At 72.9% G+C, this 57,671-nt stretch carries 44 protein-coding genes (2 of these 44 only partly in view); 19 read left to right on the forward strand and 25 right to left on the reverse strand.

The genetic code is table 11. From position 1 onward, the window contains the following. Both pheT and pheS read right to left on the reverse strand, forming a co-directional pair. On the reverse strand, positions 1–1,748 hold the 5' portion of the coding sequence (gene pheT / locus WMF28_RS16780; protein ID WP_437603250.1) for a phenylalanine--tRNA ligase subunit beta. It extends 709 nt beyond the left edge of the window; the window shows 1,748 of its 2,457 coding nt (coding positions 1–1,748); its start codon is at positions 1,746–1,748; the stop codon falls past the left edge of the window. Between the two features lie 33 nt (positions 1,749–1,781). Continuing rightward, positions 1,782–2,831 carry a phenylalanine--tRNA ligase subunit alpha gene (gene pheS, locus WMF28_RS16785; protein WP_437603251.1) on the reverse strand — a complete coding sequence of 350 codons (1,050 nt, stop codon included), beginning with the start codon at positions 2,829–2,831 and terminating at the stop codon, positions 1,782–1,784. A gap of 622 nt (positions 2,832–3,453) precedes the next feature. Here pheS and WMF28_RS16790 point away from each other — a divergent pair. The 3 genes from WMF28_RS16790 to WMF28_RS16800 all read left to right on the forward strand — a co-directional run bounded on the left by WMF28_RS16790 (position 3,454) and on the right by WMF28_RS16800 (position 7,379). Continuing rightward, positions 3,454–4,623, forward strand: coding sequence for a vWA domain-containing protein (locus WMF28_RS16790; protein WP_437603252.1), 1,170 nt, complete (start codon positions 3,454–3,456; stop codon positions 4,621–4,623). Positions 4,624–4,849: 226 nt separating this feature from the next. Then, positions 4,850–6,538, forward strand: a complete 1,689-nt coding sequence (locus WMF28_RS16795; protein ID WP_437603253.1) for a serine/threonine-protein kinase — start codon at positions 4,850–4,852, stop codon at positions 6,536–6,538. A gap of 28 nt (positions 6,539–6,566) precedes the next feature. Continuing rightward, positions 6,567–7,379 (forward strand): hypothetical protein, encoded by an 813-nt coding sequence (locus WMF28_RS16800; RefSeq protein ID WP_437603254.1) that lies wholly within the window; start codon positions 6,567–6,569, stop codon positions 7,377–7,379. 303 nt (positions 7,380–7,682) lie between these two features. Here WMF28_RS16800 and WMF28_RS16805 read toward each other — a convergent pair whose 3' ends face one another. Further along, a complete protein-coding gene (locus WMF28_RS16805) occupies positions 7,683–9,008 on the reverse strand; it encodes a sigma 54-interacting transcriptional regulator (RefSeq protein WP_437603255.1) in 1,326 nt (441 codons plus the stop codon). Positions 9,009–9,116: 108 nt separating this feature from the next. Between WMF28_RS16805 and WMF28_RS16810 the strand changes: the two genes are divergently transcribed. Both WMF28_RS16810 and WMF28_RS16815 read left to right on the forward strand, forming a co-directional pair. Further along, positions 9,117–10,106 (forward strand): diguanylate cyclase, encoded by a 990-nt coding sequence (locus WMF28_RS16810; RefSeq protein WP_437603256.1) that lies wholly within the window; start codon positions 9,117–9,119, stop codon positions 10,104–10,106. A 41-nt stretch (positions 10,107–10,147) separates the two neighbouring features. Beyond that, a complete protein-coding gene (locus WMF28_RS16815; protein WP_437604268.1) occupies positions 10,148–10,777 on the forward strand; it encodes an HD domain-containing protein in 630 nt (209 codons plus the stop codon). Between the two features lie 22 nt (positions 10,778–10,799). Here the strand turns inward: WMF28_RS16815 and WMF28_RS16820 are convergent, their stop codons facing one another. Beyond that, positions 10,800–11,828 (reverse strand): pectate lyase, encoded by a 1,029-nt coding sequence (locus tag WMF28_RS16820; RefSeq protein WP_437603257.1) that lies wholly within the window; start codon positions 11,826–11,828, stop codon positions 10,800–10,802. 610 nt (positions 11,829–12,438) lie between these two features. On the opposite strand from WMF28_RS16820, the gene WMF28_RS16825 reads away from it, so the two are divergent. Further along, a complete protein-coding gene (locus WMF28_RS16825; protein ID WP_437603258.1) occupies positions 12,439–16,734 on the forward strand; it encodes a DNA topoisomerase 3 in 4,296 nt (1,431 codons plus the stop codon). Between the two features lie 18 nt (positions 16,735–16,752). Here the strand turns inward: WMF28_RS16825 and WMF28_RS16830 are convergent, their stop codons facing one another. The 3 genes from WMF28_RS16830 to WMF28_RS16840 form a co-directional block, all read right to left on the reverse strand. After that, positions 16,753–16,881, reverse strand: a complete 129-nt coding sequence (locus tag WMF28_RS16830) for a hypothetical protein (RefSeq protein ID WP_044965146.1) — start codon at positions 16,879–16,881, stop codon at positions 16,753–16,755. A 214-nt stretch (positions 16,882–17,095) separates the two neighbouring features. After that, positions 17,096–18,772 carry an SBBP repeat-containing protein gene (locus tag WMF28_RS16835; protein WP_437603259.1) on the reverse strand — a complete coding sequence of 559 codons (1,677 nt, stop codon included), beginning with the start codon at positions 18,770–18,772 and terminating at the stop codon, positions 17,096–17,098. An 84-nt stretch (positions 18,773–18,856) separates the two neighbouring features. After that, positions 18,857–19,675: an SDR family NAD(P)-dependent oxidoreductase gene (locus tag WMF28_RS16840; RefSeq protein ID WP_437603260.1), complete on the reverse strand. Its 819-nt coding sequence runs from the start codon at positions 19,673–19,675 to the stop codon at positions 18,857–18,859. Positions 19,676–20,077: 402 nt separating this feature from the next. On the opposite strand from WMF28_RS16840, the gene traA reads away from it, so the two are divergent. Continuing rightward, on the forward strand, positions 20,078–22,156 hold the full coding sequence (gene traA / locus WMF28_RS16845) for an outer membrane exchange protein TraA family protein (RefSeq protein WP_437603261.1): 2,079 nt from the start codon (positions 20,078–20,080) through the stop codon (positions 22,154–22,156). Further along, on the forward strand, positions 22,153–24,063 hold the full coding sequence (locus WMF28_RS16850; protein WP_437603262.1) for an OmpA family protein: 1,911 nt from the start codon (positions 22,153–22,155) through the stop codon (positions 24,061–24,063). Before traA ends, WMF28_RS16850 begins: the two co-directional genes overlap by 4 nt. 401 nt (positions 24,064–24,464) lie before the next feature. On the opposite strand, the gene WMF28_RS16855 is transcribed toward WMF28_RS16850, so the two are convergent. Beyond that, entirely contained in the window at positions 24,465–25,097 is a 633-nt protein-coding gene (locus WMF28_RS16855) for a hypothetical protein (RefSeq protein ID WP_437603263.1), read from the reverse strand. A 179-nt stretch (positions 25,098–25,276) separates the two neighbouring features. Between WMF28_RS16855 and WMF28_RS16860 the strand changes: the two genes are divergently transcribed. After that, complete coding sequence (locus WMF28_RS16860; protein ID WP_437603264.1) at positions 25,277–25,789, forward strand: peptidylprolyl isomerase; 513 nt, start codon at positions 25,277–25,279, stop codon at positions 25,787–25,789. A 227-nt stretch (positions 25,790–26,016) separates the two neighbouring features. Further along, on the forward strand, positions 26,017–26,508 hold the full coding sequence (locus WMF28_RS16865) for a hypothetical protein (RefSeq protein WP_437603265.1): 492 nt from the start codon (positions 26,017–26,019) through the stop codon (positions 26,506–26,508). A gap of 42 nt (positions 26,509–26,550) precedes the next feature. On the opposite strand, the gene WMF28_RS16870 is transcribed toward WMF28_RS16865, so the two are convergent. Beyond that, the gene (locus tag WMF28_RS16870) at positions 26,551–28,350 is read right to left on the reverse strand and encodes an ATP-binding protein (RefSeq protein WP_437603266.1); all 1,800 of its coding nucleotides are present in this window, start codon (positions 28,348–28,350) and stop codon (positions 26,551–26,553) included. Between the two features lie 131 nt (positions 28,351–28,481). On the opposite strand from WMF28_RS16870, the gene WMF28_RS16875 reads away from it, so the two are divergent. Together WMF28_RS16875 and WMF28_RS16880 are read left to right on the forward strand one after the other, a co-directional pair. After that, on the forward strand, positions 28,482–29,099 hold the full coding sequence (locus WMF28_RS16875) for a DUF47 domain-containing protein (RefSeq protein ID WP_437603267.1): 618 nt from the start codon (positions 28,482–28,484) through the stop codon (positions 29,097–29,099). Further along, positions 29,096–30,103, forward strand: a complete 1,008-nt coding sequence (locus WMF28_RS16880) for an anion permease (RefSeq protein ID WP_437603268.1) — start codon at positions 29,096–29,098, stop codon at positions 30,101–30,103. The genes WMF28_RS16875 and WMF28_RS16880 overlap by 4 nt, the downstream gene beginning before the upstream one ends. Positions 30,104–30,328: 225 nt before the next feature. Here the strand turns inward: WMF28_RS16880 and WMF28_RS16885 are convergent, their stop codons facing one another. Continuing rightward, positions 30,329–31,528 (reverse strand): 6-phosphofructokinase, encoded by a 1,200-nt coding sequence (locus WMF28_RS16885; protein WP_437603269.1) that lies wholly within the window; start codon positions 31,526–31,528, stop codon positions 30,329–30,331. A 154-nt stretch (positions 31,529–31,682) separates the two neighbouring features. Continuing rightward, the gene (locus WMF28_RS16890; RefSeq protein WP_437603270.1) at positions 31,683–34,424 is read right to left on the reverse strand and encodes a phosphoenolpyruvate carboxylase; all 2,742 of its coding nucleotides are present in this window, start codon (positions 34,422–34,424) and stop codon (positions 31,683–31,685) included. Between the two features lie 431 nt (positions 34,425–34,855). Between WMF28_RS16890 and WMF28_RS16895 the strand changes: the two genes are divergently transcribed. After that, complete coding sequence (locus tag WMF28_RS16895) at positions 34,856–35,371, forward strand: hypothetical protein (RefSeq protein WP_437604402.1); 516 nt, start codon at positions 34,856–34,858, stop codon at positions 35,369–35,371. A gap of 61 nt (positions 35,372–35,432) precedes the next feature. On the opposite strand, the gene dut is transcribed toward WMF28_RS16895, so the two are convergent. Both dut and WMF28_RS16905 read right to left on the reverse strand, forming a co-directional pair. Then, positions 35,433–35,888 (reverse strand): dUTP diphosphatase, encoded by a 456-nt coding sequence (dut, locus tag WMF28_RS16900; protein ID WP_437603271.1) that lies wholly within the window; start codon positions 35,886–35,888, stop codon positions 35,433–35,435. Between the two features lie 49 nt (positions 35,889–35,937). Next, the gene (locus WMF28_RS16905) at positions 35,938–37,317 is read right to left on the reverse strand and encodes a site-2 protease family protein (RefSeq protein WP_437603272.1); all 1,380 of its coding nucleotides are present in this window, start codon (positions 37,315–37,317) and stop codon (positions 35,938–35,940) included. A gap of 136 nt (positions 37,318–37,453) precedes the next feature. Here WMF28_RS16905 and WMF28_RS16910 point away from each other — a divergent pair, with 136 nt between their 5' ends. Further along, positions 37,454–38,365 carry an SGNH/GDSL hydrolase family protein gene (locus WMF28_RS16910; RefSeq protein ID WP_437603273.1) on the forward strand — a complete coding sequence of 304 codons (912 nt, stop codon included), beginning with the start codon at positions 37,454–37,456 and terminating at the stop codon, positions 38,363–38,365. 34 nt (positions 38,366–38,399) lie between these two features. Here the strand turns inward: WMF28_RS16910 and WMF28_RS16915 are convergent, their stop codons facing one another. The 5 genes from WMF28_RS16915 to WMF28_RS16935 form a co-directional block, all read right to left on the reverse strand. After that, the gene (locus WMF28_RS16915) at positions 38,400–39,152 is read right to left on the reverse strand and encodes a lysophospholipid acyltransferase family protein (RefSeq protein WP_437603274.1); all 753 of its coding nucleotides are present in this window, start codon (positions 39,150–39,152) and stop codon (positions 38,400–38,402) included. A gap of 135 nt (positions 39,153–39,287) precedes the next feature. Then, a complete protein-coding gene (locus WMF28_RS16920; protein WP_437603275.1) occupies positions 39,288–39,719 on the reverse strand; it encodes a secondary thiamine-phosphate synthase enzyme YjbQ in 432 nt (143 codons plus the stop codon). 9 nt (positions 39,720–39,728) lie between these two features. After that, positions 39,729–40,604 (reverse strand): HvfC/BufC family peptide modification chaperone, encoded by an 876-nt coding sequence (locus WMF28_RS16925; protein WP_437603276.1) that lies wholly within the window; start codon positions 40,602–40,604, stop codon positions 39,729–39,731. Next, the gene (gene bufB / locus WMF28_RS16930) at positions 40,588–41,445 is read right to left on the reverse strand and encodes an MNIO family bufferin maturase (protein WP_437603277.1); all 858 of its coding nucleotides are present in this window, start codon (positions 41,443–41,445) and stop codon (positions 40,588–40,590) included. The genes WMF28_RS16925 and bufB overlap by 17 nt, the downstream gene beginning before the upstream one ends. Positions 41,446–41,507: 62 nt before the next feature. Beyond that, positions 41,508–41,792 (reverse strand): hypothetical protein, encoded by a 285-nt coding sequence (locus tag WMF28_RS16935; protein WP_437603278.1) that lies wholly within the window; start codon positions 41,790–41,792, stop codon positions 41,508–41,510. 370 nt (positions 41,793–42,162) lie between these two features. Between WMF28_RS16935 and WMF28_RS16940 the strand changes: the two genes are divergently transcribed. Together WMF28_RS16940 and WMF28_RS16945 are read left to right on the forward strand one after the other, a co-directional pair. Continuing rightward, positions 42,163–43,131: a hypothetical protein gene (locus tag WMF28_RS16940; protein WP_437603279.1), complete on the forward strand. Its 969-nt coding sequence runs from the start codon at positions 42,163–42,165 to the stop codon at positions 43,129–43,131. Next, positions 43,112–44,146, forward strand: coding sequence for a hypothetical protein (locus tag WMF28_RS16945; RefSeq protein WP_437603280.1), 1,035 nt, complete (start codon positions 43,112–43,114; stop codon positions 44,144–44,146). The genes WMF28_RS16940 and WMF28_RS16945 overlap by 20 nt, the downstream gene beginning before the upstream one ends. A 152-nt stretch (positions 44,147–44,298) precedes the next feature. Here the strand turns inward: WMF28_RS16945 and WMF28_RS16950 are convergent, their stop codons facing one another. The 3 genes from WMF28_RS16950 to WMF28_RS16960 form a co-directional block, all read right to left on the reverse strand. Continuing rightward, positions 44,299–46,917: an efflux RND transporter permease subunit gene (locus WMF28_RS16950; RefSeq protein ID WP_437603281.1), complete on the reverse strand. Its 2,619-nt coding sequence runs from the start codon at positions 46,915–46,917 to the stop codon at positions 44,299–44,301. A gap of 267 nt (positions 46,918–47,184) precedes the next feature. Beyond that, positions 47,185–48,033: a hypothetical protein gene (locus WMF28_RS16955; RefSeq protein ID WP_437603282.1), complete on the reverse strand. Its 849-nt coding sequence runs from the start codon at positions 48,031–48,033 to the stop codon at positions 47,185–47,187. Positions 48,034–48,044: 11 nt separating this feature from the next. Further along, positions 48,045–49,127, reverse strand: a complete 1,083-nt coding sequence (locus WMF28_RS16960; RefSeq protein WP_437603283.1) for a fatty acid desaturase family protein — start codon at positions 49,125–49,127, stop codon at positions 48,045–48,047. A gap of 352 nt (positions 49,128–49,479) precedes the next feature. On the opposite strand from WMF28_RS16960, the gene WMF28_RS16965 reads away from it, so the two are divergent. Next, a complete protein-coding gene (locus WMF28_RS16965) occupies positions 49,480–50,304 on the forward strand; it encodes a fatty acid desaturase (protein ID WP_437603284.1) in 825 nt (274 codons plus the stop codon). Between the two features lie 238 nt (positions 50,305–50,542). Here WMF28_RS16965 and WMF28_RS16970 read toward each other — a convergent pair whose 3' ends face one another. The 3 genes from WMF28_RS16970 to WMF28_RS16980 all read right to left on the reverse strand — a co-directional run bounded on the left by WMF28_RS16970 (position 50,543) and on the right by WMF28_RS16980 (position 52,447). Continuing rightward, positions 50,543–51,340, reverse strand: a complete 798-nt coding sequence (locus WMF28_RS16970) for a hypothetical protein (protein WP_437603285.1) — start codon at positions 51,338–51,340, stop codon at positions 50,543–50,545. Between the two features lie 32 nt (positions 51,341–51,372). Next, on the reverse strand, positions 51,373–51,798 hold the full coding sequence (locus WMF28_RS16975) for an EVE domain-containing protein (RefSeq protein ID WP_437603286.1): 426 nt from the start codon (positions 51,796–51,798) through the stop codon (positions 51,373–51,375). Between the two features lie 106 nt (positions 51,799–51,904). Then, the gene (locus WMF28_RS16980) at positions 51,905–52,447 is read right to left on the reverse strand and encodes a L,D-transpeptidase family protein (RefSeq protein ID WP_437603287.1); all 543 of its coding nucleotides are present in this window, start codon (positions 52,445–52,447) and stop codon (positions 51,905–51,907) included. A gap of 106 nt (positions 52,448–52,553) precedes the next feature. On the opposite strand from WMF28_RS16980, the gene WMF28_RS16985 reads away from it, so the two are divergent. Both WMF28_RS16985 and WMF28_RS16990 read left to right on the forward strand, forming a co-directional pair. Next, positions 52,554–53,609, forward strand: coding sequence for an RNA polymerase sigma factor (locus WMF28_RS16985; RefSeq protein ID WP_437603288.1), 1,056 nt, complete (start codon positions 52,554–52,556; stop codon positions 53,607–53,609). A gap of 238 nt (positions 53,610–53,847) precedes the next feature. After that, positions 53,848–54,864, forward strand: coding sequence for an OmpA family protein (locus WMF28_RS16990; protein ID WP_437603289.1), 1,017 nt, complete (start codon positions 53,848–53,850; stop codon positions 54,862–54,864). Positions 54,865–54,893: 29 nt separating this feature from the next. Here the strand turns inward: WMF28_RS16990 and WMF28_RS16995 are convergent, their stop codons facing one another. Then, a protein-coding gene (locus WMF28_RS16995) for a hypothetical protein (RefSeq protein WP_437603290.1) crosses the window boundary here: on the reverse strand, positions 54,894–57,671 show its 3' portion. 1,680 nt of this gene lie beyond the right edge of the window; 2,778 of the gene's 4,458 nt are visible here — the last part of the coding sequence; its start codon lies off the right edge, out of view; it ends in the stop codon at positions 54,894–54,896.

Here is a 57,671-nt window from a genome sequence, read left to right on the forward strand (position 1 = left end):
TGGCTCACCTCGAACAGGCGCACCCGCGGCACGTTGTACCGCTGCGAGCGCTGCGCGACGGTCAGCAGCCCCGGCACGAGCGACGGCCGCATCACCGACTTCTCCTCGGAGAGCGGATTGACAAGCCGGAGGAGCGACGCGCTGTCGTAGCGCGCCGCCTTCAGCTCCTGCGGCGACAGGAACGAGTACGTCACCGCCTCGTGCAGGCCGATCCCGGTGCAGATCTGGCGCACCCTGCGCCGGAGCCGGTAATCGCCCTTCGCGCCCGCGGGCGCCGCGCCCACGCGCGGGAGCCGGCTCGGGATCTGATCGTAGCCGGCGACGCGCGCGACCTCCTCGATGAGGTCGATCTCCTCCGCGATGTCGGGCCGGTGCGCGGGCACATCGACGAGCAGCCGATCCGCCTGCTGCTCCACGATCGAGATCCCCAGCGTCTCAAGGATCTCGCGCGTCCGCGCCGGGGCCTCGGCGCCGATGATCCGCTCGTACCGCGGCAGCCGCAGCGTCAGGCGGCGCAGGGCGCGGGGCGCGACGTACGCGTCGATCGGCTCGCCCGCCGCCTCGCCGCCGGCGAGCTCGCAGATCAGCGCGCTGCCGCGATCGCGCGACAGCGGGACCCCGGAGAGGTCCACCTCGCGCTCGAAGCGGTGCGACGCCTCGGTGTGGAAGCCGTACCGGCGCGCCGACCTGCGGATCCCGCGCGGCTCGAAATACGCCGACTCGAGGAACACCCGGCGCGTCGTCGCGGTGACGCCGCTGTCGGCGCCCCCGATCACGCCGGCCAGGGCCACGGCGCGCTCCGCGTCGGCGATCACGAGGTCGTCCTCGTTCAGGGACAGCGTCTGCCCGTCGAGCGCGACGAACGTCTCACCTGGCCGGGCCTTGCGGATCTCGATCGGCAGCCGCAACTTGTCGAGATCGAAGGCGTGGAGCGGCTGCCCCCGCTCGAGCATCACCAGGTTTGTCGCGTCGACGATGTTGGTGATCGGCCGGACCCCGAGGCGGCTCAGCCGCACCCGCGCCCAGAGCGGCGAGGGGCCCACGCGGACGCCCTCGATCACCTGGCCGGCATACCGGGGGCACCGCTCCTTGTCGCGCACCTCGACCGACGCCCGCGTCGCGCGCGCCCCGCCGCCGCTCGCCTGCGCCGCGACGGCCGGCGGCTTGAAGGGGATACCGAGCACCGCGGCCACGTCCCGGGCCACGCCCAGGTGGCCCAGCGCGTCGGGCCGGTTCGGGGTGACGCTGAGCTCGATGATCCAGTCCTCGAGGCGCGGCTCCCGGTCGAGCAGCGATTGCCCCGGGCGCCCGCCCTCGACGGTCAGGAGGCCCTCGTGGCTCGACCCGAGCCCGAGCTCGTCCTCGGCGCAGAGCATGCCGGCCGAGGTGAAGCCGGCGACCGCCTTCTCGGTCAGCGTGACGAGCGCGCCGCTGCGATCGAGGACCTGCGCGCCCACGGGCGCATAGCAGACGAGCGCGGGCGCGGCCGGGATGACCGGCGCGCCGCACGCCACCTCGACGCCTTCGCCTCCCGCCCCGCCGGCGTCCACGCGGACCAGGGTGAGGCCCTTCTTGCTCGGGTGCGGCCGCGTCGCCACGACGCTCGCGAGGACCACCGGGCGCAGCGCGGCGCCGACGTGCGTCACGCGATCGACCTCGAGCCCGCCGCGGCCGAGCGCCGACGTCACCGCGTCGACGCCGGGATCGGCGCCGAGGATCTCTTGAAGCCACTTGTAGGATATCAACATGGGGAGTCAGCGCTGCAGCGAGGGGAGAGCCGCCTAGAGGCTTCCGAGGAAGCGGACGTCGTTCTCGTAGAAGGCGCGGATATCGTCGACGGCGAACTTCATGTTGGCCGTGCGATCCACGCCGATGCCGAACGCCAGCCCCGTGTAGATCTCCGGGTCGATTCCGACGTTCCGGAGCACGGTCGGGTGCACCATGCCGCACCCGAGCACCTCCAGCCAGCCGGTCCCCTTGCACTGCGGACAGGCGCGGTTCGCGCCGAAACAGACGAGGCACGACACGTCGAGCTCGGCGCTGGGCTCGGTGAAGGGGAAGTAGCTCGGCCGGAAGCGCGTCCTCGTGTTCTCACCGAACATCCGGCGGCTGTAGACCTCGAGCAGGCCCTTGAGGTCGGCGAGGGACACGTCGCGGTCGACGACGAGCCCCTCGATCTGCACGAACATGGGGCTGTGGCTCGCGTCGTCGTCGCGCCGGTACACGACCCCGGGCGCGACGATCATGACCGGCGGAGGGTGGGAGAGCATCTCGCGCACCTGCACCGGGCTCGTGTGCGTGCGGAGGAGCACGTTCTGGCCCGGATCGCCGGCCACGTAGAACGTGTCGTGCATGTCCATGGCCGGGTGATCCGCCGGGAAGCCGAGGAGATCGAAGTTGTAGCGCGCGAGCTCGATCTGCGGCCCCTCGGCCACGTCGAACCCGAGCCCGACGAAGATATCCACGATCTCGTCGAGGGTCCGCATGATGGGGTGCGGCCGGCCGGGCGCGCGCCAGCGGCCGGGCAGGGTGATATCGAGGGGCGGCGCGGAGAGCTCGCGATCGCGCGCGGTCCGCTTGATCCGAGCCGTCGCCTCCTCGCGGGCGCGCTCCACGCGGCCCTTGACCGCGTTGAGGCGCTGGCCGAGGAGCTTGCGCTCCTCGGGGGCCGCCCCGGGCAGCTGCTTCATCAAGGCATTGAGCGAGCCGCGGCGCCCAAGCAGGCTGGCATACAGGCGGTTCAGCTCATCGAGATCGCCGACGGCGGCGAACTGGACGTCCACCGTGCGATCGACCTCGTCGATGAGGCGGCCGAGTTCGGGACCACTCATTGCCGCCCCCCTTACCTCAGAGGCCAAGGCAACGCAAGAAGTGACCTCCCGCGCTGCGCCAGCGTGCGGGACGTCCGGAGCGCGCGCGGCGGAGACGGAGCGCGCCTCGTCGCGAGGGGCCGGCCACCGGCGCTGCCGGCGCGCGAGGAGCGAGCCGCCGCCAGGGGGGAGGCTGCTCGAACGACGCCGGGGGAGCTCCGCTCCGGCGCCTCCTCGATTCACGCTCTCCGCGAGGTCTCCCCCGGAATCGCTCGTGCCGCGTCGCCCAGGTTCGTCCCTGATTGGATGAGAGAATGGACCACCGAGGCACAGAGGGCACAGAGGAGAGAGAAGAACGATAAGATGTTCTCTCTCTCTATATCTATCTCTCTCCTCTGTGTCCTCCGTGTCTTTGTTGTTCGATATTCTCTTTTCTTATATCCATCATGAGCACGCCGCCCCCCGGGTCCCGTACACGGGCGGCGGGAACGGCTTCCAGATGGGCGGAGGCAACGACCTCGCGTCCGACCACCGCGCCCCCTGGCACCCAGCGTGCATTGAGGCCCGAGACCACGCGCCATCCCGGTGACCCGATGCCGGCATCAGGGCGCCGGCGCGCGGTGGTGCAAGGAGCCGACGAACTATGAGATTGCTTGCGTTTGCCATGGCGGTGCTGAGCGTGGCTGCGGTCGGGCTCGGGTGCGGCAGCAGCCCGGGCGACGGTGGAGAAGGCGACGGGGCGAGCTCCGGCAACCCCTCCGGCGAAGGGGGCTCGTTCGACATCGGCGGCAGTCCCGGGCCCGGGTCGAGCGGCGCGGGCGGCGGCGGCGCCCCCGCGGGAGGCGGAGCGTGCGCCACCCGGACGGCGGAGGCGTCGCTTCAGCCCGTGTATCTCGCCTTCGCGTTCGACGTGTCGGGCAGCATGGGCAAGGGCGACAAGAAATGGCACGATAAAGCGCTCAAGTGGGATCCCGTCGTCGCGGCGACCCAGCAGTTCTTCGCGGATCCCGGGTCCGAAGGGCTCACGGCGTCGCTCACGTTCTTCCCCGCCGAGGACGACAGGTGCACGACCGGGATCTACACGACGCCGGACGTGCCGCTCACGCCGCTCCCGTCTCCGGCGTTCGGCGCGGCGCTCGACCGGATCGAGCCGATGGCCTCGAGCGACTGGCGCGGCGGCACGCCGACCGCGTGGGTGGTGCGCGGCACGAGCGCGTTCATCGAGGCGCAGCGCCAGCAAAGCCCTGGGAAATACGCGATCGTGCTCGTGACGGACGGCTACCCGCAGGGCTGCGACGAGGCATCCGACACGATCGACGCCGTCGTGGACGACGCCCGGGCGTCGCTCGCGGACAGCATCCTCACGTACGTCATCGGGGTCGAGAACCCGCCGATCGAGGGCGCGCCGGATACCCTCGACGACCTCCACAAGATCGCCGCCGCGGGCGGCACGGAGAGCGCCGTCCTCATCGACACCGGCGATCCCTCGCAGACCACGGCCGCGTTCAAGGCGGCCATCGACCGGATCCGCGGCGCCTCGGTCTCGTGCACGATGGCGATCCCGCTCCCCCCCGACGGGAGCAGCTTCGACAAGGAGAAGGTCCGCGTGCTCTACACGAGCAGATCGAGCGCGACCGCCGAGCTCGCGTACGATCAGAGCTGCGCGACCGAGGACGCCTGGCGCTACGACGAGCCGGCGAACCCGACGCAGATCGTGCTCTGCGTCGACACGTGCACGACGGTCCAGGCCGACGCGGCGGCGAAGCTGAACGTCGACTTCACCTGCGACCGCGTGATCGAGGTTCCCCTGTGACCTGATAGCTGGAGGCCGCGGCGCACGCGCAGCGCGCCGCCGGCCGGATCCGTGTCAATGAGGAGTTGACACCGTTGACGCGCGCAGTTGCACCTCCACGGCCGCACCCCTTCTCCGCCTCTTCGGTCGAGCGCCCGTCCCTCGTCGCCCGGCGTCAGCTGCCGCCGCGCACGGGGCGAATCTTGCGATCCAGCGACGCTGCCGAGTGTTGTAGAACAGGGCAACGATGGCAACGGCTCCGGAGCGCGAGGGCAGGACCCTCGATCGATACACGCTCCACGGCGTGATCGCCTCCGGGGGGATGGCGTCCGTCCACTTCGGGCGGCTCGTCGGCGCCCATGGGTTCGCTCGCACCGTCGCGATCAAGCGCCTGCACCCGCAGTTCTCGAGGGATCCCGAGTTCTCCGCCATGCTCCTCGACGAGGCGCGGCTCGCGGTGCGCATCCGCCACCCGAACGTCGTCACCACGCTCGACAGCGTCCAGGCCGACGGCGAGCTCTTCCTGGTGATGGAGTACATCGCCGGCGAGTCGCTCTCGAGCCTGCTGCGCGAGGCCGGCTCGCGAGGGGTCCAGGTGCCGCAGCCGGTCGGCTCGGCCATCATCGCCGGCGCGCTCGCGGGCCTGCACGCGGCGCACGAGGCGACCGACGAGGGCGGCGCCGCGCTCCAGATCGTCCACCGCGACGTGTCGCCGCAAAACATCCTGGTCGGTGAGGACGGGATCGCGCGCGTCCTCGATTTCGGCATCGCGCGCGCGGCGGTGCGGAGCCAGGTGAGCCGCGTCGGCCAGCTCAAGGGCAAGCTCAGCTACATGGCGCCCGAGCAGCTGCGCGGAGCGCCCTTGAGCCGCCGCACCGACATCTACGCCGCATCGGTGGTCCTGTGGGAGGTGTTCGCCGGGCGGCGGCTGTTCACGGGGGAGTGCGACGCGGAGATCTTCGGGCGGGTCCTAGAGGGCGTCGTCCAGCCGCCGAGCGCGTACGGCGACGTGCCGAAGGCGCTCGACGAGGTGGTGCTGCGGGGCCTCGCCAGGGACCCCGAGCGGCGTTATGCGACCGCGCTGGAGATGGCGGCCGCCCTGGAGGAGGCGCTGCCGCCGGCGAGCCCGCGCGTGGTCGGCGCGTGGGTCGAGGCGACCGCGGGGACGCTCCTCGAGGCGCGGGCGCAGAGCCTCGCCGCGATCGAGACGTCGCAGCGGAGCGCGGCGCCGACGCCATCGAGCCCCGCCGCCGTGGCGTACACGCCGCTGCGGGAGGTCGACATGCGCCCGGCGCTGCTGTCGGGCAACCGCGCGCGATCGCAGCGGATCTCGGTGACGGTTCCGACGATGACGAGGACGGTCGAGGACATGGCGCGGCCCGTGGCGCCCGCGCCCGCGACGCCGATCGTCGCGGCGGCGCCGGCTCGGCGGGCGACAGCGCAGCTCGTCCGCGCCGCCGCGCTGGCGTTCGGGGCCGCCGCGCTCGTGCTCGCGCTGGCCGTCGGCAGGGGCTGCGGCGCGCGTCCGGAGCTCGCGCCGGCCGAGCACGCCAGCGTCGACGAGTCCTCGCCGCCCACGGTCGCCTCGGCGCCGGAGGGCTCCGCGGCCGCCCCGGAGGCCTCCGCGGCCACGCCGGAGGCCTCAGCGGCCACGCCGGAGGCCTCAGCGGCCACGCCGGAGGCCTCAGCGGCAGCCCCGAAGGCCTCTGTGGCAGCCCCGAAGGCGCCCGCCGCGAGCGCGTCCGCGCCGGCGCCTGCGGCCTCCACGCGCGCCGCCGCGGGGCCGAAGCCGGTCGCGCGCGGGGCCGCGCCGGAGCGCGCTGCGGGCGTGCGCGCCGTGGCCCCCGCGCGCAGCGCGCGGCCGCGCCCGCGCTGCGTGCCCCCCTACTACGTGGACGGCGACGGCATCCGTCGGATCAAGCGTGAGTGCCTGTGAACGACCGAAGCGTGTAGCTTACGCGGCGATGAAACGGGGCCTCCTCGTCGCCCTCGTCGCGGCGGTCACGCTGCTCACGGGCGCACGCGCCCGCGCGCAGGGCGTGGGCGCGACGTGCGCGGCGTCGTACGAGCAAGCGCAGCAGCTCTTGCGGGACCGCGCGCTGCTGCGCGCCCGGGCCGAGCTCCGTGCCTGCGTGAGCTCGTGCCCGGCGATGCTCGCCCGCGACTGCCAGAGCTGGAGCGAGGAGGTCGAACGCGACATGCCCAGCGTCGCGCTGTCGGCCACGTCCGCGGAGGGCCGCGCGCCGGGCCGCGTGCGCGTGCTCCTCGACGGCGCGCCGCTGGTCGAGGCGCTCCCGAGGGACCCGATCGAGGTCGATCCCGGGCGCCACACGCTGACCTTCGAGGACGCGGCCGGGACGCGCGTCGTCACCGTGGTCACGCTGTCGCCGGGCGACAAGGCGCTGCCTATCGCGGTGCGCTTTCCTGCGGCGGCGCCGCCGCGCCCAGCGGCAGGCGCGGCCGCGCCGGTGCGGCCGCGCTGGCCGCTCGTGCTCGTCGGCGCCGGCGCGGTGGGGCTCGGCGTGGGCGCGTTCCTCGGCATCAAGGGGCACCTCGACCGGAGCGAGCTCCGCAGCAGGTGCGCGCCTGGGTGTCCGGCGGACAAGGTCGCTTCGATCGACACCCTCTGGAAGGCCGGCGCCATCAGCGCCGGCGCGGGGCTCGTCGCTACGGGGGTGGGCACGGCGGTGTATTTCCAGCTCGATCCGGTCGTCCCCGCCGCGGGATCCGCCCTGCTGCCGGGCGGCGCCGCGCTCTCGCTGCGTGGCTCGTTCTGAGCGCCCGCGCGGGGCCCGTGAGCGAGGGCGCTCAGGGGGCGAGCGTCGCCGCGGCCTCAGGACCTGTCCAGTCTGCGCTCAGCAATGATCACAGTAGCCGCATTGTGTGACACGAACCAAATTCTTTTGCGACCGACGCGCCTGTGTCGCCTTAGTCCGTGTCGAACGGCGCGCAGCAGAGACCTGGGTAATGCAACGTTGGCCACGGGCCGGATCAACTAGGTGTTTCGCTCCGGGACGTCGCGCCGCGAACCAGCTCGGCGAGGGGCCGAGGGCCGATCGCGCGCGACGCCCCGCCGCCCGTCAGCCCTTGCTGCGGATGCCGTAGCGCTCCATCAGCCGGTGGACGAGCTGCCGGGAGACGCCCATCGACGCGGCGGCCCGCGCGACGTTGCCGCCGCTCTCCCGGAGCTTCATGGCGATGAAGGTCCGCTCGAACTGCTCGACGACCATGTCGCGCGCCTCGCGGAGCGGCAGCGCGGCGAGCTGACCGACGCCCATGTCGGCGGGCCGCGGCGCCACCTTGACGATCGCCTCCTCGGCGAGGTGCGGGAAGAGCACCAGGCGCGCGACCGTGTTGCGGAGCTCGCGCACGTTGCCGGGCCAGTGGTGCCCGCGGAGCAGCTCCAGCGCGTTCGGCGGCAGGTCGGCGAGCGAGCGCGGGGGCACCTGCGCCGCGAGGAAGCGCTCGACGAGCAGCGGGATGTCCTCCTTGCGCTCGCGCAGCGGGGGCACGACGGACTCGACGACGGCGAGCCGGTAATAGAGGTCCTCGCGGAACGTGCCCGACGCGATGCGGCCCTGGAGATCGCGGTGCGTGGCGGCGATGACGCGGGCGTCGAAGGACGTGTACGCGGCGGCGCCGACGCGGCGCACCTGGCGGGCCTCGAGGGCGCGCAGGAGCTTCGGCTGGAGATCGAGCGGGAGCTCGCCGATCTCGTCGAGGAAGAGCGTGCCGCCGCTCGCCTCCTCGAGCAGGCCGGCGCGCGCGGTCTGGGCGCCCGTGAAGGCGCCCTTCATGTAGCCGAACAGCTCGGCCTCGATGAGGCTGGGGGCGACGGCGCTGCAGTCGAACACGACGAACGGCCCGCCGCTGCGCGGGCTCGCCTCGTGGATCGCGCGGGCGAGGACCTCCTTGCCGGTGCCCGACTCGCCGAGGAGGAGGAGGGTCTCGGACGTGGCCGCGGCGCGCTCCAGGCGGGCGAAGAGCGCGCGCATGGGGACGCTGCTGCCGAGCGCCTCGCCGAAGCTGGCCGAGGTGGAGAGCGGCACGACGACCGGGGCGCCGCCCACGCGCACGGTGAGGGGAACGCCGCCCAGGGAGGCGACGCCGCTCGGGGTGAGGAAGCCCTCGATGATCAGGACGTCGTTGATGTACGTGCCGTTCTTGCTGCCGAGGTCGGTGAGGACGACGCCGCGCGGCGTGAACCGGAGCTGGCCATGGCGGCGCGACACGCGTGCGTCGGGGATGACGACATCGCACTCGCCGCTCGTGCCGAGGACGAGCGGCGCGACGCCGAGGGTGGCCTCGATCGGGGGGCTCTTCTGGGGGGTGACGACGACGCGCAGGTCCGGGAGCTCGACCGCGTCGCTGCGGAGGGTCGTGATCGTCCGGGTGAGGTCGTGCATCGCGCGGGCGGGGAGGGGGAGGGCAGCATCTCCGAATTCAGCGTGAATTTCCAGCGCGCGGTGCGTCCCGGGCGCTGGACGGCTCCGCTGCCGGGCTATCCTCGTGGGATGCCCGAGTTCACGCCGTCGGAGGCCAAGACCCTGTCCCAGTGCGTCGCCCGCTTCACGGACGCGTTCCGCCGCGACGTCGCGGACGTGATCCGGCAGGAGTTCCGCGGCTACGAGCCGCCGGAGGTGACGGAGCTCGTCGGACAGCTGAGCCTCCTCGGCCGGCAACTCGAGCTGCGCCAGCCGCAGGTGCAGATCCACGACACGCAGGGCCCGCTGCTCAAGCGCATCCTGATACGCCTCCGGCGCGAGAGCGCCACGGCGATCGAGGAGCCGCTGCAGAAGGCCGTGAACGCCGACACGATCCGGCACCTCAGGCGCGAGGTCCACGGGCTGGAGCAGCTGATGGCCGCGCCGTGGTTCGCCGCCACGCGCGCGCTCCAGGTGCCGCAGCTGACGGACTACATGTCGATCCGACACGCCGAGGCCGTGCTGCCGGAGGCGCCGCCGCTGCGGCCGCGCGAGTACGACGAGAAGTTCCACATCCTCGAGGCGCCCGGGCTCTTCCTGCCGGATCTGTCGCACTACCGGGCGCGCTGCGCGCTGCGCGGCGCCGCGATCGCCGTGGCGTTCATCGACATCGACGACTTCAAGGCGTTCAACGTGCAGCACTCCGAGACCGCGGTCGATCTTCACGTGCTCCCGCCCTTGATGGAGAGCATCGAGGCGCACGTCTTCGCGCACGGGCACGCGTACCGGTTCGGCGGCGACGAGTACATGATCACGCTGCCGAACGCGACGCGCGCGTGGGCGATGGACTTCCTGCGCGCGCTGCAGGAGCGGCTCGCCCGCCGCCGCTACCGCCGCGTCGAGCGGCCGCCGACGATCTCCGCCGGGCTGTGCGTCGCCGACGTCGACTGCTTCCTGACGGATCGCGAGATCCAGGGGCGCGCCAACCTGGCCAAGAACCACGCGAAGGTCGTCGAGAAGGGGCGCATCGCGACGTACGACGGGGAGCGGTTCCGCCCCGAGGACCTGGTGCTCGTGTGAGGCCGGACGGCGCTTCCGGGGCGGGCGAGGCGCGCGCCGACGTGGATGCGGGGGGCGGGCCGCCGGAGGCGCCGGACGGGCTGGTCCTGCCCGAGGCGCTGTGGAGCGCGGTGCGCGCGGCGTACGGTGAGCCCGGGCGCGCGTACCACGACCTCGACCACGTGCGCGAGGTGCTCCGCCGGGTGGACGAGGTCGGCCGCGACGTCGGCTGGGGGAGGCCGCGCGAGGTGTTCCTGGCCGCGCTCTTCCACGACGCCGTGTACGCGCCCGGCCGCCGCGACAACGAGGCGCGCAGCGCCGAGCTGGCGCGCGACGCCGTGGCGCGGTGGCTGCCGGGCGAGGGGCTCGACGAGGACCTCATCGCGCGGCTCATCCTGCTCACCGCGCGCCACGGATCGCTCGGGCCGGCCGACGTCGGCGAGGACGAGGCGCTGTTCCTCGACTGCGATATGGCGATCCTGGGCAGCGACGCGGCGGCGTTCGACGCGTACGACCAGGCGATCGCCGCGGAGTACAGCGCCGTTCCGCCCGAGCTCTACGCCGCGGGCCGGCGGAGCTTCTTCGAGAGGCTGCTCGCGGCGGAGCACCTCTTCCTCTCGCCGTATTTCCGGGAGCGCCTCGAGGCGCGCGCGTGCGACAACCTGCGTCGGAAGCTCGGGGCGGGATCGTAGCGAGGCGGAGCGGGCTCGGCCCTCACCAGCTCTTGATGTCGCTCTTGCTCACGCGGCACGTGGCGGTGTTCCACTGGCTCGCGCCGCCATGGAGCTTCTCCGACTCGCCCATGTGGTCGGTGACGGCCCGGTACTCCTGGCAGATCTTCGGCTTGTCGTCGCCCTCGTCGTATCCCCCCTTGACGTAGAGGTTCGTGATCGTGACCGTGTCCCGGTAGTTCTGGTTCGCTCCCGCGACCGTCGTCCTGACGCGGTCCACGCGGACGTTGTCGATGACCAGGTGGCGCGGGCCGCCGTTGGCGGTGCAATCGCCGCAGGAGCGCCAGAGCTTCCCGAAGTCGGCGATGTACGAGTTCGTGACGATGGTCGTGGAGCCGCCCTTGGCGTTGTGCTGGAAGATCTTGTCGGCGGAGTGCAGGGCGATCGAGCTGTTGATGCGCATCGTCGCGCCGTCCGCGCTGTTGGTCGCCGCGTCCTCGCAGACGTCCTCCCAGTAGACGTGATCGAGCGTGCAGTCGCCCTTGCAGACGATGCCGTTGCCGCCGGGGAGGCCGCCCGCGATGATGAGGTTCTTCACGGTGACGCCGTCCTCGACCTCGAACACCGTCTTCTGGCCCTCCCCGTCGTCGCAGTCGGCGGTGTTGTTCACGCCGATCTTCTGGTTGTTGAAGTCGTAGACGTCCTGCCCGCCGTGCGCGGCGTTCTTCAGCACCGTCGTCGAGGTCCTGATCTCGCCGGCGCCGTTCGTGGGCGTCGGGATCTCCGTCGGGATCTCGTCGCCGAGCGGCTCCTCGCCGCCCGCGCCGCCGGTGCCGCTGCTCGTGCTGCTCGCGGCCGTGCTGCTCGTGCTGCTCGCGGTCGTGCTGCTCGCGGTCGTGCTGCTCGAGCTGCCGCCGCCGGTGCCGCTCGCGCTCCCGCTGGTCGCGACGGCGCTGCTGCTCGAGCTGCTGCCCCCCTCGCCGTCGTCCGGCGTCGCCGCGTCGTCCGAACAGCCGAGCAGGGAGGCGCCGGCGGCGCCGAGCACGAGCAGCAAAGTGAAAGCTGACTTCATTCCGAATCTCATCTCGCTACCTCTCGTTCTGGATTCACGATGGACGACCCGCGGTCCGGACGCGCCTGCACGACGCAGGCCGGCGCCGTCGCTTCCTCGACGCAACCCCGTCGAGGGGCGACCGCGAACCCACGCTTCACGTCGTTCAGCCGGCCTCTGCGTCGAGGTGAATGCAAGCGGCGATCCATGCCGCACGGAGGAGCGTCGAGCCGCCGCGCGGACGTGTGCTGCGGTCGACGTGTCAACGCGAGGTGGACACCGGCACCGCGCCGTCAACCACCGGTTGACGTACTTGACGGCTGCGATGCACCGCCTGTCAACCGCACGTTGATCAGCAGCTATCCGAGGGAGCTCCTCTGGCGCCTCGTGAACAGCCCCTCATCGGCCTCTCTCCCGATCGTCGCGCCGGGGAGCGCGGCGCTGCCCGAGCCCGGCGCCGCTCGCGACCGCCCGGTCCGGCCCGTGATCGCCCGGCGCGGCGCATGGCCGCCGGAGCGCGGGCCTCGCCGTCGGCGCGCTTCTCCATACCGCCCGAGCGCGGCACGCGCTATCAACGCCCCGCGGGAGGCGCGGCGATGCCCGTCGCCCCCGGTCGTCGCATGGTTGCCGCATGATCGCCGTGGTCGCAGAGAAGCCCGCCGTCGCCCGCGACATCGCCGCGGTGCTCGGGGCCTCGCGGCGCGCCGAGGGCTTCCTCGAGGGCGGCGGCTATCTCGTCACGTGGGCGGTGGGGCACCTCGTCGCCATCGCCGAGCCGCACCAGATCGACCCCGCCTGGAAGCGCTGGCGCCTCGACCTCCTGCCGATGCTGCCCGCGCAGTTTCCGCTCGTCGTCCTCCCCGGGACGCGGGCGCAGTTCGAGATCGTCCGCAAGATCCTGGGCCGGCGCGACGTCGAGCGCGTCGTCTGCGCGACCGACGCGGGCCGCGAGGGCGAGCTCATCTTCCGCTACCTCTACGAGGCGGCCGGCTGCAAGAAGCCGGTCGAGCGGCTCTGGATCTCGTCGCTCACCCACGACGCCATCCGCGACGGGCTCCGGCGGCTGCGCGACGCGCGCAGCTACGATGGCCTCGCCGACGCCGCGCGCGGGCGCAGCCGGGCGGACTGGCTCGTCGGCATGAACCTCTCGCGCGCCTACAGCCTCGTCTTCGACCAGGATCTCTCGGTCGGCCGCGTGCAGACGCCCACGCTGTCCATGGTCGTCGAGCGCGAGCTCGCGATCCGGCGGTTCGTCCCGGAGCCGTACCTCGAGGTCGTCGCGACCTTCTGCCCGCTCCGGGAGGACGGCGCGGGCGCGGCGGAGGCGTCCTACAAGGGCACGTATTTCCGCGACAAACCGCTCCCCGGCGAGCCGCCGGGCCCCGCGGGAAGCGACGAGAAGGGCGAGACCGCGCCGTCGCGGAGGCGCCTGCCGCCGGACGGCGAGGAGGCGCTTCGCATCGTCGAGCGGGCCCGGCGCGGCGAGGCGCGCATCGACGCGGTGAGGTCCGAGTCTCGCCGCCTCCCGCCGCCGCTGCTCTACGACCTGACCGAGCTCCAGCGGCACGCCAATCGCCTTTACGGCTTCTCCGCGCAGAAGACGCTCGAGGTGGCCCAGGCCCTGTACGAGCGCAGGAAGCTCATCAGCTATCCGCGCACCGACAGCCGGCACCTCTCGACGGAGATCGCCGCCACGCTCGGCGCCGCGGTGCAGGCGATCGAGGGCTCGTACAGGGGTATGCTCGCCCCGGGGACGGGGACCCGGCCGCTCGGCAAGCGCTTCGTCGACGACGGCAAGGTCGGCGATCACCACGCCATCATCCCCACGGGCGCACGGTCCTCGCGCGCGGAGCTCTCGTCGGACGAGCAGAAGATCTTCGATCTCATCTGCCGGCGCCTGCTCTCGGCGTGGCACGAGGATCACGTCACCTCGATCACCACGGTCATCACCGCGATCACCACGCGCGCCCGGGGCGAAGGCGCCGGCGCGCCGATCGTGGACCGCTACCACAGCGCGGGCAGCGTCGTGGAGAAGGTCGGGTGGAAGGTGCTCGACATCGGCTTTGGCAAGCAGCCGGCGAGGCCGCGCAGGAAGGCGGAATCGAGCGGCGAGGGACACGAGGAGCGCGAAGGGGGCGAGGGGGAAGGCGAGCGCGAGACCGCGGATCAGCGGCTCCCGCCGGGCCTCGCGCGGGGGCAGGTGCAGCTCGTGCTCGACGCGCAGGCGCAGTCAAAGAAGACGCGCCCGCCTCCGCGCTTCACCGAGGCCACGCTGCTCACCGCGATGGAGACCGCGGGCAGCAGCCTCGACGAGAAGGAGCTCTCCGAGGCGATGAAGGACTCGGGCCTCGGCACCCCGGCCACGCGGGCTGCGATCATCGAGACGCTCCTCCGGCGCGAGTACATCGTGCGCCAGGGCAAGCTGTTGCACGCGACCGACAAGGGCGTCGGGCTGATCGAGGTCGTCCACGCGGACGTGAAGAGCCCCGCGATGACGGGCGCCTGGGAGGCGAAGCTCGCCCGCATGGCCCGGGGCGGCGGCGATCTGCCCTCGTTCATGGTGGGCATCGAATCGTACGTGCGCCATGTGGTGGAGGAGGTGAGCGCCGGGCGGCGCCCGGCAGGGGGCGATGCGCCTCGGCTGGAAGAGCGGGTGTCTCCGTTTCCGGAGCGCGGTGCGCCGCGGGCCCTCGGGGGCGGCCGCGGCGCTGCGCCCGCGGCGCCGGATGCCCGTCGAGACCGCGAGGCGCCGAGCGCGACGCCCCGCCGCGCTCCAGGTGGCAGCGCGGTGAGCGCGGCGGGCACCGCGTCGCGCGGCGTCCTTCAGACGGCCGCGGCGGCGGCCGTTGCACCGATGCCGGCTCGGGCGCCGGCGCGCGCGGCGGCCGTGGCGTCGACTCCGGCGCGCGTGGCGGCCGTGGCGTCGACTCCGGCGCGCGCGGCGGTCGTGGCGTCGACTCCGGCGCGCGCGGCGGCCGTGGCGTCGGCTCCGGCGCGCGCGGCGGCCGTGGCGTCGGCTCCGGCGCGCGCGGCGGCCGGCGCGCCTTCCGCGGCGCGCGTGGCGGCCGTCGCATCTCCTTCGCCGCGCGCCGTGCTCGCCGCGCCGTCGCCGGCGCGCCGGCCGGCGGATCTCCTCGAGCTGCTCCAGCAGTGCTTCGGCTTTCGCGCGTTCCGCCGCTACCAGGAGGCCGTCTGCCGGACGGCGGCCGCGGGGAGCGACGTGCTCCTCGTCATGCCCACCGGCGCCGGCAAATCGCTCTGCTACCAGCTCCCCGGGATCGCCCGCGGCGGCACGACGCTCGTCGTGAGCCCGCTCATCGCCCTCATGGAGGATCAGGCCACGAAGCTCCGGGCGTACGGGTTTGCCGCCGAGCGGATCCACTCCGGCCGGAGTCGGGCAGAGTCCCGGAAGGTCTGTATCGATTACCTGGACGGCGCGCTCGACTTCCTGTTCATCGCCCCCGAGCGGCTCCGCGTGCCCGGCTTCCCCGAGCTGCTCGCCCGCAGAAAGCCCGTGCTCGTCGCCGTCGACGAGGCCCATTGCATCTCCAAGTGGGGCCACGACTTCCGCCCTGACTACCGCATGCTGGGCCAGCGGCTCCCGGCGCTCCGTCCAGCGCCGGTCATCGCGCTCACCGCGACAGCCACGCCGGTCGTGCAGGACGATATCGTCGAGCAGCTCGGGCTCACGTCCGCGGCGCGCTTCATTCACGGCTTCCGGCGGAGCAACCTGGGTATCGAGATCCTCGAGGTCAGCCCGGGAGAGCGCCCCGCCCGGGTGCGCGCGCTGCTCGGGCAGGAGGGCCGGACGCCCGCGATCGTCTATGCGCCGACCCGGAAGGACGCCGAGGCGCTCGCCGCCGGCCTCGCGGAGGACCTCCCGGCCGAGGCGTACCACGCGGGCCTCGCCGCCCCGGTGCGCGACCGGATCCAGACAGCGTTCCTCGACGGCAGCACCGAGGTCATCGTCGCCACGGTCGCGTTCGGCATGGGCATCGACAAGCCCGATGTCCGCACGGTCATCCACGCCGGGCTGCCCGGGAGCCTGGAGGGCTATTACCAGGAGATCGGCCGCGCCGGCCGCGATGGGCTCCCGTCGCGGGCCGTGCTGATGCACTCGTATGTCGACCGGCGAATGCACGAGTTCTTCCACGAGCGCGACTACCCCGATCCGGCCATCTTGCAGCGGCTCGAGGGGACCCTCTCCGCGGAGCCGCGCCCGCGGGAGGCGGTCTTGGGCGATCTCGACATGGACGCCGAGGTCGCGGACAAGGCCCTGGAGAAGCTCTGGGTCCACGGCGGCGCGCGCGTGGATGTGGACGGGGGCGTGGCTCTGGGTGAGCCGGGGTGGCGCGGGCCTTACGAGGCGCAGCGGCGCCACAAGCTCGCCGAGCTCGTGCAGATGGCGCGGTTCACCGAGAGCCACGGCTGCCGCATGCTCCACCTGGTCCGCCATTTCGGCGACCAGGAGGACACCGGCGAGCCCTGCGGCCTCTGCGACGCCTGCGCGCCGGCCGCGTGCGCGGCGCGGGAGTTCCGGGCGCCGAGCCGCGACGAGGCGCAGGCGATCGCGAAGATCCTCGCGGCGCTGCGCGACGGCGAGCAGCCGACGGGCCGGCTCTACCGCGAGTCGTTCGCCGGCGGATCGCTCGCGCGGCGCGACTTCGAGCACCTCCTCGGCGGCCTCGTGCGCGCGGGCCTCGTCGAGGTGCGCGACGACTCGTTCGAGAAGGCGGGCGAGCGCATCGCCTACCAGCGCGCGTCGTTGACGCCGCGCGGCCGCCTCGGCGAGCCGCGCGGCGTCAACGATGTCCCGCTCGCGAAGCTCCCGCCGAAGGTGAAGAAGCGGCAGAGCGCGAAGTCGTCGGACGCGCGGAGGGCGTTCTTCGCCAAGAAGGCGCAGCGGAAGAAGGGCCGGCCGAGCTGAGCGGCGCGCGGGCGGCGCTCAGCGGAAGATGCCGAAGTGGCCGAGCGCCCACCAGAGCAGGACGAAGATGAGGAGGGTGCTGAAGCACCCGCCCCCGAGCTTCTTCGCGCCATAGCCCGCCGCAATCCCACGCAGAATCTTGCTCATCGATGGACCTCCGGCCCCGTGTCGGGGTGCTCGACGAGCGAAGCAACGTGGGTGCCATCGTGAAGGGTCGGACTTTCGGCCTGGAAGCCGATACGCCCGCTCGCTTGACGGCGGGGGCGTCGGCGCGCGCGCCACAGTGGGGCGTTTCGCTACACTGCAGGCTCGTGGCTGCCAGAGCCTCGCTGAGCCCAGGCAAGCCGGATCGACGGGGGGTCTATCGGCCGAGCTTGGCGATGACGAGGCGCTGGTGGCCGTCATCTTCAGCGCCGGGAAGAGGGCCCGCGCCCCAGTCGGCATCCGGTGCTCGCGTCCAGCCCGTAACGAGCGTCTCGCCGGCCGGCGAGCTGGCGACGGCGTAGGGAAAGGCGTCCTTGCCCAGGATGCGATGCCATACGACCTCCGCATCCGGGCTGAGCTTCACAACGAAGCCGGAGTCGTCCGCAAGAGCGAGTGGGCCGTTGCCGAAGTCGATCTCTTTGTCGGCGCGTCCAACGACGACGATATTGCCGAAGGGGTCCAGCGCGACGTCGCTGGCCCACTGATCATCCGTGCCGCCAAGGGTCCGTACCCATCCCACTGTGCCGTCGGCCTCGAACTGCACCACGAAGACTTCGTCGTCGACCGACGTCATCGTGTGTGAGCCTATCTGCAGGTCGCCGTTGTGATACCCGGCCAACACAGGCCTTCCCGAGGGATCTACCGCGATACCCTTCACGTCGACGCTTCCCGGGAGCGGCCCGAACGTGCGCATCGTCCTGACCCAGTCCGGTACTCCGGACGGCGTCAGCTTCATGACGAAGCTGCCTTTGTCGATCGTAACCCCACCGAGCTTAGCGGGTCCGGGCGTCGAGCCGGCGATGAAGATATTATTCGAACGGTCGACCGCGACAGCGGAAGCGTACACTGACGCCCCTGGGCTGCCGAAGCTGCGCGCCCAGCAGCCCGGCGCGGTCACGAGGCCTGTGGCACCGTCGAGCTTCGCCACGAAGATGTCCGAATCGCCGTCGGACTGGATCGGCCCACCGCCGAGGTCGATCGGCCTATCGAAACTTCCCGCCACGATCAGGCTATCGTTTGCGTCGGTCGCGACGGCAGTGATCCCGCTGCCCTCCGGGCCCTTGCGCCAGATGGGCTTGCCCGATGGATCGAGCTTCGCGATGAATGGACCCGCCGGGAGCGGCCCATCGCCGAAGTCGATGCCGCTATCGCTGTTACCGCCCAGAATCGGGTTGCCCTTGGAGTCGACGGTGAGAGCCGACGGCTTGTCCGGGAAGTAGTCACCGAATTTCTTGGCCCACAGGGGCTCTCCGGCCGGGTTCAGCTTGAGGAGCAGCACATCGGTGACGCTGGCTGAAGAGAGTGTATTGTCGCCGATCGCAATGGTGCCCAAGAAGGCGCCGCTGACGAACATGTTGCCATCGGCATCACTCGCGATGTCCATGAGGTGGACGTCTTCCGTCTGCTCGTACGCGGTCGTCCAGACGACGCACTCCAGGCCGTCACAGTTCTCATCGTCCGCCGCGTCGCAGCGCTCCACCGCTGGCAGGATCTCTCCCTCGCAGACGCCCCAGGTCCCGTCGGCGCTGCAGGTGCGCCTCCCTTCCCGGCACATCCCCTCGTTCCTGGTGACCGGCGGGCCGCCGTAGCACGCTTCCGACGTGTCCGGCGTGCAGGGTATGGGCTCACCTTCACCCCCAGCACCGCCGGCGCCTCCCGCACCGCCAGCGCCCGTGCCGCCCGGCGACTGATCGGCGAACTCGTCGAGGCCGAGCAGCGCCGCGCACCCGCTGGCGCACAGGGTCAGGCTGACGACGGAACCAAGGACGTACGCTCGTGCTTGCATGATGTTCTGCGCTTTTGCGAGCTGCCGCGGAAGCGGTTGCGCGGACACCGGAACGGAGGCTATCACAGCCGCCGAGCCGCCGGCGCCGTGTTCTCGGAGCGAGCGCCCCGGGGCATCGAGCGAGCTTTTGTCCTAGTCTCGGCTGTGTCGCGGCGGCGCGCCATAGCCGAGGAACGAGAGCCCTATTCGCGATGAGAGCCGGCGTATCGCCGCGCGAGGGAGGACGCGGGCGAGCTGGGCCGTGGCCTTGCTCAGCGCGGTCGGGACGGCGACCACGTCACCCCGAGCGGCCGCCGCGATCCCGTACGCGGCGCATTCCTCGGCGGAGATCTCGAACGGCGGCTTCTTGCGCGGCACGCCGGGCGCGCCCGCGTCGAAGATCTCCGTGGTCACCGGCCCCGGGCACAGGGCCGTCACGGTGACGCCGGTCCCATCGAGCTCCACGGACAGGCTCTCGGAAAACGAGAGCACGAACGCCTTTGTCGCTCCGTAGACCGCATGCCCCGGGGTCGGCTGAAACGCGGCGAGCGACGCGACGTTGAGCACGCGCCCACCGCCGCGCGCCACGAGATCGGGGACGATCGCCGCGCACAGCGCGACGACGCTCTCGCAGTTGAGCCGCACCAGCATGGCTTGCGCGGCGGGATCGCCTTCCAGAAAGGGCCCGAACCGCGTCGTGCCGGCGTTGTTGATCAGCCAGGCTGCCCCGCCCAGCTCGCGCGCCCGATCCCGCACGCGGAGCGCCGCGCACTCGGTGGTGACGTCCAGCTCCAGTGGGTAGATGGGCGCGTGCCCGGCGGTGCGCGCCCGCTCGGCGAGCTCCTCCAGGCGGTGCGCCCGCCGGCCGATGGCGAGCACCGGCTGCCCGCGCGCCGAGAGCTGCCGCGCGAGCTCCGCGCCGATGCCGGACGAGGCGCCTGTGACGATGGCGAGGCCCGAGGTCGTGGTCATGGTCGCCATCCTTTACGCCGCGCCGCCCTGGATCGCGAGCGAGCCGTTGGCCCTGGCGCACGGCCCCGCCACTGTGCTCGCCGCCGCACGGCTCGCCGCACCGCGGCACGACCGTGAGGACGCAGCGTGTGCGTCATGCGGCACCGGCCCCTGAATTGGAGCGGCACGTCGATCTCGTGGTGTTCTCGTCACAACAACCCGTGCCGTCCCGCGCGGCGCGGTCGATCGATCGCGCGGTTCGCCAGCCGTCCCACGTGCAGGGAGCATCAGAGCATCGGGGGAGAGAGGACGGTCCCCTACATCGGAGCGGGCGTTTCTCCGCCTTCCTCTTGCAGAACGCGAGGCGCAGCGGCTAGCCTGGGAAGCGTGCTTCCAACTTCGGGTGCTGAGGACCCGCGAGCGATGCTGAGGACCCGCGAGCGAGCCGTGCGCATTCGAGGCGTCGCGCTGGCCACGGCCGCCCTGTGTGCGCTGTTGCCGTTGCCCGCGCACGCGCAGCCGGTCGTCGTTTCTGCGCCCGCCTTCGAGGAGCTGCCGGAGGCCGAGGGCACCGGTCTCTGCGCCGCGTCGGTCATCCCGGACGAACCGCCGATTGCGACCTTCCTGCCGGATTTCATCGGACAGACCAACGCACTTATCGACGGACGCAAGGAAGATCGCCTCGAGTACGTCATTCGGACGCTCCTGGATCTGAGCAACAACAATGACGCAGCCGGCGACAATAACGAGCCGCGGAGTTATGGCGACTTCAGGCGGACATCGCCGGATTGCGGGATCGGCGGCTGCAGCTTCCCGTGGGACGATCGCCTTGACCGTACGAGCATCGTCTTTGGCTCCCGTCTTCGCGGGTTCCTGGCCGTCACGGAGGAACTCGCCGGCAAGCCGGTCCATTTCGGCCTGTACGCCGACGATGCCGTGAGCCTCGCGTTCTACGATGGCGTCACGAGCGAGAAGGTGGTCCTGCTCCGGCCGCCGGAGCTCGGCCTGCCGGTCTGGCGCCTCACGAACACCGTCACCTTCGGCAGGCCAGGCCTGTATCCGCTCGAGATCCTCTACGCGGAGATCGCCGAGCACGCGGCGCTCGAGATGTCCTATCTCGTCGGTGAGTTCGAGGACTTCCACCGCGCCGCGGAGACGCCGCCCGTCGAGAAGCTGAGCGAGAACGGCTTCACCCTCTTCCGGCCGACGCAGTTCTTCCAGACGCTGGCCGGCTCCCCGTCGTTCCCCGATCTCGATCAGTGCCAGCAGTGCGAGCGCAGGTTCGTCGGCCAGCCCAACAACAACGGCTGCCCTGGGAGCTACTACTGCAACGAGGCCGCCCTCTGCGCCCCGTGCGACACGGCGCTCCACTGCGGCGAGTCGTGCTCGCGCTGCCTGAACGACACGCCGTTCTGCATCGATTTCAACGGGAGCCGCCAGTGCGCCGAGTGCCGCACCGCCGCCGACTGCCGCGAGGGCTTCGTCTGCGACCCCGAGACGCACGAGTGCAAGGAGGAGTACGAGTGCGAGGAGGACCCGGACTGCGCGCGCGGCGAGATCTGCGTCGAGCACACCTGCGTCCCGTGCGACACGGCCGACCAGTGCGCGGGCAACTCCTGCAACTGCTGCCCTAACGGGATCAACGGCACGCAGATGAACTGCGCCGCGGTCGAGCCGGGCGGCGTCGCGATGTGCGTCGAGTGCCTCGTCGACGCGGAGTGCCCCGACGGCAAGAAGTGCCACACCCCGACGGGCCACTGCGTCGACGAGATCCCGACGAACGCGCAGCCGAACTGCTGCGGCGAAGGGTGCGTCGACTGCATGCGCCCCGAGGATCCGAATGACCCGGAGACGCCCCCGGTGCCGTTCTGCCTCCCCGGGCCCGTCGGGACGGCGTGCGCCGCGTGCCGCAACGACATGGACTGCGCCGAGGGGCAGTACTGCCTGAGCGGCGAGTGCAAGACGTGCGTCAAGGACCGGCGCTGCGGGATGCGCTGCGAGAGCTGCGGCGGCGACACGCCGTTCTGCATGGGCGCTTTCCCCGAGACCGCCGCCTGCGTGCGCTGCACCTCGGACGAGCAGTGCGCCGGCACGACGTGCAACCCCGAGACCCACGAGTGCGACCCCGGGTGCATGGCGACCTGCGCCGAGGACACCCCCTACTGCGACGGCCAGGCGTGCGTCGAGTGCTACGCCGACACCCAGTGTCCCTGCGGCAACACCTGCGACCTCTCGACGAACACCTGCGACATCTCCTGCAAATCGAACCTGGACTGCCTCGGCAACGAGCACTGCCGCTGGACCGACGAGGCCGACGCCAAGGAGTGCGCGCTCGGCCCGATGCCGGACAACGTCGCGTGCGGCGGCACCCTCGCCGAGATCTGCAGCGTCTCGGTCGTCGGCGACAGGAACGCCGATCCGCGGCCGTTCGGGATCATCGCCCTGGCGATGCTCGCGTTGCTCGAACGCCAGCGCCGGCGGTACGGCCGAGGTGCCTCGTGAAAAAGCGTCCGCACCTCCTCGCGCTCTCCGCGGCCCTCGCGCTCGCCGCCACGGTCACCGAGCGCCCCGCGCTCGCCGAGGAGGGGCGCTTCGACGCCCAGGTCTTCCGACCGGCGGCCGCCCCGCGCGACCTCGTGATGGTCCAGAAGTCCGAGGTCATCGGCAACCTGTCCCCGACCATCGGCCTCTACAGCGACATCGCGGCCGACCCGCTCGTGCTCTTCCTCGCGGGCGACGACACGAACAAGGCCGTCAACGCCATCACCGGGCGCCTCGAGCTCGCCTTGCTCGCGGGCATCGGCTTCTTCGACGTGTTCGACGTCACGATGGCCATGCCGCTCATCCTCTTCCAGGAGGGCGGCAACATGCGCCGGTTCGGCACCGAGGGGTCGGTCAAGAGCACCACCGTCGGCGATCTCCGCCTCTCCACGAAGATCTCGCTCCCGTACCTGAACCGGAAGGAGCAGGTCAAGGAGGGGTTCGGGATGGCGATCTCGGGCAACCTCAACTTCCCCACGGGCGACCAGAACGCGTTCGCCAGCGACGGCGCGCTGAGCGGCGGCGCGACGCTCATCGCCGACTACAGGTTCAACTTCGGGCTGCTCCTCGCCGCGAACGCCGGCATCTGGCTGCGGCCCGACAACCAGTTCGCGGGCGTGCGCGTCGGCGACATGGCGCAGTTCGGCGTGGCGGCCGAGCAGTACGTGGTGCAGCGCTGGGGCCTGTCGGTCATCGGCGAGGTGTACGGCTACCCGTCGCTCTCGAGCTACCCCGACGACCCCGGGCAGATCCCCGCCGAGGCGCTCCTCGGCCTGCGCTGGCAGACAAAGCACGGCATCACGATCACCTTCGGCGGGAGCTTCGGCGCGGCGTGCGGCTTCGGCGCGCCCGCGATCCGCTTCTTCAACGTCATCACGTGGCAGCCGAAGACGTCCCAGGAGCAGGAGGAGATCAACCGCCTGCAGCAGCGCGACAACGACGATCCGGATCGCGACGGCCTCATCGGCGCGGCCGACCGCTGCCCCGACGTGCCGGGGAGCCCCGAGAACTTCGGCTGTCCGGACCTGGACACCGACGGCGACGGCATCTTCGATCGCGACGACCAGTGCCCCGACAAGCCCGCCGGCCCGCACGGCAAGAACGGCTGCCCGCTCGCCTTCATCAAGGGCGACGAGATCGTGATCACCGAGCAGGTCCACTTCGCGACCGACAGGGACATCATCCTCGAGGACTCGAACCCGACCCTCGAGGCGGTCGCGCAGGTGCTGGTCGACAACCCGGACATCCGCGAGGTGCGGATCGAGGGCCACACCGACGTGCGCGCGACCGACGTGTACAACATGGCCCTGTCGCAGCGCCGCGTGGCGAGCGTCATGGCGTACCTGATCGCGAAGGGCGTCGATCCTTCGCGGCTCCAGGCGGTCGGCTACGGGCACACGCAGCCGATCTACGACGACGCCGGCTGCGTCGGGCCCGACGACCAGCTGACGCCGGACTGCCAGTTCATGACGTCGAAGAACCGGCGCGTGGTCTTCCGCATCCTGCGCTACGGCAACGCGGGGCCGAAGCCGCTCACCGGCTCGCCCGAGGGGAGCGAGCAGATCTTGCCGTCGGGCGGGCTGCTGCCGCAGAAGACGCAGGGCACGCTGCCGACCCAGGGGACGCTGCCTGGCCAGGGGGTCCTCAAGTCGAACGTGCTGCCGAGCGGCGGCTCCGCGCTTCCGCCGGCAGGCGGGGTGCCCGGCGGCGCAGGGCCGCTGCCCAACCGCGGCGAGGCGGGGGGGCTCCCGAGCAAATCGGGCGTGCTGCCGCGATCCGGAAGCCCCGCGCCGCCGGCGCCCTCCTCGTCGAGCCAGCCGCCGGCGGCGCCGCCGAGAGGCACCGCGCCCGCTCCGGGGGCTCGCTAGCCAGGAGAGCGTCGACCCAGGGGGGCGAGCGCGCCAGATTGCCCGGCCGACGGGGACCGTGTTCCTCGCGCGGCGCGGGGGCTCCGCCGGACTCGCCTGAAACAACGCTCCTCCAGCTACGCCGGAGGAGCGTTGTCAATTGGGCTCGGACATCGGCCCTCCCCGCGCCGCGCGAGGAACACGGTCCCCGTGGGCCTACGGGTGTCGACGGGGCTGTTCTCCAGCTACCTTGTCTACACCGGCGAAGAACACTGCCTCTGTAAGGTCGCAGAGGTCGATGGGGCTGTTCGGATCGGAGCCCTGTCCACGCGAGACGCGCGGCCTACCACCCTCCGCGCGTCTCGCGGAGGACAGGGCAGATCGAGCGCCGAGCCGCAGCGGCCTTGCAGCGCCGTGTCGCGTTACTTCTTCGGCGCGGCCGGCAACGAGGGCTTGGCCGACGAGGGCGGGGTGGGCGATGAGGGCGGGGTGAGCGAGGAAGGCTTGGCCGACGAGGCCGCGGCGGCGGCCGGCGACGAGGGCTTCGCACCTGGCTTGCCCGGAGGAGCCGGGGCCGCAGGCGCAGGGGCGTCCTCGTACGGCTCGTCCGAGGGAGGCGCAGCCTGATCCGGGGGCGGCGCCTCCGGCTCGGCAGGCGCCGCCGGCTCGGCGGGCTTCGTCGCCGGATGGAACGTCAGCGGCTTCGCCTCGCCGTCCGTGCGCCGGACCCAGATCACCGCGGTCCCGCTCGCGACGCTGGCATAACGGCCGTCCTCGGTGCGGATCTCCTCGTTGACCGCCTCGATGACCGCATCGCCGCCGACGCCGCACGCGGCCTTGCGGAGCGACTCGAGGCGCTCCGCCTCCGTCCGGGCCTCGGGATCGCTCGCGATGGGCTGAAGGCGATGGTACTCGCGATCGGGCAGCTGACCTGCCGGCACCACGTGCATGTCGCTGCAGAACTCGCCGGAAGGCGTGCGTTTGTCCCGAAAGGGGGTGCTGCAACCGGCGATCAGCGCGGCACCCAGTGCCGCCGAGAGGAGGAGGCGCTGCATGATGCCTTCTTACCAGCGATGCGACGGGCGATGCAAACCCCGCGCATCACGACCCTTGCCGATCCGCAGGACCGCCGCCCCCTGGCAGCAAGCGCCCCCTGGCAGGTAGACCCCCGGCGGGTCGCCGCGTACACGCCCCATGTTCCGATCTCGTGAACGCCTGGCTATGCTCGCGGACGATGCGCCCGCCCGAAAGACGCTCTCCTCTCGCCCTTTTTCTCGGCGCGGCGCTCGCCGCCGCGTGCGGCGCGCCCCAGGTCGCTCCGGGCGCCGCTCCGGGCGAGGCCGCCCCCGCCGAGGCGAGCGCCCCGAGCGCCGCCGCATGCCTCGCGGCCGCCAACGCGAAGCGGCAAGCCCGCGCCGACGAGCCGTCGCGCATCGGCGTGAAGCACGTCCTCGTCCGCTACGCCGGCGCCGACCGCGCCGAGGGCGCGACGCGCACGCGCGAGGAGGCATGCCTGCGCGCGATGGAGGCGCGCGACAAGATCCGCGGCGGCGCCGACCTCGACGAGGTGGTGGCGGAGTACAGCGAGGAGGCGGGCGCTGCGTCGCGGGGCGGTTCGCTCGGCACCGTGGAGCGCGCCGATGTCCTGCCGCCCTTCGGCGACGCCGCGTTCGATCTCGACCTCCATCAGCTCAGCGACGTCGTGGAGACCCGCCATGGATTCCACGTGATCTTCAGGACCGAATAGCCCTCCTGCCGAGCGCTGGGCCCTGTCGAAACCCCTTTGCGCGCGCCTCGATATCGCGCCGCGACACGCTACCTCTGGCGCCTGCCGGCCGACGGGGTGAATCCCACGCCGGCCCGGGGCGCCTTCCAGATCCCGCACGTCGATCGGAGCGCCGCGCGCGCGGCCCAGCACCTCGCGCGCCTCGCGCGAGGGTTGCCTTCTCGGCGGAGGCGCAGCATGAAGCACCCATGCGCGCCCACAAGCTCGTCGTTGCCATCGCCGTGATGATCGCCTCGCCAGCGCTGCTGATCGCGGCATGCAAGTCGAGCGACGACCTCGAGGAGGTGGCCCCCGCGCCGACCGACGTCCCCGCGCCGACCGCGACGGCGCCGCTGCCAGCGGCGACCGGGACCGTGCCCGCCGCGACGCCGACCCCGATCGCGCCCCCGGCGACCGCGAAGGCCCCCCCGGCGCAGCCCGCCGCGCCGGGCGCCAAGGCGGACGCGGGCGCGCCTCTGGAGGGCGGCGACGGCGGCGCGCCGAAGGACGCGGGCGCGAGCGCCACGCCCGACGCGGGGGCGCTCTCGGGCAAGCTCGCGGCGTGCGCCACAAAGTGCCAGTCGATCCTCCAGACCTGCCTCACGCCGCAGTTCCCCGCGGACGGCGGCCTGCCGAAGATCGCCGATCCGGCGGCGTGCCAGAAGTCGTTCGACGACTGCCGCACCGCCTGCGCGCCGTGAGCGCCCGCCCCGCCGCGCGAGGCCGGCAGCGCGGCGCCCGGGCTACCTCTGGGCGCCGTCCGCCGCGCTCGGCAACGTCACCCGGAAGAGCGCGCCGCCCGCGTCGCCGGTCGCCACCGTGATGTCGCCGCTCATCGCCTCGACGAGGTGCTTCGCGATCGACAGGCCGAGCCCGCTGCCGCCCGAGGCGCGGGAGCGCCCCGGATCCACGCGGTAGAACCGCTCGAAGACGCGACCCTGGTGCACCGCGGCGATGCCCGGGCCGTCGTCCTCGACCTCCAGGATGACGCGCCCGTTCACGGACCTCGCGCGCACCTCCACGCGCGAGCCCTCCGGCGTGTGGTGGATCGCGTTGTCGACGAGGTTCGTCAGGACCTGATCCAGCGCGCGCGAATCCGCCGCGACGAGCGTGTCCGGCGCGACCTCGACGATCACCTCGCTCCGCTTCTCCAGGGCGCGCCCGCGCAGGAGCGCCACCGCCGCCTCGGCCTGCACCGCGAGATCGAGCGTGCCCGGCGACAGCGGCCGCTCGCGGCCCTCGATGCGCGACAGGTCGAGCAGATCGTTCACGAGCCGGTGCAGCCGGGCCGCGTTCCGCTCGATCACCTCCACGAAATCCCGCGCGGCCCCCGCGTCGTCCAGCGCGCCGCCGAGCAGCGTCTCGCTGCTCGCGCGGATCGACGCGACCGGCGTGCGCAGCTCGTGCGACGCGTTGGCGATGAAGTTGCGCTGCAGCCCCTCGATGCGCCGCAGCTCCGTCACGTCGAAGAAGACGGCGACGACCCCCGCCGCGCCGCGGCCCTGCGCCGGCAGCGCGAGCGGCGCCGCGTTCACGAGGAATATCCGGCGCCCCGGCGGGCCCGCCGCGCCCGGCGCCGCGGGCGCGATCTGGATCTCGCGCGTCGCCGCCGCGCGCGCGAGCGAGACCTCCTCGATGAGCTCGTGCAGGCTCGCGGAGCGGAGCACCTCGATCGGCGGGCGCCCGACCGGGTCGCCGCGGATGCCGAGCAGCTGCGAGAGCGACGGGTTGACCAGCGTGATGTCGCCCCGCTCGTCCGTGACGAGCACGCCCTCGCGCATCGACTCGAGCACCGCGCCGAACCGCTCGCCCTCGCCCCCGAGCTCGCGCCGCGAGCGCTCCAGGCTCTCGGCGAGGTCGTCCAGCGCGCCGCCGAGCGCGGCGATCTCGTCGCGCCCCTGCACGCGCGCGCGCCGGCTCAGGTCGGCGCGCATCTCCCGCGCGATGCCCGTCAGGTAGACGAGCCGCCCGGAGAGCGCGCGCGCCCCGACGAGCGCCGCGCCCACGGCGAGCACGAGGGCGAGGATCGTGCCCTCCACGACGCGCGTGTGGGCGGCGGACAGGCTGCGATCGATCGCGATCGGCTCGAACGCGAGCCGCACGACCCACGGCCCGTCCGGCCGGTCGAGCCGCCGCGCCGCGTAGAGCATCCGCATCCGCGTCGTCTTGCTCACGCGCTCGCTGCGCCCTGCGCCGTGGTGCCGCGCGTCGGCGACCTCGTCGCGCGTCGCGTGGGCCTCGAGCTCGCCGAGCCGCTCCGGCGCGACCGACGAGTCGCCCCGCACCGCGCCGCTCGGATCGATGAACGTGACGCGCGCCCCCGCGCTCGCCGACAGCGCCTCCGCGAGCGCGGGCGCCTCGGCCGCGAGGTCGACCGCCCTCGCGGCGCTCTCGGTGACGAGCGCCGTCCGCGCGGCCAGATCGGCCTCCGTGTGCTCCCCGAGCTCCGCGCCGAGCGTCTTCACGACGTAGCCGTCGAACACCACCGCCGCGAGGACCGCGATCCCCACGGCGAACGCGATGAGCTTGCTCCGAATACCCATGTCACCCGCGTGCCGAGCGCCCGGCGCGCGCCACGTGCGCGACGGGGCGAATAGGATGATGTTACCTGGTTTTGTCTGCTCCGTGACGACTCGTTGACGTGATGCGCGGAGACGGGTAAACGCCCCGCTGCATGGGACTGACCCGTGATGCCGTCTTCTTTGACGCGCTGGCCAACCACGCGCAGCGGAGCGTCGCGGCGAGCGAGCTCCTCCTGGAGATGCTCGACCGGCCCGCCGACGCACCGACGCTGGCGAAGCGCATCTCCGACCTCGAGGACGAAGGCGACAGGATCACCCACGGATGTCTGGCCGCCCTCCACCAGACCTGGATCACCCCGCTCGATCGCGAGGAGATCCACGCGCTCATCACGAGGCTCGACGACGTGCTCGACTGCATCGACGCGGCGAGCATGCGGCTCGTGCTCTTCGAGGTCGGCGACACGCTGCCGGAGGCGCGGCAGCTCGCGCAGGCGGTCGTCGACTCGTGCACGGTCACGAGCTCGGCGGTCCAGTCGCTCCGGGACCTGAAGCGGCAGCCGCACCTCCTCGAGCTCTGCGTCGAGATCAACAAGCTCGAGAACACGGCCGACGGGCACTATCGCACGGCGCTGGCGGCGCTCTTCAAGAAGGGGAACGACCCGCTCCTCGTGATGAAGTGGCGCGACATCTACGACCTCCTGGAGAGCGCGACCGACCGCTGTGAGGACGTCGCGAACATCATCGAGGGCATCGTGCTCGAGCACGCATGACGACCTATATCCTCGCCATCCTCGTGATCGCGCTGGTGTTTGATTACATCAACGGCTTTCACGACGCCGCCAACTCGATCGCGACGATCGTCTCGACGCGCGTCCTGTCGCCCCGCACCGCGGTGATCTGGGCGGCCAGCTTCAACTTCATCGCGTTCGCCCTGTTCGAGCCCACGGTCGCGCGCAACATCGCGAAGGGCGTCGAGCCGGCGTTCATCACCCCGAACGTCATCCTGGGCGGCCTGCTCGGCGCGATCATCTGGAACCTGCTCACGTGGTGGTGGGGGCTGCCGTCGTCGTCGTCGCACGCGCTCATGGGCGGCTTCGCGGGGGCCGCGGTGAAGAGCGCGGAGCGGCTGTCGGTGCTCGACGCGACGGTCTTCGGCAAGACGGCGGCGTTCATCCTTGTGTCGCCGCTGCTCGGCGCGATCATCGGCTTCGCGCTCATGCACGCCATCCGGGTGCTCGCGCGGGGCTGGACGCCCGGCAAGGTGGGGTCCCGCTTCCGCCGGCTGCAGCTGGTCTCCGCCGCCGCCTACTCGCTCGGGCATGGCGGCAACGACGCCCAGAAGACGATGGGCATCATCACGGCGCTCCTCATCTCCACCGGCATCCAGCAGGGCGGCGACGATCCGAAGCCGATGCTCTGGGTCGTGCTCGTCTGCCACGCCGCGATGGGCCTCGGCACGCTCTCCGGCGGCTGGCGCATCGTGAGGACGATGGGCATGAAGATCACGAAGCTGAAGCCGGTGGGCGGCTTCGCGGCCGAGACGGCCGGCGCGGCGACGCTGTTCAGCGCCACGGCGCTCGGCATCCCCGTGAGCACGACCCACACGATCACGGGCGCGATCGTCGGGGTCGGCGCCACGAGCGGGCGCCTCTCCACCGTCCGCTGGGGCGTCGCCGGCCGCATCGTCTGGGCCTGGATCTTCACGATCCCCGCCTCGGCCATCCTCTCCGCGACCGTCTACACCATCGCGCGCATGATCAGCGGCGAGCCCTGACCGCCCGGCCGAGCGCCACGCCGCGCGCCTTCGCCGCGCGCGTGGCGGCCGGCGATGTGAGCACGACCCGCGGTCGCCTGAGCTGGCGCGGCTAAGCCGTGCCAGCTCAGGGTGGTGGGGTCATTGAACATGAAGGCGGGAAGGCGGGAAGAAAATCATCAATGATCTTCCCGCCTTCCCGCCTTCATGTGACATCTCTCTGGGCAAATGCCCCCACCACCCCGCTCAGCCGAGCGGCGCGGGCGCGCGGCTCGGGCGGTTGGCCCCGAGGCTGACGAAGTGGTCGAGGATCCAGGTCTTGAAGCGCTGCAGGTCGAGCCGGTCGAGCAGCGGCAGGAAGGCGCGCTCGACCCCGTCCTCGCGGCGGATGGAGGCGAAATCCAGCACGCCGACGTCGTTCGCGGCGAGCACGTACGGCATCACCTCGGTGCGCCCCTCATCGAACGCCGAGAGGAGCAGCGACGCCTTGAGGAAGGCGGCCGACACGTCGAGGAAGGCGGGGCGGATGCCGCGGATGTAGCGGCTGAACGGCTCGGCGATGACGCGCTTCTCCGAGGAGTCGCGGAGCCCCGCGCCCTCGAGCTGCTGCTTCAGGAACACGCTCGCCGACACGCCGGGGTGCTCCATGCGGCGGCGCTCGGCCTCGTAGCCCTCCGCGACGATCACGAGCGCGTAGTCGGCGCGCCCGAGGCTCTCGGCGAGCTCGCTCAGCACGTCCTGGGGGAAGCGGAAGAAGGGGAGCACGATGAGGTGCGCCCGGGCCGCCACCGCGCAGTGCAGCGCGTGCCGCCCGCTGCGGTTGCCCATCATCTCGAGGAGGTAGATGCGCTTGTGCGTGTACGCGTCCTCGTAGAGCCCGCGCGCGATGTTGGCGCCCGTCTCCACGCCGGACAGGAAGCCGATCGCGCGATCGCCCTCCAGGTCGTTGTCGATGGAGACGTTGACGAAGCCGGATTGCGGGCGGACCTCGAACTCGTCGAGCCACGCCTTGATGCCCTCGAACGTGCCGTTGCCGCCGACGCAGATGAGGTGCGTGAACCCCTGCTCCTTGAACGTCACGGCGGCCTGCTTGCGCCGCGCGCGATCGAGGAAGCCGCTGTAGCGCTCGCTCCGGAAATCGCTGCCGGCGTCGAGCACGCGGCGCCCCATCGAGCGCGCCGGGATGCCCTGCGCGAGCAGGGAGTAGCGCTGGCGGCGGCTCATGATGAGGCGCTCGAACTGGGGCTGCGTGCGCGCGTCCGCGGTCAGGGAGCGGAAGCCCTCGATCGCGGCCCACACCTCGAAGCCTCGTCGCGCCGCCTCCTCGGTCAGCGCGACAGCGACCGAGGAGTAGCCGGGGGCATTGCCGCCGTCGAAGACGAGCAGCAGGCGCTTGTCCGATGCCGGGAGGGTGTCGGGACGTCCGAACTCGACGATGCTGGTCATGGAGCCGGCCTTCTACCACGCGGCGCCAGCGTTGGCCGAGCGATTGTCACGCGTTCGATGCAGTCGCCCGACGACGCCCGGCGTTGAATGATCGTGCCGCGCCGCGTGGCGCTCGACGCGTCGCGCGGCGACGCGGCCTGGACGAGCGCGACGATCAGCCCGTGTTCCGCATGCCGGCGGCGATGCCGTTCAGCGTGAGCAGGAGCGAACGATCGCACCCGGAGTCCCCGCCGCGGCTCGCCCTCAGGAGCTCGACTTGCAGGAATGAAAGAGGATCGACGTATGGATTGCGCAGCGAGATGGACCGCTGGAGCGTCGGGTTCCCCTCGAGCAGCCGCCGGTTGCCCGTGAGCCGCTTGAGCCACGACCGCGTCCGCCGGTACTCCGCGATGATCCGCGGCGCGACCGCCTTCCGCGCCGCGGCCGGCGCGAGCTCGGCGTAGCCAGCGAAGATCGCCATGTCCGCCTTCGCGAGCACCATCTCCACGTTGTCGATGACGGCCCGGAAGAACGGCCACGACGCCATCATCTCCTTCAGCAGCTCCGCGCCCTCGGGGCGCTGGCCCATCGCCTCCAGGCCGCTGCCGACGCCGTACCACCCCGGGAGGATGGCGCGGTTCTGCGTCCACGCGAAGACCCACGGGATCGCGCGCAGCGACTCCAGGCCGCCCGCGCGCCGCTTGCTCGGGCGCGAGCCGAGCGGCAGGCGCGCGATCTCGTCGATCGGGCTCACCGCCGTGAAGAACTCCACGAACCTGGGCTCCTCCCAGACGAGCGCGCGGTAGACGCGCCGGCCCGACTCGGCGAGCTCGTCGAACGCGGCGGCGTAGCGCAGCTCGGACGCGGTGGGCGGCCGCGGCTGCGCGCCCAGCGTGTGCAGGAGGACGCCGCTCAGCATGAGCTCCAGCGTGCGCATCGCGAGCTCGGGGCGCGCGTACTTGTGGTCGAGCGCCTCGCCCTGCTCCGTCGCCTTGTAGCGGCCGCCGACGCTGCCGGCCGGCAGGGCGAGCAGCGCCTGGTGCGCCGGGCCGCCGCCGCGCGCCACCGACTCGCCGCGGCCGTGGAAGACGCGCAGCGGCAGCTCGGCCTCCGCGGCGATCTTCGGCAGCATCTCCTGCACGCGCCGGAGCGCCGCGCTCGCCGCGAGCAGGCCGACCTCCTTGCCGGAGTCGCTGTAGCCGATCATCACCTCCTGCACGCCGCGGGCGAGGACGTGCGGGCGATACGAAGGGTGCGCGAGCAGCGCGCGCAGGATCCGCGCGCTGTCGTTCAGCGCGCCGAGCGACTCGAACAGCGGGACGACGTCGATGCGCGCGCACGAGCGGGCCTCGTCCCACAGCCCGGCGGCCTTCGCGCACGCGAGCGCGGCGAGGATGTCGTGCTCGCTCTGGGTCATCGACAGGACGAGCGTGCGGCAGGCCGACTCGCCGCCGTCGCGCTGCGCGGCGGCGATGCGCTGGAGCGCCTCGAAGACGCGGCGCGCCTCCGGCCCCATCTGCGCCGGCTCGACGCGGCCCGCCGCGACGTCGGCCGCCGCGGCGCGCGCGTCCTCGGCGGGGGCGCGCATCTCGAGCTCCGCGAGCGCGAACCCGAGCGCGCGCACCTGCGAGAGCAGCGCCCGCGCGCGGCGCTCGCCGGAGTGCGCGCAGCGCGCGGCCTTCAGGCTGTCGGCGACGAGCGCGAGATCGCGCTCGAGCTCCGCGGGCTCGCTGTAGGGGACGGCGAGCGTCGGCTCCTCCGGGCGCACGAACGCGCGCCCCTCGCGCGCGGGGCCCTGGCCCGAGCGCGCGCGGGCCTCGGCGCGGCCGAGCTCGGCGTGCTCGAGCGTGGCGGTGAGGCGCGCCTCGATGAACCGCAGCTTGCGGCGCCACGGCTCGCCCTCGGTGCGTGGCCCGAAGTGCGCGGACACCTCGGGCATCGCGGCGGCGTCCTCCTCGATCGAGGCGAGCAGCCAGGCCGGCGGCGTGACGTGGCGGAGCGACTGCGAGAGCGCGCCGCCGAGCTCGCGCGTCGCCCGGATGAGCCGGCGCAGGCCGCGGACGCGGTAGGCGAACAGCGCGTCCTCGAGCACGGCGGGCACGACGAGCGGGTTGCCGTCCATGTCGGCGCCGACCCACGAGTGGATGCGGAGCGGCACGATCTCGGCGGCGAGCGGCTCGCCGTACGCGGCCTCGAACGCGCGCCCGATCGCGGCGGGGAGATCGGGGAGCAGATCCCAGAGGATCTCCTCGATGTACCAGGCGACGTTCTTCACCTCGTCGCCCACGGTGGGCCGGTCGCGGCGCACCTCGTCCGTCTGCCAGACCGCGGTGATCTCCTCGCGGATCTCGGCGAGCTTGCTCGCCGACTCGTCCGGCGTGAGCTGGCAGCGGTCGTGCTCCTCGAGGTTCTTCGCGATGCGGTAGAGCTTCTCGAGGACGGTGCGCCGCGCGGCCTCGGTCGGGTGCGCGGTGAGCGTGAGCGTCACGTCGAGCGTGCGGAGCGCGGCGCGCACGCGCTCCGCGGGGACGCCCGCGTCCTTGAGCGTGCGCATCGCGGCCTCGAGCGAGCCGCGCTGCGGGCGCGCGTCGGGGTCCCTCGCGTAGGCGCGCGCGCGGCGGATGCGGTGGTGCTGCTCCGCGAGGTTGACGAGCCGGAAGTAGACCGTGAAGGCGCGGATGACGGGCTCGATGCGATCGTGCGGCAGGCTCGCGAGCAGCTTCGTGAGCTCCGCGGACGCGTGCGCGCGCCCGTCGCTCGGGCCGCGGCGCCGGCGGATGGCGAGCGTGCGGATACGCTCTTCGAGTGCGAAGAGCTCTTCACCCTCCTGCTCGATCAGCACTTCACCGAGCAGGCGGCCAAGCAGGCGAACTTCTTTACGAAGAGGTCGATCGACCTCACGGCGACGCGGTGGCATGCGGCGAGCCTAGCGCGACGCGGCGTAAAACGGACCACCGAGTGTGGCCTGGGCGGACGACCAGGGCGCTTCCGGGGGCACGAGTGGTGGTGGGGGTGGGAATCTGTGGGTGGGGCGGCAGCGGGAGAGCCCGTGAGACGAGAGCCGGGGGCCCAGTTTTGCTGAGAGGAAAGATTTTATGTGATGGCAGAAGTCATCCAAATGATTGCTCTTTTTCTCTTGCATTCTCGCCCCGATGTCTCTCCGGCGAGCGCGCTCGGAGCGGGTGCGCGCGGCGGGGCGAGAGCCGACGTTTGTGGGCGGGAGCCCCGGCTCTCGGAGGTGCTCCTGGTACGCGCCGGGTAGGTAGGGTAGGGGGAGGTGGGCGCCCCTGCGAAGCCCACGCTTCCGGGCCTTTCGAAGCCGCGTCGAGCTCGTGTCCGCTCCGGCGGATGGCCGATGACGTCTTCGGGATCGTCGGTACGACCCAGGGGGCGTTCAAGGTGGAGCGGGTCGTCGCCGAAGGAGGGTTCGGCGTCGAGCTGCCGGAGCAGCGCGGCGGCCGCCCCTCGCCGCACGGCGATCCGCCGGAGCGCGGCGGCCGTCTCCCGTCGCACAGCCTGCCCACCGAGCCGGTCGTGCCGCTCGCGCTCGACTGGTCTCCCCCGGCGCCCGCGCCCTTCGCGAGGCCGTCCCACGCGCCGTCCAGGATGCCGCCCCCGCTGATGGACCGCGCGCCCGCGCGCCACAGCCTGAGCACGGCGGAGCTCATGGCCATGTTCGCGTTGCCGGTGCGGCTCGCGGGCGCGGCCGTCGTCATCACGCTCCTCGATCTCGGGGCCGCGTCGCTGCTCGTCGACGGCCAGCGCATCGGCGTGGGCCCGCTCCGGCTCCTCCACCTCGCGGTGGGCCTCGTGGTCCTGGGGATCGGGATCGCCGTGGTCCGGCTGTTCGCGTCGGATCGGTAGCGCGCACCGTGGCCGCGCGATCCCAGGACCTCGGCGACGCGCGATGGGGCGGCGTGCGGACCTACGGCTCCCGGCGCACGCCCGTCGATCCGTAGCCGCCTGCGCCGCGCGCCGTCGGCGCGAGCGCGGAGACAAGGACCACGTCGGCGAGGGCGACCGGGCAGATCACGAGCTGGGCGATCCGATCGCCCCGGTTCACGGTGAACGGATCCGCGCCCAGGTTGATCAGGACGACCTTGATCTCCCCGCGGTAGTCCGGGTCGATGGTGCCGGGCGAGTTGAGCACGGTGATCCCGTGGTGGAGCGCGAGCCCGGAGCGCGGGCGCACCTGCCCCTCGTGGCCGTCGGGGAGGGCGACGGCGTAGCCCGTGGGCAGGAGCTTCCGCTCCCCCGGCGCGAGCGTCACCGGCGCGTCGACGGCGGCGCAGAGATCGAGCCCGACGGCTCCCTCGGACTTGTAGGCGGGCGGCGGGACCTCGACCGGTCCCACCCGGAGGAAAGATACCTGGATGCGCACGCGCCGGAGCCTAGTCCAGCGCGCCGGAGATCCCGTCAGGGATTTCGGATCACGGGCGCGGCAGCACCGTCTCGAGCGCCGAGCCGCGGAGCGCCTCGAACGCCGTGTCCGACCACGCCCGCGCCCGATCCGAGAAGCCGGCCGCGACCGCGCGGCGGAGCAGATCGAGCGCCGCCTCCTGGTTCCCGTCCTTGGCGCTCGCGCGCGCCGCGCCGTACGCGTCCTCGCTCTTGCCCGCGCGGCGGAAGATCGCCTCGTAGAGCCGCGCCGACCAGTCGAACGCGCCGTGCGCGAACGCGATCTCCGCCATCCGCCGCGCGTCTTCCTCCGAGAGCTGCTCCACGATGTCGAGCGCGACCGCCGCTGCCCGCGCCACCTCGCCCAGCTCCACGAGCACCCGGATCAGCGGTCCCGCGACCTCCTTCCGGTCGTCGCCGGCCTCCCGGGCCGCCTCGAGCGCCTTGCGCGCCTGCTTCAGCTCCCCGAGCGCGAGGTGCACCGCGCCGACCAGCGCCGGATCCGGCTCGCCGTGCTTGCGCGCCTGCGCGATCGCTTCCCCCGCGCGCTTGGCGTCGCCGAGGAGCAGGTGCGACCAGCCGATGAGCTCGTGCGCCTCCCGGAGCGCGTGCTTCGGCGGCGCCGGGGACTGCGCGAGCACCTCGTTCGCCAGCGCCATCGCCTCGCCCGTCTGCTCGCCCTCCACGGCCCGGCGCGCCCGCTGGAGCAGGGCCGCCGTCTCGGGCGGCACCGGCTCCTCGTGGAGCGCGGCGCGCCGGCGGTTCATCGCGGGCGACGAGGCCGCCGGCTCGCTGCGGAACCGCTGCAGGCTCTGGAACGCGGACATGACGAGGATCAACGAGAAGAAGAAGAACCCCATGCGCAGGAAGAGGATGGCGAGGAGGACGGCGGCGACGCCCGAGATGGCCGCCGTCAGCCGGCCGCGCCGCGGGCCGAGCGCGTGCTCGAGGACGTGGCCGCCGTCGAACGGGAGCACCGGGATCAGGTTGAGGATGCCCCAGACCACGTTGACCTGGATGAGCGTCTCCATCCCGTGCAGCACCATGACCGGGAGGGCCGAGAGCCCCGGCACGTAGAGGAGCACCACGTGCAGGATTCCGGCGACGAGGAATCCGGCGAAGGGGCCGGCCAGGCTGATCAGGATGTGCTGGAGCCGCCCGAGCGGCAGGAGCGACCGCCAGGTCGTGGTCCCGCCCATGAAGTGCAGCGTGATCTCCGGCTCGATCTTGTGCCGCTTGATGGCGAACGCGTGACCGAACTCGTGCATCAGGACCGACAGGAAGACCACGATGATCCACACGAGGAACTGCTGGTAATGTTCCCTGGCCACGATCCCGTACCCGAGCAGCGCGGCGGAGAGCCAGAACCCGAGCTGGACGTCGACCGAGACTCCAAACAGACGGAAGCTCATGCGCATCTAATAAGGCCTGGGAGCCCTCCGCTCAATGATTGCCGTGCGGACGCGCCCTGCCCTAGAGTGCGCCGCGCGACCTTTTCGCGCGGCTGCGTGCCCCTCCGGCGCCTCCGGCCGCCCGCTGGACGCGGCCGTGGGAGCGAGCATGGGCAGGGAGATCCGGGTCGGGAGGTGGGCGTTCGCCGGGGTGGCCGCGGCGGGGTTGGCGTGCGGCGCCGCGCCGCCGCCCGGGCCGTCTTCGCCGGGGGGCCCCGCCGGGGCGCCGCCGTCCGGGGCCGCGCCGGCCGCGGACCGCCTCCAGGAGGCCGCGGCGCCGCCCGCGCCGTCCGGGGTTGCTGTCGCGCCGCCGCCCGTCGCGCCGCCGGCGTTCACGGTTCCGCCCAACACGGCGGTCCTCCACATCGGCGACTCGTTCGCGCTGGCGGGCTTCGCCCAGGCGCTCCGTCCGCGGATGGAGGAGCACCGCGTGCGCTACGCGGTGAAGGCGGAGACCAGCTCGTACACGGTGACCTGGGCTTCCCGGATGGAGCTCCTGGTCGCGAACTACCAGCCGGACCTCGTGATCATCAGCCTCGGTGCGAACGAGGTCGAGAACGTCAACCCCCCGGCCCATGCCGGCGCGATCCGGCGGATCGTCAAGGCGATCGGCGGCCGCCCGTGCGTGTGGGTGTCCCCTCCGCTCTGGCGGAAGGACACCGGCATCATCGACGTGATCCGGACGAACTCGGCCCCGTGCCGCTTCTTCGACTCCGACGCGCTGGTCCCCGGCCCCCTCCCGCGCAAGAAGGACAAGATCCACCCGAACGAGGTGGGCGGCGCGCGCTGGGCCGACGCCTTCTGGTCCTGGCTCATGGCGGAGCACCTTCCGCCCGGCGAGGACGAGGGCGACCCGGCGGCGAGGCGCAGCCCCTGGTCGCTCCGGCTCCCTCCGCCGGAGGAGCACCGCTCCAGGGCGCAGCCGCCGGAGAGCGCGCTCCAGCAGGGCGGGACGGCGTCCGAGCGGCGATCCGAGCGGCAATCCGAGCCGCAAGCAGAGAGGTTCTGAATCTAAGAGGCCCGGGCGACCGATGCCGGACGCCCTACGGCGGCGACGACGTCGCGACCCCCACCCCCCGGTGGATCAACCCCGGGTCGTGTCCGAGGGCTCCCGCGATCGCGGCGCGCACGTCCCGCATGAGGCGGCTGCGGCCGCCCGCGCCGTACGGCGCCGGATCGATCGGCGGCATGATCGTGACCACCACCCGGTGGTGCTCCTGCACCACGAAATCCTTCGCCTTCAGCACGTGGCGCGTCCCGTCGATCGCGACCGGCAGGATCGGCGTGTTCGTCTCGATCGCCATCCGGAAGCCCCCGCTCTTGAACGGCAGGAGCGCGCCGGTCTTGCTCCGCGTGCCCTCCGGGGCGATCCAGACCCGGGTGCCGTCCTGCAGCATCGAGGCGCCGACCTGCAGGCTCGCGCTGGCCTGGACGTGATTGCCGCGGTTGATCCGGATGAACCCGGCCGCCTTCATCGCCTGGCCGAAGATCGGCACGCTGAACAGCTCCTTCTTGGCGATCATCCGCAGCCGCCCGGGGATCGCGCGGAACACCACCGGGATGTCGAAGAGGCTCTGGTGGTTCGACATCACAACGAACGGCCGCATGCCGGCGGCATGCTCACGCCCGCGCACCACGAGATCCACGTCGGCGTCCTCGAGGACCTTGCGCGCCCACCAGTCCAGCCGCTCATCGCAGCGCTCGAGCGTCACGCGCCCCATCACCGCGTCCACCACGGTCGGGACGCAGATCCGGGCCGTGTCGAGGATCCCCATGAACGTCGTCTGAAGGCTCATCGCTCTGTTTCCGCTGAAGGGTGAGGGGTCGCGTGGTGCGCTCGCCCCGCGGGCAGGCCCTGCCGCGCGCGGCGGACGAGCAGCCCTCGGGGGGCGCCGAGCTCATCCAGGAGTCGAACCCCTGGAGTATACCACTCAACCCGCAGCTGTGGTGCCGGTTACGGTCACGACCACACGGCGCGCGTGGGGAGAACTACGGTGCTCCCAGACATACAGGGCTTGCCATGTCCCGAGCGCGAGGCGGCCGCCGGAGATCGGGATCACCTCGCTCGATCGGGTGACGGCGCTCCGGAGGTGACCTGGCATGTCGTCGGGGCCCTCGTCGTCGTGCTCGTAGTCGCGGCCCTCCGGCGCGAGGCGCGACATCCAGCGCTCCAGATCGCGGAGGACGGCCGGATCGGCGTTCTCCTGGATGACGAGGCTCGCCGAGGTGTGCTGGAGGAACACGGCGCAGAGCCCGACGTCGACGCCGGCGCTGGCGACGACGCGCGCGACCTCGCGCGTGATGTCGACGAAACCACGGCCGCTCGTGCGGACCTCGAGCGTGCGCTGAACGATGGTGCTCACCGCGCCATCTTAGCCGCGTTCGGCGCCGGAGCCCCGCACGACGTCGGCGATGAGCCCCCAGCTCGTCCACTGCTGGAACCAGGCGCCGACCCGCGCGCCGAGCATCACGCCCGCCGCCTCGTCCGCCGCCTCGCCCGCCGCCACCGCCTCGCACGCCGCGACGAGCGGCACACCCCGCCCGAGCGCCTCGAGGAGCGCGAACGCCGGGGGCTCGAGCTCCTCGTAGCGGATCGTGAGATCGGCGGCGCTGCGGAAGACGGCGAGGTGGACGGCGCGGGGCGCGGGCAGCGCCGGCGACCTGCCCCGCCGGAGATCGCTGCGGAGGACGTGCGCCGGGTAGCGGAGCTGCATCAGCGCGAGCAGCGGGTGGAGGACGATCCGGGCGGTGGACCAGCCCTCCTCCGGCATGCCCGTCACCTTCGCCGGATCGAGCGGCGGCGGCGAGGCGCCGTCGAACAGATCGACGAGCGCGTGCTCGTAGCGCGCCACCTCGCGCGCGAGCTCCGCCAAGGCGGGGGGGAACGCCTCGTGCGCGGCCGCGAAGCCGGCGACGTGGCGCCCGAGGTCGCGCAGGCTGAAGCTCGCGGGCGGGTGCGCCGCGAGGTACGCCCGGGAGAACGCGTCGAAGCCGTCCTCGCCGAGGACGTGCGCGAGCGCGGGGTAGTCCTCGCGGAGGGCGTCGCGGTGGCGCAGCCAGAACTGCCGCCGGTAGATGTCGGCCTGCTCGGCGGGCGTGAGCCGCTCGTTCCCGGCGACGAGCTCGCGGCACCTGCCGGCGAGCTCGGCGTCGCCGGGGAGCGGCGCGCCGGACGTGAACATGCGGGTGAGCTCGCCCATCAGCGAGGCGAGCCCGGCCGGGGGCGCGGCGTCAGGCGGCGCGCGCACGCGCCACCTCCTCGCGGATCGCCCGCGCCTTCTCCGCCTCGGCCGCGAGGACCTCGAACGCCGGCAGATCGTCGTCCCACTCGATCAGCGTCGAGACGTCGCCCGTGTGGACGAGCGCGCGCCGGTACAGCGCCCACACGGCGTCGGCCACGTGATCGCTGTGGGTGTCGAGGATGTACTTGCCGTGGTGCGTGTGCCCGGCGAGGTGGACCTGCACGATCCGGTGGTGCGGCACGCCGTCGACGTAGGCGCCCGGGTCGAAGCCGTGGTTGTACGAGGAGACGTAGACGTTGTTGACGTCGAGCAGGATGCCGCAGTCGGCCTCCTCGACGACCGCGGAGAGGAACTCCCACTCGCTCATGCGGCTCGAGGTGAAGGTCAGGTAGCTCGACACGTTCTCGAGGGCGAGCCGGACCTCGAGGAAGTCCTGCACCACGCGCGCCCGCGCCGCGACGTGCCGCACGGCCTCGTCCGTGTACGGCAGGGGCAAGAGGTCGTGCAGGTTGAGCCCGTGCGCGCCGGTCCAGCAGAGGTGATCGCTCACCCAGGGCGAGCGCACCGTGCGGACGAGCGCCTTGAGCCGGCGCAGGTAGTCGAAATCGAGCGGATCGGTGCTGCCGATCGACAGCGAGACGCCGTGCTGGACGAGGCGGTAGCTCGCGAGGGCGCGCTCGAGGTTGGCGAGCGGCATGCCGCCGTCGACCATGAAGTTCTCGCTGATGATCTCGAACCAGTCGACCCGCGGCCGGTGCTCGAAGATGTGGCGGTAGTGCGGGATGCGCAGCCCGACGCCGACGCCGAGGTCGGGGAGCCCGAGCCGCATGCGTTCGAGGTTCGCCATGGGTCACCACGTCGCGGCGTCGCCCGGCCCCGCGGGGCCGGGCTGTCGCGCGCCTCAGCGGATCAGTGGCCGCCGCAGTCGGCCGGCTTGCAGCCGCCCTTGCCCTTGCACTCGTTCTGGCCAGCGCAAGCGTGGGTATCGGACTTGCAGCCGCCCTTGCCCTTGCACTCGTTCTTGCCGGCACAGCACGCCTTGGCGCCGTCCTCGGGCGCCTCTGCAGCCGCCGGCTCGGCCGGGGGGGCCCCGGTCTCGGCGGTGGGCGGCGGCGACGAGCCGCAGCCCGCGAGGCCCGCCACCATGCCCGACACCGCCGTGAACGCCAACGACCTGCCCATATCCATCGCCATCTGAACCTCCACCTTCGTCATTCGTCGAGTGCACCGAGCCCAGCGCGCGCCCCGCCCGCATGGCGCGCCCGCGCGTCTGGGCTCATCGGGCCTCGCCGGTCTCCGCGACCGCGCCGAGCCCTCGCCACGCGTCACTACGCCCGCCCGGTTCCGCGGTTTCACCTCGGACGCGTTGATTCTTCATCCAACTCCCCGTAAGTGAGCGGCGTTGACCTCCACGCCCACGCGAGTCCCCCCTGCGCGCACGGCGTCCTGCGGCGTGTCCTCAGCGGCCCGGACGCACCGTCACCGTGCAGTGTTTCACGGACGACGTACCTCTCTTCGGACTGCAGGCGCAAGACAAAGTGTCCATGGCGGCGCGGCGCTCCCGGTGCTCGCGGCGCTCTCGCTGGGGGCAGCGGGCTGCGGGGGTGCTGCGCGCGAGGGGGCCGGCGCGGCCGCCGGGCGCGAGCTTCCGATCGCGGCGGTGGCCGCGGAGCTCGAGGGGATGAGCGGGGCGCTCCTCGAAGGGCGCGAGGCCACGTTCCAGGACATCCTGGCCGACACGATCGCGAAGGACGCGTACCTGTGCCTGCCGGCTCCGCGCGACGTCTTCGGCGGGGAGGTGCCGGAGGGCGAGCGGCGGATCGCCGGGATGATGCCGCATTACGGCCTCTTCTTCGGCCCGATGAGCTACCTCGTGCGGCGGCGCGGCGGCGCGTGGGAGGTCGAGGTCCGCATCGCGGTCGAGCCGCCGGCGGGCGCGGGCTGGCTCGAGCTGCCCGACTGCGGGCTTTCCGGTGCGCTCGGGGGCGCCATGGCGTGCCGCGGGACGCCGTACGCGCGCGCCGCGTCGACGGACGCCTGCCCGGGCTCCGGCGAGTTCACGGCCAGGGCGACGCCGGCCGCGATCCGCGCGCTGCTCGCGCGCTGGTCGAGCGAGGTCGAGGGGTACTGGAACCGCGACGCGCGCGCCTTCGGGCTGCCGGTGCGCTATGATTTCGACTTCGTGCTCGGGGACGACGCGCGCGGGAGGGCGCTGCGGGTCGACCTCGCGGTGCCGCTCTCGCCGACCTGCGGGCGGACGCCCTACTTCAGCGCGATGCGGGCCGGCTGGTCGCTGCCGGTGCTCGCCCACGAGGTGGGTCACGTGCTCGGGCTGCTCGACGAGTACGAGGCGCTCTCCGGGATCGTCCGCTGCTACCCGAAGACGCCGTTCCCGGGCGCCGAGATCAGCCGGATGGGGCTCTCGATGCGGGAGCAGACGCGGCTCCTGCCGCTCCACCATTACCTCGTGCTCCGCCGCTTCTTCTGCCGCGAGCCCGCGTCCATGGACCCCTATGCCGGCGCGATCCGCTGAGCGCCCCGCGCGGCCTCGCGCCGGCCGCCGCGACGCGAGAGCGGCTGCGGCGGCGGCGCTCGTCTCTACGGCGCTCGCGTGCGCGGCGCTCGTCGGCTGCCGCTCGGAGCGGGAGCCCGGAGCGGAGGACGCGGGGGCCGGCGCCGTGGATGCAGGGGCCGGCGCGACGGACGCGGGGGCCGGCCCCGTGGAGGTGGCGCCGCCGCTCGTGGGGGCGCCGCCCGGGCCGAGGGCGCCGGCGCCGCCCGCGGAGCCGCGCTGCCCGCCGGAGATGGTGCGGGTCGCGCGCCGGTTCTGCGTGGATCGCTATGAAGCGGTGCTGCTCGACAGGGAGACGGGGCTCGAGATCTCGGCGTTCTACCCGCCGTCGCGGCAGGCGGCCTCGTCGGTCGAGCGCGCCTGGTCGAAGATGCGGCTTCAGCTCGGCGACGCGGAGGCGCGGCGCATGGAGCTGCCGCTCCTTCCCGGATGGCAGAAGCGGCGCGATTTCGAGCCGCGCGCCGTGTCGCGCCGGGGGGTGCTCCCGCAGGGCTACACGAGCGGCGCGCAGGCCGAGCTCGCGTGCCGGAACGCGGGCAAGCGGCTCTGCGCCCTCGAGGAGTGGCGGACGGCGTGCCGCGGCGAGCGCGACGAGCGGTTCCCGTACGGGCCGACCTACGCGGACGGGCGGTGCAACGTGTTCCGCGAGGCCCACCCGGCCGCCGTGCTCCACCGCGACGTGACCCTCGGGCACAGCGATCCGCGGCTCAACCTTGTGCGCGTCGGCGGCGCGCCGCTCCTGCGGCGGACGGGCGAGACCGCGACGTGCGCGAGCGCGTGGGAGGGCGACGCGATCGCCGACATGGTGGGGAACCTGGACGAGTGGATCGACGATCCGGAGGGGACGTTCGTCGGCGGGTTCTATGCGCGCGCGACAAGGGAAGGGTGCATGTCGCGCGTCGTGTCGCACGATGTCACGCACTTCGACTACTCGACCGGCGTGCGGTGCTGCGCGGATCTGCGCGCGGCGCCGTGAGGGGCGCGCGCTCACAACGCCGCCCTGCGGCAACCATTGGGAGGGGCCGGCGCCGGGGGGCAGCCACGGATCGCAACCGTTGGGAGGGGCCGGCGCCGGGGGTCGCAACGGTTCGAGCCCGTCAGGAGGCGAGCGGAGCGCCGGCGCCGTGTTCAGGTTGTCGGGCGGCCGACGGCGACGAAGCTCTCCGCGCCCTTGGCGCGGCGCCGGTCGCGCCAGACGAGCGCCGCGGGCAGCACCAGCACGGCGGCGAAGAGGCAGGCGACCTCGCCGATGACGGCGGCCATGCCGAGGCTCCGCACCGCGTGGTTCTGCGAGCGGATCAGGGCGAGGTAGCCCAGCGCCGTCGTGAGGCTGCAGAGGATCACCGCCCCGCCCGTCTCGCGCACCGCCGTGAGCGCGCCGCCGGCGCCCTCGCGCGCGTAGCGCTGCACGATGTTCACGGCGTAGTCGACGCCGATGCCGAACGTCAGCGGCAACGCGATGAAGTTCAGGAAGTTGAGCTTCACGCCCATCAGCACGAGCAGCCCCGCCATCCAGAAGACGCCGACGAGCAGCGCGCCGAGCACGGCGAACGCCGGGCGGCCGCCGCGGAAGGCGACGAGCACGACGAGGACCGTCGCGGCCAGCGAGAAGAGCACCGCCGGCGGTACGTCGTCGATGACCGCCGCCCACATGTCCGCGTAGATGACCGCGCGCCCCGAGCCGCGCACGACGCTGCCGTCAGGGAGCCGCGTCTCGCGGTACGCGTCGGCCCAGCGGAAGAGGTAGTGCGCGTCGTGCACGCTCTCGGACGTGATCGGGCTGATGTACACGATGCGACCGCGCGTCCCGTCCGTCTCCGTGAAGGCGCGCGCCACCCCCGCCGGCAGATCGTCGATGCCGAACGGCGCGAGATCGTCCGGCGGAATGACCGCCTGGATCCGGCTCCAGTCCTCGTCGCCGAGGAGGCCGCGCTTCCTCGCCCGCAGGACGCGCTCCTTGATCTCCTGGAGCAGCGGGATCTTCGCGTCCTGATCCCTAGGGACCAGATCCTGGAGGGCGTAGATCTCCTTGAACGGCTTCTCGCCCTCGGACGCCGCGTCGCGCCGCGCGTAGAGCGCCGCGCGCAGCGGCTCGACCTGCTCGGGCCGATCCACGAGGATCGCCATGCCGTCGGTGCCCACGTAGCCCGTGATCTCCTCCGCGAGCGCGCCCAGCCGGATCTGCTCGGCGCGCACCCGCTCGTCGTTGCGGAGGTTCCGGAGGTCGTACTCCATCGGATTGGCGCGCACGTAGCCGACCGCCGCGACGAGGCCGACCGCGGCCAGGGCGAGCCCCGCGACCGTCAGGCCGGCCGGGCTCCGCGCCGCGAGCCGCGCGAACGGCTCGCCGAACGCCATGCCGCCCTGGGTGCGCCGCCGGAACCTGCCGAGCAGCCCCGGCGACTCCCGATCGAGGGGGCTGAGCCGCTCCATCACCGCGAGGACGCTCGGCAGCGCGACGAACGTGGCGACCCAGCAGAGCACCATGCCGGCGCCGCCGATGAGGCCGAAGTCGTGGAAGCCGCGGAAGTCGGTGGCGAGCAGCGAGCCGTAGGCGGCCGCGGCGGCGCAGCCGGCCGTGAGCGTGGGCAGCCAGGTCTCGCGGTGGGCGACGCGCACGCCCTCGAGCAGGCTCGCGCCGCTGCGGCGCGCCTCGAGGTAGCGCGCCATGTAGATGATGCCGAAGTTGATCCCGTTGCCGGCGACGATCGAGAAGAGGAACCCGGTCGCCATGTTGAGGTGGCCGAGCGCGAGCTGGGTGACCCCGAACGTCCAGGCGACGCCGGTGACGATCGTGATCAGCATGGCGACGAGCATGCGCACGCGCAGGTAGTAGAGGAACACGACCGCGGCGATGAGCACGGCGCCCGCGACGCCGACGTCGGTCAGGTCCTCGTTGATCGCCGCGTACTCGGCGATCCCGGTCTGCAGATCGCCGGCGAGGCCGTAGGTGATCCCGGGATCGAACGAGGCGGGGTGCACGCGATCGACGACCTCGCGCACGCGCCGGATCGCCTCGGTGCCGGCGGCGAAATCGCTCGCCAGCACCTTCGAGCGGATGGCGACGACGACGGTCTTGCCGTCCTTCGACTGGTAGTAGCCGTCGGGGTAGCGACCCGCGTCGATCCCCTGGAGCCCGAGGCTCTGCTCGATCGAGCGGGCGCTCACCTCGGGCGGCGGCTCGTCGTCGTCGAGCAGCGCGCCGGTCGCCTTGTTGACCTCGTAGGCGTAGCGCGCCTCGATGTCGTCCCGCAGCTTCGTGAGCCTGTCGTGCTCGACGTAGAGCCCGGCGCGCGGCGAGAGGTAGCGGAAGGCCTCGTGGACGCCGTTCTCGACGCTGCCGACCCACGGCGGCCCGAGCCGCTCGATCTCGGGTACGAGCGCGTCCGCGGCCTTCTGCAGCGCGACCGTGGACGTGCCCTCGCCGCCCTGCAGCACGACGAAGAGCGTCGACACGCCGGCCGTCTTGGCCGCGACCCGGTCGAGCTCCTGCACGCTCGGCCGCGACGCCGGCAGGAGCGACTCGAACCCCGTCAGCACCTGGAGCCGCGTCGCCAGGAAGAGGGCGATGACGGTGAGGAGCCCGGCCGCGAGCAGCGGCAGCGCAGGCCGGTTCACCTGGAGCTCGGCGAGGCGCGCGGCGAACCCGCCGCCCTTCGAGGAGGGCGGCGCGGCGCGGGGTGAGGGGTCCTGGGCGGGGGAGGTCGACGGGCGAGGCGCCGCGGGTGGAAGCTGCGGAGAGGGCATGGAGGAGGTCAGGGGATCCGGGGCTGAAGGAAACGGTGAGGGCGCGAGGGCGCCGGGGTGGACCACGTCCTGGGGAACGGGCTCCCCGCGGAACAGCGGATCGCGCGCGGCGGGAGGGCAAGGCCGAGGTCCCTCTGCGGCCGCCGAGGATCGCGGGGGAGCGATAGCAAGAAATCTGTGACGCGGCACGCGGAGCTCGGCGCCGATCGCTCGGTCGAGCGGCTCGGCCGGCTGCCAGTGGACGCGCTCGATCGGTTGCTCTCGCCGCTAGCCGGAGGCGATCACCCGCGAGGCGCTGCCCGCGCGCTTCCGGACCCAGCGGCCGCGCGCGGGCGCGGCGCTCGGGGGGCGCGCGGCGTCGCGCAGGGCGGTCCCGAGCGGCTGGACGAGCAGGAAGAACGCGAGGCAGAGCGCGGCGCCGGCGGTGCTCTCGGGACCGAAGCGCGGCCGCGACAGCGCGAGCGCGGTGCAGCCCACGAGCGCGCCGAGGATGCCGGCCACGCCGAGCGAGAGCAGCGCGAGCTTCCCGCGGCAAAAGGCGCGCGGATCCATGCTGGACACGAGGGTCGGGCGCATCCGATCCACGCCGCCCGCGCCGCCCTCCACCGCGCCGAGCAGCCACACCGGCGCGCCCGCGCAGATCCTGGCCTCCACGGTCCTGGAGAAGCCGCGCGGCTTGCGCGCGTGCTGGTAGGCCTCGTCGAACCGCGCCTCCGAGGGGCACGCGGAGGCCGCGCGGACCTCGGCCCTCGACACCCAGACCTCGCTCTCCACGGCGGGCGCGACCGCGAGCTCCCGCCCGCCCGCGACGACGGCGCCGCCGTAGATCTCGCCGCCGTGGCCGCTGTCGGCGAAGACGATCTCGTCGAGCGCGCGGCCCCCGGCGCCGGCGCGGCCCACCTGCTCGATCCGGTGGCCGGCGAGCGCGCCGCCGCGCCCGTCGCCGCCGAGGACGCGCGCCTCGAGCAGCGAGGCGCCGTCGCCGCGCGGCGCGCCGAGCCGCCGGAGCGTCGCCGCGACGGCGGCGAGCTGCTTGAGCGCGGTCGCGACGATGAGCAGGGTGTTCCCCCAGAGGATGGCCAGGGCGAGGGCGCCCATGAGCTCTCTCGACAGCATCGCTCGGGCGCCTACACGCTGGCGGCCTCGGCCTCCGCGCGGCGGAGCGCGCGCGGCGAGAGCTCTATCGACGGGGCGGACCGCTCGGCCTTCGCGACGTCGCGGGGGGAGGGACGGTTGAAGCGGAGCACGTAGGTCCGGAGCAGGTAGCCGAGCAGGCTCGGCTCGTTCAGCCCCGGATCGATGCGCGGCGCGACCTCGCGCCGGTGCGCCTCGGCGAGCACCGACCAGTGGAGCCCAGCCCGGTTGTGGTGGATCGTGTGGTAACCGTTGTTGCACATGATCCAGTTGAAGGCGCGTCCGACGAAGTTGCGCGAGTGGTTCCACTCGCTCTGGACGTCGCACCCGTCGTGCTGGAGGAGGTTGATCCGGAGGATGCAGCGCGCGCCGTACAGCTGCGGGAGCACGACGAAGAAGAGCGCCGTCCAGAAATCGACGAGGAGGAGCGCCCCGGTGAGCCCGAAGGCGGAGGCCATCTCGAACCGGTATTGCCGGACGATCTCGCGCCGGCCGGCGAGCGCGTTCCAGCGCGCGACGCCGGCGAAGGTGTTCGGCCCAGCCACGTTGGGGAAGTGGATCAGATTGAGGAGGTTCCACCGGAACGAGACGTGCTCCGGCGCCGCCCAGTCGGGCTGGCCCTCGTCGTCGAAGTGGTGGTGAACCAGGTTGTGAGAGGGGACGTTGGCCGACGCCGGGTAGAGCGCGCCGAAGCTGAGCACGCAGCGCCAGAGCATGTTCAGCCGGCGGCTGCGGAAGATGCCCTGGTGCAGGTGGTTGTGGATGACCACCGCGTTGAGGAAGCTGAGGCAGCAGGCCGCCGCGAAGAAGAGGACGTTGCGGCACGCGGGCACGCAGAACATCGCGGCGAGCAGGCCGAGGTAAGCGGCGACGATCCCGATCTGCCGCCGCTCGGCAGGGTGCTTCAGGAGCCAGGGCTCGCGGCGCGCGTCCCGATGCAGGCTGCTCGCGACCGCGCCCCGCTGCCCCGCAGGCCCCCCCTGAGCGGGTGATTCGTCCCTCCCCGAAGCCCCGGTCGCGCCGGGGCGCTCCGCCCCGCTGGATGCGGGAGCGGGTGTGGCGACTTCGACTGTCACCCCACCGTCACTATCACTCTTGCCCGGCCCAAACAATGTTGAGAGCGCCGCGTGGAGGCGCCTCGCACGGTCGCGTCACCCGCGCCGCGCGTCTCCCGGGATTCCCGGCGAGCTGCGAACTCGCGTTCGCACGCGCGCGTTGCGCGCAGGAATCCGGTCGCGCGCGCCGAAATCCTGCCGAGGGTGGCGGGCGCATGGAGAGACCGTGGACGGAAGTGACGGACCGGTGTATTCGAGGAGCCTGGACTGGCGGTGTGCGAGTCCAGGCGGCAGCAGCCCGGGGCGCGGGGGCGCTGCGCGGTCCGATCCGCGCCAGCGCTGCGCCGTTCGGGCGCGGGGGAGGCTCAAGCACGTGTCTGTCATCGTCTCCACGTTGACGTCGCTGCCGTTCACGCAGCTCCGACGAAACCGGTATTTTTACCTTTATTACGACGGCTTCTACGCGCTCGCGTGCGCGACCTTCCTCGCGTGCATGCACCTCGGCGGGTACGGGTCGTTGATCGAGCGATGGGACGACCGCCTCTGGCTGCTCCTGCCGCTGGTCTGCCATGCGCAGATCCTCTGCAGCGTGTTCATCCACAACGCGACACATAACAATTTCCCCCGGCCGATCAACCGGCTCGTCGGCGAGCTTTGCGGGCTCGTGGCGCTCACGCGGTTCGCCTCGTGGGAGGTGATCCACCAGCGCCACCATCGCTACTCGGATGACGTCGACAGGGATCCGCACCCGGTCGTGGCCAGCTACTGGCTGTTCCTGGTGAAGACGGTGGTGAACGTGGAGCGCCAGCTCCAGCAGATCTACTTCGAGCTCTACGGCGATTCGCCCGAGAGCCGCCGCTACGAGCGGATCCGCGCCTACGTGAGCTACGCGACGAACCTGCTGCTCATCGCGTGCTGGTACGTGTTCCTCGGCCCGATCGGGTTCTTCGTCCTCTTCGTGCCGGCGTCGATCGTCGGCTTTCTGCACCTCGTGCACTTCAACTGGTCGACGCACAACGCGTCCTCGCCGGACGGCGACTTCAAGCCGGTGAACCTGAACCACGGGTACTACCGGATCGGTAACCTCCTCTGGCACGGGATCTACATGCACGCGAATCACCACAAACGCGCGGGCATGTTCAACCCGGCGAAGCTGGAGCCGGGGCTGCCGATCACGAAGCCCGGAGGGCGCAGCTAGGGCGGCGAGCGGACAGAAGAGAAAGAGAAAAAAGGCGCAAAGGCGCAAGGAGAAGAGAAAGAATCGAAGGACGCCAGAAGGAGAGAGCGCCCTGGCGTCTTGTGCTGTCCCGCTTCGCATCCGCAAGGACGCCGGGAGAAGAGCCGCCTCGCGCCTCTTGACCGCTTCTTGCGTCTTTGCGTCTTTGCGGTTTTTTCTCTTCGCCTTACGTCCCGGAGCGAAGAGCCCTTCGCGCCCGCTAGTTGCCCTGCGGGAGGGGACCCGCGTCGCCCCCGGCGGCGCGGGGGGGCGGCTTGGCAGCGCCGCCTGCCCCCCCATCGCGCGAGGCACCCGCGTCCACCCGCGCCGCGGCGGCGCCCGTGGCCCCCGCGCTGGCGGCGCCCGCGTCGGCCGCACCCGCGCCCGCATCGGCGGCTGCCGGCTCGGCGGCGCCCGCATCGGCGGCGCCCGCATCGGCGGCTGCCGGCTCGGCGGCGCCCGCATCGGCGGCGCCCGCATCGGCGGCTGCCGGCTCGGCGCCCGCGTCGGGCGAGGGAAGGGCCCCGGCCGGAGGAAGCTCGCTCTCCCAGCACGCCGGCTTCGGCGGCGCCGCGAAGTGGACCGTGCGCGACGCGGCGTCGCCCTTCCGGGTGACGAGCTTGTCGGTCTTGTACACGGCCGCGTTGCCGCACTCGTACTCGGAGGCGTCCTTCGTGCCGCGCGCCTGCTTGCGCGCCCTCGGCGCGCGCTCGTTCTCGCACTGCGCCCACTCGATCTCGTACTCGGCGTCCTCGTCGCCGAGGAGGATGCGGCTCGCCGGATCGTCCTTCGACCGGCGCCCGGTGAGCGTCGTCCGCGTGATCGGCTCCTTGCCTTCGCGCACCGTCAGCGCGATCGGGAAGCGAAGGCTGCCGCGCATCGGCGCGCGCGCCGCGCCGATCTCGAAGTCGGGGCAGATCGGCTCGCCCTCGATCGGGGACGGCGTCGGCGGGCCACCGCACGCGACGCTGGAGAGGAAGAGGAGGGCGAGAGCTCGGGCTCCAAGGCGGAGGTTCACGCCGGGATTAGTCGTTACCCCGGGCGCCCGCGTCAAGCGATCTTGGTCTTGCCCAGCTTCAGCACCCGATCGAAGTGCTCCTTCGAGACGGGCACCACGCTCAGCCGGGACCGCTTCAGGAGCGAGATCTCGACCAGCGACTCGTCGCCGCGGATCGTGTCAAGGGTCACCTGCACCTTGAGCGGCGCGACCGGCTCGATGTCCACGACGCTCCAGTCCTCCTCCGCATCGGCGGTCGGATCGGGGTACGCCTCGCGCTTGACGCGCGCCACGCCCGCGACCGCCTTGCCCTCGCTCGAGTGATAGAAGAGCACGAGATCCCCCTGCTTCATGGCCCGCATGTTGTTGCGGGCCTCGAAGTTCCGGACGCCGTCCCACATCGTCTGGCCATCGCGCATGAGCTGCGCGAACGAATATTTCTGAGGCTCGCTCTTCATCAGCCAGTAACGGCGAGACATGCACGATCTCCCGGGCGGGCATGAGGGCGGCGCCGGTCGGGCCGTCGCGCTCTCATCATCGGCGGACAGCCCGTCGATGTGACCGGCTACCCTAGCACCCCCCCGTTCAATCAGTGATCACGATCTTGGCGCCGTCCGGCGTTCGCCGCGCGACCTCGTCAATCTCGTCGTCGTCGAGCGCGATGCACCCGAGCGTCCAGTCGCTCTCCTTGTGCACGCCGGCGCGCTGCACGTCGCCGACGCCGTGGATCCCGATGCTGTGCCCGACGCCGCGGCCCGGCGGGACCTCGCCGCGCCGCCTGAGCTCGGCGAAGCGCCGGCGGTCTTCCTCGTTCGGGTAGCTGACGAGCAGGAACTGATGAAACAGGCCGTTGATGCGGCCGGCGACGCGGTAGGTGCCGACAGGGGTCCGCCGGTCGCCCTCGTAGAGCTTCGGCCCCGGCCCACCCGGCCCCAGGGCGACCCGGTAGGACCGGACGATCTCGTCGCCCGCCACAAGATCGAGCGTGTGCTCGCTCTTGTCGATCCGGATCTCGGTGACCCGCGGCAAGGAGGCCCCCGCGGGGCGCGGCGCGCGGGCGGCAGCGGCCGGGGCGAGGGACGCAGCGAACAGCGCCGCGGCGAGGACAGCAGGGGGCCGGAGGATCATGCCCGCCCGTCGGGCCCGCGCGACGGAGTGTGACGCCCACGCGAGGTCTGCCGTATTCTCGATCGGGCTCGTCACACTCCGCGGCCGCCGCGCGATGCAGAGGTCGATGAGCACGACGATGACCACCGAGCGCAGCGCCCCCGCGACGAACCCCCTGGCCGAGCCAGGGATCCGCCGCGCCCTCGAGGAGTTCGTGCGACGGCGGGTGCCGAGCGGCGAGGTCGACGACGTGGTGCAGACCGTCCTCTGCGACGCGCTCGCCTCGCCCGCGCGCCCGGTCGATCCGACGGAGCTCCGGCGCTGGCTGCTCGGGATCGCGCGCCACAAGGTGGCCGACCACCACCGGCGCTCGTTCCGCGAGACCGCGACCGAGCTGCCCGACCTGCCGGTCGGTCCGCCGCCCGTCGAGGCGCGCGAGCTGGCGCGCTGGGCAGAAGAGCAGGCCGCGGCGACCCGCGACGCGCAGCAGACGCTCTCGTGGATGGCCCGCGAAGGGGAAGGAGAGAAGCTCGAGAGCATCGCCGCCGACGAGCAGGTGCCGGCCGCCCGGGTGCGTCAGCGCGTGTCGCGGATGCGGCGGTGGATGCGGGAGCGCTGGCTCGCGGAGCTCGCCGCCGTCGCAGCCCTGGCGATCCTCGCGATCGTCCTCGTCCGGCTCCTGCGCTCGACGAAGGACCTGCCCGAGGTCGCGCCCCTGCCCGAGCCGCCGCCGAGCGCCCCGCCCATCGAGACGCCGTCGCCGCTCGATCCGCTGGATCGCGCGCGCTCGCTGCGGGCCGAGGCGCTGCGCGCCTGCGACGAGGCGGCGTGGCGCCGGTGCCTCGACCAGCTCGACGAGGCGGACCGGCTCGATCCTCGAGGCCGCACCGCGCCGGGCGTCGCGGCGGCGCGCCAGCGCGCGCTCGAGGCGCTCCGCGCGCCGACCGACGAGCCCCCGGCGCCGGGGCCCGTCAAGAAGCCGACAGAGCGGGACTCGAACGATGTTCGCTCCTCGCCACAGCCCCGCCAGAAGGTCGCACCGACGCCCGCGCCGACGTCCGCACTGACGCCCACCCTGTCGGCGCCAGTGGGACAACCGCTCAAGTCGAAGAAGCCGCAGGCGCCTGACCTGAAGGGTAAGGTGCCGCCTGAGACGATGGATTTCTCGTCAAAGAAACGCTAGTTCCGTCGGCCGGGAAAGCGAACCACCCGCCGGGGGCCGGGTCGATCTCGATGGCTCGCCAGCGGCGCTGTCACCTCCGGAGCGGGGTCCGACGCGCTGCCGAGGGGGAGCCGCCCGCCTCGCCGTGCGATTAAATCTCGCAGTTTCCGGCGTGGTCGTCTAAACACGCTGGCGCTCGGCGCAATCAAGGACGCCAAGGAGAGGAGCCCCGGAGATGCGAACCACGAGATGGCTTGGAATGGCATTCGCAGTATCGCTGCTCGCCGCGAACGCCGGCTGCGCGAGAGAGCCCCAGATGCAGGCGCAGCCGCCGGCGCAGCCGCCCGCGCCGCCGCCGCCCCCGGCGCCGCCGCCGCCCCCCCCCGACGCGGACGCGGACGGCGTGATCGACAGCGATGACAAGTGCGTCGCCGAGAAAGAGGACGGTCTGCCGCCCGACGCCAAGGACGGTTGCAAGTCCACCGACCCGGACGGAGACGGCATCGTGGCCGAGGCCGACAAGTGCCCGACCGAGGCCGAGGTCGTGAACAATTACAAGGACGAGGACGGCTGTCCCGACGTCCCGAGGGTCGTTCTCCTCGACAACGAGGTGCAGCTCAACGAGAAGATCGCCTTCGCCGCCGGCAAGGCTGATATCGAGCCCGCCTCGCAGGAGCTCCTCGCCAACATCGCCCAGGTCATCAAGGACCATCCGCAGATCCAGTTCGCCGAGGTCGCGGCCTACTCCGAGAAGGTCGGCAGCGACTACGCCACCGTGACGCTCACGAAGAAGCGCGCGGACGCGGTGGTGAAGGCGCTCGTGGCGCTCGGCGTCGAGAAGAACCGGGTGCGGTCCGCCGGCTACGGCGCGCACTGCGCGACCGATCCGGGCGAGACCGAGGAGGCGAAGGAGAAGAACCGCCGGGTCGAGATCAAGATCATGCGGCTCGATGGCAAGGACACGGGCGTCGCGCTCGCCTGCGCCGCGGCCCTCACCAAGGGCCTCAAGCCCGCCGGCGTGCCCGCCTCCGCGCCGAAGGCCGCCCCGGCCCCGAAGAGCTCCGACGCGAAGCCGGCCGCGGCGAAGCCGGCCGACGCGAAGCCCGCCGCGCCGCCGCCCGCGGCCGCGCAACCTGCTGCTGCCGCGCCGCCCGCGGCCGCGCAACCTGCTGCTGCCGCGCCGCCCGCGGCCGCGAAGCCAGGGGACACGAAGCCCGCCGCGGCGAAGCCCGCCGATCAGAAGCCGGCAGAGACGAAGCCCGCCAGCGTGAAGTAGGCGCGAGGCGATCGGCTGCGGGCAGGCGGCTACGGGGCGGCCTGCCCGCGCGCGGCGGCGAGCAGCCGCTCCAGCGCCTCCTTCGCGCGCTGCCGGCGCTGCGCCTCGGGCACGGCGCCGGCGCGCAGGCGCTGGATGTCGGCGCACATCGCGGCGCGTGCGCCGGGCGGAGGCTCGCCGCAGAGCTTCGCGTGCGCGCTGTGGGCGCGCGCGTCGCCCGGCGGCGGCCCGCCGGCGAGCACGGCCGCGGCCGTCTCGATGAGGTGCGCGGTCGCCGCCGCCTCGGCGTCCTCCCCCGTCCACCGGTCGACGAACTCGGGCTGCTTCGCGAGCTTCGCGAGGACGTCCCAGCGCTCCGCGCGCACGGCGAGCTCCGTCGCGAAGAGCACGACGTTCAGGTTGCGGCCGAGGTCCGGGAGGGCGCGCGTCTCGCCGTCGAGCGCCAGCACGTCGTCGACGACGCTCCCGTCGAGCGCCGCGGCCGCGCAGCTCACCGCGACGCTGAGCAGGTCGGCGCGCAGCGCCGGGCCGAGGGAGGGCGCGCGGCCGAGCGCGCGCGCGGCGGCGAGCACGAGCGGGCCGCAGTGCCCCTCGCGCCGCTGCCGCGCCAGCATCACGCCGGCGTCGTAGAGCCGGCCGCTCCGGCGCAGCGCCTCCACGGCGGCCGTGAACGCGTCGGGATCGTACGTCCCCCGCTCCGCGGCCGTGAGGAAGCCGTCGAGGCTGCGCAGGGCGGGGCACGCCGCCGCGCTGCCCGCGCGCCGGAGGTGCGGCAGCTTGCCGAGCACGTCCGCGATGCGCAGCGAGAGCGCGAGCGGGTAGGCGTCGCAGGCGGGCTCTTCGTGGCCGCCGAGCTCGACCTTCGCCTCGGTGCACGCGAGCGGGCCGGCGACCACGGCGAGCGAGCGCGCGGTCCTCGCGACGAGCGGGCGGATGCCCGGGGCGGCGGCGAGCCCCGCCGGGAGCGGATCGAGCAGCGCCGCGACCGCGGCGTCGTCCGCGTCCGGCGGCAAGAGGCCGCGGACGAGCGTCCAGAGGTCGCCGGCCAGGAAGGGGTGACCGGCCTCGGCCGCGAGCTGGGCGTCGATCGCGAGCAGCGCGCGTGCGTCCCGCCCCCAGGCGAGCGGCTGGTCCTGGCGCAGCGCCCGCTCCCCGAGCCGGAGGCCGAACGAGAGGGCGGCGATGGCCCGGCGCGCCGCGGCGGCGCCGCGCTCGGTGTCGCCATCGAGGAAGTGGTAGGCGGCCGCGAGCGCCGCGGCGCCGACGTAGGCGCGCCCAGCGTCCTCGTCGCTGCGGGGCGAGCCCTCGGGCGCGAGCGCCACGGTGAGGGCGCCCGAGGGCTCGCCGCGGCTGCGGAGGCCGAGGCCGAGCTGGAAGCTCGTCGACCTCTCGAGGAGCCCGGCGCCGTACGAGACGTCAAAGCTGAGCGAGAAGACGCGGGTCGCGGTCATCTCCTGGTAGCGGTAGGTCATGCGCGGCACATGCAGGCCGCGATCGTCGGCGGCCGCGAGGACGCGGTCGAGCGCGTCGCGCGCCTCGGCGCGCCGGCCGCCGGCGAAGTCGCGCATGGCGCCCATGATCGCGAGCACGTCGCCCGCGTCGGCCGTCTGGCAGGCGTCGTCCGACGCCTCGCGCATCGCGTCCGCGTAGGCCGACGGGTCCGGGGGGACGCCGCGCCGGGCCTTCGCGATCTCGCTCAGGTACGAGAGCACCCACGCGACCCGGCTGCCGCTCTCGTTCGCGTGCGCGACGGCCTCCGGCGACGGCGGCCTGCCCACCACGGCCGCGCCGAGGAGCGAGGTGAGCAGCCCGAGGTCGGCCTGATCGCGCAGCCCGAGCGCCGAGAGCGCCCGGGCGTAGCCGACGAACAGGTCCAGGAGGTCGCCCTCCGTCCGGGAGGCGGGCAGCGACGCGAGCGCGTCGAGGAGGGCGCCGCCGCCCGGGCCCTGCCCGGCGCCGGTCTGCGCCGTGTCGTCGCGGAACGCCGCGGCGAGCCCGCGAAGCACCCGGCCGAGCGGGGCGCCGCTCTGCTCTGCGAAGCGCTCCGCGGTGGCGGAGGAGAGGAGCGCGCGGGCGAGGGCGTAGCCGCCGGTGAGCGCGTCCGGGAGGCCGCTGTCGCCCCAGCTGGAGAGGCCCGCGGCGACGGCGGCCTCGGCGTCCGCGGTCGGGACGGTGAAGCGCACGCGGGACTCCGATGCGCCGGCGCGAGCCGCGCGGGCGCCGGGCGCGGCGAGCAGATCGAGCGCGTCGGAGAGGAGCGTCACGAGGAGCCGCGCCCGGCGCACCCACGCGCCGTCGCCCTGCCTGTACCGCGGCGCGCGCAGGATCCGGCCGCGGACGTCGCCGAGCCGCGCGAGCGCGCGGCGCGCCTCGGGGCTCGGCCCGCGCCCCGCGGCGGGGCAGGCGTCCGCGGCCGGGGGCGGCTTGCGCGAGCGCTCGGTGAGCAGCACGGCGAGGACGCCGTCGGCGAGCGCGGTGACGTCCTCCACGAGGCCGGGCGGCGGCGCTTCCACGTCGCCCGCCGCGCCGGCGCCGGCGTCGCCCGCCGCGAGCCCCGCGACGGCGCGCCGGAGCGCGTCGCGCGCCGCGCGGCGCTCGGGAGGGAGCCGGGTCGCGTCGATCGCCCGCAGATCCAGCGCGCCGGCGGCGTCGAGCGCGGCGTAGCGCGAGAGGCTCGCGGCGAGCGCCGCGAGGCCGGGGTAGGGGAGCGCCGGCGCGGGCGAGAGCGCGCGCTCGATCTGCGCCGACGAGAACGCGAGATCGGGCGACCGCTCCGAGAGGAGCCGGTAGAGCGCGTCGGCGGCGTA

The sequence above is a fragment of the Sorangium sp. So ce590 genome, assembly GCF_051521365.1.
Taxonomy (GTDB): Bacteria; Myxococcota_A; Polyangia; order Polyangiales; family Polyangiaceae; genus Sorangium.

Excerpts from the sequence above, each read along its gene's own strand:
- WMF28_RS16820 (WP_437603257.1), bottom strand. The coding sequence starts at position 11,828 with ATGAAGTCAGCTTTCACTTTGCTGCTCGTGCTCGGCGCCGCCGGCGCC.
- WMF28_RS16840 (WP_437603260.1), bottom strand. The coding sequence starts at position 19,675 with ATGACCACGACCTCGGGCCTCGCCATCGTCACAGGCGCCTCGTCCGGC.
- WMF28_RS16990 (WP_437603289.1), top strand. The coding sequence starts at position 53,848 with ATGGCATTCGCAGTATCGCTGCTCGCCGCGAACGCCGGCTGCGCGAGA.
- WMF28_RS16945 (WP_437603280.1), top strand. The coding sequence starts at position 43,112 with ATGCCGGCGCGATCCGCTGAGCGCCCCGCGCGGCCTCGCGCCGGCCGC.
- WMF28_RS16805 (WP_437603255.1), bottom strand. The coding sequence starts at position 9,008 with ATGCACGACCTCACCCGGACGATCACGACCCTCCGCAGCGACGCGGTC.
- WMF28_RS16985 (WP_437603288.1), top strand. The coding sequence starts at position 52,554 with ATGAGCACGACGATGACCACCGAGCGCAGCGCCCCCGCGACGAACCCC.
- WMF28_RS16905 (WP_437603272.1), bottom strand. The coding sequence starts at position 37,317 with ATGAGCTTCCGTCTGTTTGGAGTCTCGGTCGACGTCCAGCTCGGGTTC.
- WMF28_RS16790 (WP_437603252.1), top strand. The coding sequence starts at position 3,454 with ATGAGATTGCTTGCGTTTGCCATGGCGGTGCTGAGCGTGGCTGCGGTC.
- WMF28_RS16955 (WP_437603282.1), bottom strand. The coding sequence starts at position 48,033 with ATGCTGTCGAGAGAGCTCATGGGCGCCCTCGCCCTGGCCATCCTCTGG.
- WMF28_RS16950 (WP_437603281.1), bottom strand. The coding sequence starts at position 46,917 with ATGCCCTCTCCGCAGCTTCCACCCGCGGCGCCTCGCCCGTCGACCTCC.
- WMF28_RS16855 (WP_437603263.1), bottom strand. The coding sequence starts at position 25,097 with ATGCAGCGCCTCCTCCTCTCGGCGGCACTGGGTGCCGCGCTGATCGCC.
- WMF28_RS16825 (WP_437603258.1), top strand. The coding sequence starts at position 12,439 with ATGATCGCCGTGGTCGCAGAGAAGCCCGCCGTCGCCCGCGACATCGCC.
- WMF28_RS16885 (WP_437603269.1), bottom strand. The coding sequence starts at position 31,528 with ATGACCAGCATCGTCGAGTTCGGACGTCCCGACACCCTCCCGGCATCG.
- WMF28_RS16830 (WP_044965146.1), bottom strand. The coding sequence starts at position 16,881 with ATGAGCAAGATTCTGCGTGGGATTGCGGCGGGCTATGGCGCGAAGAAG.
- WMF28_RS16800 (WP_437603254.1), top strand. The coding sequence starts at position 6,567 with ATGAAACGGGGCCTCCTCGTCGCCCTCGTCGCGGCGGTCACGCTGCTC.
- WMF28_RS16865 (WP_437603265.1), top strand. The coding sequence starts at position 26,017 with ATGCGCGCCCACAAGCTCGTCGTTGCCATCGCCGTGATGATCGCCTCG.
- WMF28_RS16795 (WP_437603253.1), top strand. The coding sequence starts at position 4,850 with ATGGCAACGGCTCCGGAGCGCGAGGGCAGGACCCTCGATCGATACACG.
- WMF28_RS16870 (WP_437603266.1), bottom strand. The coding sequence starts at position 28,350 with ATGGGTATTCGGAGCAAGCTCATCGCGTTCGCCGTGGGGATCGCGGTC.
- WMF28_RS16890 (WP_437603270.1), bottom strand. The coding sequence starts at position 34,424 with ATGCCACCGCGTCGCCGTGAGGTCGATCGACCTCTTCGTAAAGAAGTT.
- pheS (WP_437603251.1), bottom strand. The coding sequence starts at position 2,831 with ATGAGTGGTCCCGAACTCGGCCGCCTCATCGACGAGGTCGATCGCACG.
- WMF28_RS16975 (WP_437603286.1), bottom strand. The coding sequence starts at position 51,798 with ATGTCTCGCCGTTACTGGCTGATGAAGAGCGAGCCTCAGAAATATTCG.
- WMF28_RS16895 (WP_437604402.1), top strand. The coding sequence starts at position 34,856 with ATGGCCGATGACGTCTTCGGGATCGTCGGTACGACCCAGGGGGCGTTC.
- WMF28_RS16980 (WP_437603287.1), bottom strand. The coding sequence starts at position 52,447 with ATGATCCTCCGGCCCCCTGCTGTCCTCGCCGCGGCGCTGTTCGCTGCG.
- bufB (WP_437603277.1), bottom strand. The coding sequence starts at position 41,445 with ATGGCGAACCTCGAACGCATGCGGCTCGGGCTCCCCGACCTCGGCGTC.
- WMF28_RS16810 (WP_437603256.1), top strand. The coding sequence starts at position 9,117 with ATGCCCGAGTTCACGCCGTCGGAGGCCAAGACCCTGTCCCAGTGCGTC.
- WMF28_RS16875 (WP_437603267.1), top strand. The coding sequence starts at position 28,482 with ATGGGACTGACCCGTGATGCCGTCTTCTTTGACGCGCTGGCCAACCAC.
- WMF28_RS16935 (WP_437603278.1), bottom strand. The coding sequence starts at position 41,792 with ATGGCGATGGATATGGGCAGGTCGTTGGCGTTCACGGCGGTGTCGGGC.
- WMF28_RS16915 (WP_437603274.1), bottom strand. The coding sequence starts at position 39,152 with ATGAGCCTTCAGACGACGTTCATGGGGATCCTCGACACGGCCCGGATC.
- traA (WP_437603261.1), top strand. The coding sequence starts at position 20,078 with ATGCTGAGGACCCGCGAGCGAGCCGTGCGCATTCGAGGCGTCGCGCTG.
- WMF28_RS16880 (WP_437603268.1), top strand. The coding sequence starts at position 29,096 with ATGACGACCTATATCCTCGCCATCCTCGTGATCGCGCTGGTGTTTGAT.
- WMF28_RS16860 (WP_437603264.1), top strand. The coding sequence starts at position 25,277 with ATGCGCCCGCCCGAAAGACGCTCTCCTCTCGCCCTTTTTCTCGGCGCG.